The 50059-nt window shown below is 64.3% G+C and carries 42 protein-coding genes and 2 tRNA genes (1 of these 44 only partly in view); 16 read left to right on the forward strand and 28 right to left on the reverse strand.

The annotated features are described in order from the left end of the window. The 6 genes from K323_RS0117240 to K323_RS0117265 all read right to left on the reverse strand — a co-directional run. Window positions 1-3782, reverse strand: partial view of an Ig-like domain-containing protein gene (locus tag K323_RS0117240; protein ID WP_022886514.1) — the 5' portion only. 1522 nt of this gene lie to the left of the window's left edge; 3782 of the gene's 5304 nt are visible here — the first part of the coding sequence; its start codon is at window positions 3780-3782; the stop codon falls past the left edge of the window. Window positions 3783-3953: 171 nt separating this feature from the next. Continuing rightward, entirely contained in the window at window positions 3954-4682 is a 729-nt protein-coding gene (locus K323_RS0117245; RefSeq protein WP_022886515.1) for an FHA domain-containing protein, read from the reverse strand. Further along, a complete protein-coding gene (locus K323_RS0117250) occupies window positions 4679-6370 on the reverse strand; it encodes a serine/threonine-protein kinase (protein WP_022886516.1) in 1692 nt (563 codons plus the stop codon). Before K323_RS0117250 ends, K323_RS0117245 begins: the two co-directional genes overlap by 4 nt. Further along, window positions 6370-7803: an FHA domain-containing protein gene (locus tag K323_RS0117255; RefSeq protein ID WP_022886517.1), complete on the reverse strand. Its 1434-nt coding sequence runs from the start codon at window positions 7801-7803 to the stop codon at window positions 6370-6372. The genes K323_RS0117250 and K323_RS0117255 overlap by 1 nt, the downstream gene beginning before the upstream one ends. An 11-nt stretch (window positions 7804-7814) precedes the next feature. Next, on the reverse strand, window positions 7815-8684 hold the full coding sequence (locus K323_RS0117260; RefSeq protein WP_157509485.1) for a PP2C family protein-serine/threonine phosphatase: 870 nt from the start codon (window positions 8682-8684) through the stop codon (window positions 7815-7817). Window positions 8685-8792: 108 nt separating this feature from the next. Next, the gene (locus tag K323_RS0117265; RefSeq protein ID WP_022886519.1) at window positions 8793-9818 is read right to left on the reverse strand and encodes a TerC family protein; all 1026 of its coding nucleotides are present in this window, start codon (window positions 9816-9818) and stop codon (window positions 8793-8795) included. Window positions 9819-10221: 403 nt separating this feature from the next. On the opposite strand from K323_RS0117265, the gene tdh reads away from it, so the two are divergent. Both tdh and K323_RS0117275 read left to right on the forward strand, forming a co-directional pair. After that, window positions 10222-11283, forward strand: coding sequence for an L-threonine 3-dehydrogenase (gene tdh / locus K323_RS0117270; RefSeq protein ID WP_022886520.1), 1062 nt, complete (start codon window positions 10222-10224; stop codon window positions 11281-11283). Window positions 11284-11291: 8 nt separating this feature from the next. Next, the gene (locus K323_RS0117275) at window positions 11292-12479 is read left to right on the forward strand and encodes a glycine C-acetyltransferase (protein WP_022886521.1); all 1188 of its coding nucleotides are present in this window, start codon (window positions 11292-11294) and stop codon (window positions 12477-12479) included. Window positions 12480-12518: 39 nt separating this feature from the next. Here the strand turns inward: K323_RS0117275 and K323_RS0117280 are convergent. Then, window positions 12519-12594 (reverse strand) — tRNA-Glu (locus K323_RS0117280). A 73-nt stretch (window positions 12595-12667) separates the two neighbouring features. Further along, entirely contained in the window at window positions 12668-13570 is a 903-nt protein-coding gene (locus tag K323_RS0117285) for a diacylglycerol/lipid kinase family protein (protein ID WP_022886522.1), read from the reverse strand. An 89-nt stretch (window positions 13571-13659) separates the two neighbouring features. Here K323_RS0117285 and K323_RS0117290 point away from each other — a divergent pair, with 89 nt between their 5' ends. The 4 genes from K323_RS0117290 to K323_RS26905 all read left to right on the forward strand — a co-directional run bounded on the left by K323_RS0117290 (window position 13660) and on the right by K323_RS26905 (window position 18069). After that, window positions 13660-14298: an MBL fold metallo-hydrolase gene (locus K323_RS0117290; RefSeq protein WP_022886523.1), complete on the forward strand. Its 639-nt coding sequence runs from the start codon at window positions 13660-13662 to the stop codon at window positions 14296-14298. A gap of 21 nt (window positions 14299-14319) precedes the next feature. Next, window positions 14320-15393: a hypothetical protein gene (locus K323_RS0117295; RefSeq protein ID WP_022886524.1), complete on the forward strand. Its 1074-nt coding sequence runs from the start codon at window positions 14320-14322 to the stop codon at window positions 15391-15393. 146 nt (window positions 15394-15539) lie between these two features. Further along, the gene (gene nhaA / locus K323_RS26900) at window positions 15540-17351 is read left to right on the forward strand and encodes a Na+/H+ antiporter NhaA (protein WP_022886525.1); all 1812 of its coding nucleotides are present in this window, start codon (window positions 15540-15542) and stop codon (window positions 17349-17351) included. A 241-nt stretch (window positions 17352-17592) separates the two neighbouring features. Continuing rightward, window positions 17593-18069, forward strand: a complete 477-nt coding sequence (locus K323_RS26905; RefSeq protein WP_022886526.1) for a DUF1990 family protein — start codon at window positions 17593-17595, stop codon at window positions 18067-18069. 174 nt (window positions 18070-18243) lie between these two features. Here K323_RS26905 and K323_RS0117310 read toward each other — a convergent pair. The 4 genes from K323_RS0117310 to K323_RS26910 form a co-directional block, all read right to left on the reverse strand. Next, window positions 18244-18315 (reverse strand) — tRNA-Gln (locus tag K323_RS0117310). A gap of 90 nt (window positions 18316-18405) precedes the next feature. Beyond that, window positions 18406-19386, reverse strand: a complete 981-nt coding sequence (locus K323_RS0117315; protein ID WP_022886527.1) for an NAD(P)/FAD-dependent oxidoreductase — start codon at window positions 19384-19386, stop codon at window positions 18406-18408. Beyond that, window positions 19383-20903, reverse strand: coding sequence for a glutamate--tRNA ligase (gene gltX / locus K323_RS0117320; RefSeq protein WP_022886528.1), 1521 nt, complete (start codon window positions 20901-20903; stop codon window positions 19383-19385). The genes K323_RS0117315 and gltX overlap by 4 nt, the downstream gene beginning before the upstream one ends. A gap of 36 nt (window positions 20904-20939) precedes the next feature. After that, window positions 20940-21947: a LysR family transcriptional regulator gene (locus K323_RS26910; RefSeq protein WP_022886529.1), complete on the reverse strand. Its 1008-nt coding sequence runs from the start codon at window positions 21945-21947 to the stop codon at window positions 20940-20942. 81 nt (window positions 21948-22028) lie between these two features. Here K323_RS26910 and K323_RS0117330 point away from each other — a divergent pair, with 81 nt between their 5' ends. Continuing rightward, window positions 22029-23123: an aminotransferase class V-fold PLP-dependent enzyme gene (locus K323_RS0117330; RefSeq protein WP_022886530.1), complete on the forward strand. Its 1095-nt coding sequence runs from the start codon at window positions 22029-22031 to the stop codon at window positions 23121-23123. A 9-nt stretch (window positions 23124-23132) separates the two neighbouring features. Here K323_RS0117330 and K323_RS0117335 read toward each other — a convergent pair whose 3' ends face one another. Genes K323_RS0117335 through K323_RS0117345 form a run of 3 tightly spaced genes read right to left on the reverse strand, consistent with a single transcriptional unit; the run spans window position 23133 to window position 26142 of the window. Then, complete coding sequence (locus K323_RS0117335) at window positions 23133-23897, reverse strand: fumarylacetoacetate hydrolase family protein (RefSeq protein ID WP_022886531.1); 765 nt, start codon at window positions 23895-23897, stop codon at window positions 23133-23135. Beyond that, on the reverse strand, window positions 23894-25063 hold the full coding sequence (locus tag K323_RS0117340) for a branched-chain amino acid aminotransferase (RefSeq protein WP_022886532.1): 1170 nt from the start codon (window positions 25061-25063) through the stop codon (window positions 23894-23896). Before K323_RS0117340 ends, K323_RS0117335 begins: the two co-directional genes overlap by 4 nt. Further along, window positions 25060-26142, reverse strand: coding sequence for a 3-isopropylmalate dehydrogenase (locus tag K323_RS0117345; RefSeq protein ID WP_022886533.1), 1083 nt, complete (start codon window positions 26140-26142; stop codon window positions 25060-25062). The genes K323_RS0117340 and K323_RS0117345 overlap by 4 nt, the downstream gene beginning before the upstream one ends. Before the next feature lie 131 nt (window positions 26143-26273). Between K323_RS0117345 and K323_RS0117350 the strand changes: the two genes are divergently transcribed. Beyond that, window positions 26274-26525, forward strand: a complete 252-nt coding sequence (locus K323_RS0117350; protein WP_022886534.1) for a DUF6458 family protein — start codon at window positions 26274-26276, stop codon at window positions 26523-26525. A gap of 23 nt (window positions 26526-26548) precedes the next feature. Here the strand turns inward: K323_RS0117350 and serA are convergent, their stop codons facing one another. Continuing rightward, window positions 26549-28141 (reverse strand): phosphoglycerate dehydrogenase, encoded by a 1593-nt coding sequence (gene serA, locus K323_RS0117355; protein WP_022886535.1) that lies wholly within the window; start codon window positions 28139-28141, stop codon window positions 26549-26551. A gap of 104 nt (window positions 28142-28245) precedes the next feature. On the opposite strand from serA, the gene K323_RS0117360 reads away from it, so the two are divergent. Beyond that, window positions 28246-28632, forward strand: coding sequence for a DoxX family protein (locus tag K323_RS0117360; protein ID WP_022886536.1), 387 nt, complete (start codon window positions 28246-28248; stop codon window positions 28630-28632). A gap of 53 nt (window positions 28633-28685) precedes the next feature. Here the strand turns inward: K323_RS0117360 and K323_RS0117365 are convergent, their stop codons facing one another. Further along, window positions 28686-29147, reverse strand: a complete 462-nt coding sequence (locus K323_RS0117365; RefSeq protein ID WP_022886537.1) for a GNAT family N-acetyltransferase — start codon at window positions 29145-29147, stop codon at window positions 28686-28688. A 70-nt stretch (window positions 29148-29217) separates the two neighbouring features. On the opposite strand from K323_RS0117365, the gene K323_RS26915 reads away from it, so the two are divergent. Further along, window positions 29218-29763 (forward strand): 2'-5' RNA ligase family protein, encoded by a 546-nt coding sequence (locus K323_RS26915; protein ID WP_022886538.1) that lies wholly within the window; start codon window positions 29218-29220, stop codon window positions 29761-29763. A 25-nt stretch (window positions 29764-29788) separates the two neighbouring features. On the opposite strand, the gene K323_RS26920 is transcribed toward K323_RS26915, so the two are convergent. Then, the gene (locus tag K323_RS26920; RefSeq protein WP_022886539.1) at window positions 29789-30139 is read right to left on the reverse strand and encodes a hypothetical protein; all 351 of its coding nucleotides are present in this window, start codon (window positions 30137-30139) and stop codon (window positions 29789-29791) included. Further along, window positions 30136-30660 (reverse strand): hypothetical protein, encoded by a 525-nt coding sequence (locus tag K323_RS0117380; protein ID WP_022886540.1) that lies wholly within the window; start codon window positions 30658-30660, stop codon window positions 30136-30138. Before K323_RS0117380 ends, K323_RS26920 begins: the two co-directional genes overlap by 4 nt. A gap of 58 nt (window positions 30661-30718) precedes the next feature. On the opposite strand from K323_RS0117380, the gene K323_RS0117385 reads away from it, so the two are divergent. The 3 genes from K323_RS0117385 to K323_RS26925 are packed head-to-tail and all read left to right on the forward strand — an operon-like array spanning window position 30719 to window position 32312. Further along, on the forward strand, window positions 30719-31312 hold the full coding sequence (locus K323_RS0117385) for a sulfite oxidase-like oxidoreductase (protein WP_022886541.1): 594 nt from the start codon (window positions 30719-30721) through the stop codon (window positions 31310-31312). Between the two features lie 26 nt (window positions 31313-31338). Next, the gene (locus tag K323_RS0117390; RefSeq protein ID WP_245571017.1) at window positions 31339-32061 is read left to right on the forward strand and encodes a ferredoxin reductase; all 723 of its coding nucleotides are present in this window, start codon (window positions 31339-31341) and stop codon (window positions 32059-32061) included. Beyond that, entirely contained in the window at window positions 32061-32312 is a 252-nt protein-coding gene (locus K323_RS26925; RefSeq protein WP_022886543.1) for a DUF6510 family protein, read from the forward strand. Before K323_RS0117390 ends, K323_RS26925 begins: the two co-directional genes overlap by 1 nt. 112 nt (window positions 32313-32424) lie before the next feature. Here the strand turns inward: K323_RS26925 and ilvC are convergent, their stop codons facing one another. The 8 genes from ilvC to K323_RS26945 all read right to left on the reverse strand — a co-directional run bounded on the left by ilvC (window position 32425) and on the right by K323_RS26945 (window position 45512). Then, window positions 32425-33453 (reverse strand): ketol-acid reductoisomerase, encoded by a 1029-nt coding sequence (gene ilvC / locus K323_RS0117400; protein WP_022886544.1) that lies wholly within the window; start codon window positions 33451-33453, stop codon window positions 32425-32427. Window positions 33454-33515: 62 nt separating this feature from the next. Further along, on the reverse strand, window positions 33516-34025 hold the full coding sequence (ilvN, locus tag K323_RS0117405; RefSeq protein ID WP_022886545.1) for an acetolactate synthase small subunit: 510 nt from the start codon (window positions 34023-34025) through the stop codon (window positions 33516-33518). 2 nt (window positions 34026-34027) lie between these two features. Continuing rightward, window positions 34028-35902 carry an acetolactate synthase large subunit gene (locus tag K323_RS26930; RefSeq protein WP_022886546.1) on the reverse strand — a complete coding sequence of 625 codons (1875 nt, stop codon included), beginning with the start codon at window positions 35900-35902 and terminating at the stop codon, window positions 34028-34030. A 58-nt stretch (window positions 35903-35960) separates the two neighbouring features. Then, window positions 35961-37655 (reverse strand): dihydroxy-acid dehydratase, encoded by a 1695-nt coding sequence (gene ilvD / locus K323_RS0117415; protein WP_022886547.1) that lies wholly within the window; start codon window positions 37653-37655, stop codon window positions 35961-35963. Window positions 37656-37718: 63 nt separating this feature from the next. Continuing rightward, window positions 37719-39977, reverse strand: coding sequence for a bifunctional alpha,alpha-trehalose-phosphate synthase (UDP-forming)/trehalose-phosphatase (locus K323_RS29060; RefSeq protein WP_022886548.1), 2259 nt, complete (start codon window positions 39975-39977; stop codon window positions 37719-37721). 99 nt (window positions 39978-40076) lie between these two features. Beyond that, a complete protein-coding gene (locus tag K323_RS0117425) occupies window positions 40077-41954 on the reverse strand; it encodes a YhgE/Pip family protein (protein ID WP_022886549.1) in 1878 nt (625 codons plus the stop codon). Continuing rightward, window positions 41951-44890 (reverse strand): MMPL family transporter, encoded by a 2940-nt coding sequence (locus K323_RS26940; RefSeq protein ID WP_022886550.1) that lies wholly within the window; start codon window positions 44888-44890, stop codon window positions 41951-41953. The genes K323_RS0117425 and K323_RS26940 overlap by 4 nt, the downstream gene beginning before the upstream one ends. Window positions 44891-44894: 4 nt before the next feature. After that, complete coding sequence (locus tag K323_RS26945; RefSeq protein ID WP_022886551.1) at window positions 44895-45512, reverse strand: TetR/AcrR family transcriptional regulator; 618 nt, start codon at window positions 45510-45512, stop codon at window positions 44895-44897. 99 nt (window positions 45513-45611) lie between these two features. On the opposite strand from K323_RS26945, the gene K323_RS0117450 reads away from it, so the two are divergent. Together K323_RS0117450 and K323_RS29065 are read left to right on the forward strand one after the other, a co-directional pair. After that, on the forward strand, window positions 45612-45800 hold the full coding sequence (locus K323_RS0117450; RefSeq protein ID WP_022886552.1) for a hypothetical protein: 189 nt from the start codon (window positions 45612-45614) through the stop codon (window positions 45798-45800). A gap of 105 nt (window positions 45801-45905) precedes the next feature. Further along, window positions 45906-46430 carry a hypothetical protein gene (locus K323_RS29065; protein WP_022886553.1) on the forward strand — a complete coding sequence of 175 codons (525 nt, stop codon included), beginning with the start codon at window positions 45906-45908 and terminating at the stop codon, window positions 46428-46430. A 20-nt stretch (window positions 46431-46450) separates the two neighbouring features. On the opposite strand, the gene K323_RS0117460 is transcribed toward K323_RS29065, so the two are convergent. Next, on the reverse strand, window positions 46451-47827 hold the full coding sequence (locus K323_RS0117460) for a glucose-6-phosphate dehydrogenase (protein WP_022886554.1): 1377 nt from the start codon (window positions 47825-47827) through the stop codon (window positions 46451-46453). Between the two features lie 65 nt (window positions 47828-47892). Between K323_RS0117460 and K323_RS0117465 the strand changes: the two genes are divergently transcribed. Then, a complete protein-coding gene (locus tag K323_RS0117465) occupies window positions 47893-49692 on the forward strand; it encodes a glycoside hydrolase family 15 protein (RefSeq protein WP_022886555.1) in 1800 nt (599 codons plus the stop codon). Window positions 49693-50059: the final 367 nt, after the last annotated feature.

A 50059-nucleotide genomic window follows, 5' to 3' on the forward strand; every position in this document is an offset into this window, starting at 1 on the left:
CTGCCCTTCTCATCGGAGGCCGACGTGCCGTCGGTGACGACGAAGGTAACGGATGCCGGCCCGCGATAGTCCGGTGCCGCGTTGAAGTTCAGGGTCTCAGGGTCGATCATCGGCGAGGAGCCGTTGCTGTTGGTCGCAGAGGCCGACAGGATGATCGCCGGCTTGCCAGAGGGGACCTCGACGATGTCGGCCAGGTTCCAGGTGATCGAACCATTCTTCTTCACGATCTGCTCTGGGAGCGGCTTCAGGAAGGGCGGCGGGAATTCCTCTTCCTTCTCCTTGTCCTTGGAGTCCGGCTTGGCAGGCACGATGATGAACGCTGTGGCACTCAACTCGTCGATCTCGTTGGTGAGCCGGTAGGCGATCGCCTGCCGTTCATCCGTCGGCGTCACCTTGACCTTGCCCTTTTGACGGATGTCGCCCGACGCGGCATTCGGTCCCTCGAGACTGATCTTCAGCTCGTCGACACGCCCGCTGGGGTTCTCCGCCCCGTCCAGGACATCGACGGTGACACTGTCTTTGTCGAGCACGTCTTCGGGCTCGATGTAATGGTCCTTGGCTGACGGGTACAGCGGTTTGGCGTCTTCGGTCACCTTGACCTGAACGAAGGCAGTGTCTGCGCCACCGTGGCCGTTGGTGATCTCGTATCTCAGCGTGTACGTGCCCTCGACCTCCGGTGCCTCGATCACGACACGGCTGGCTTCGACCTCAGCGGATATGCCCTCGTCGACCTCTGGCAGCTTCTTCGACAACTCGAGCCGGTAGCCGTTGGGATCAGAGTCGTTCAAGACCACAGGGATGGAACCGGTTCGCCCTGGCTTGATCTCGATCGAGTCGTCTACCGCATTCGGCGGCAGCAGAACCTCCGGACGCGGAATCACACCGATCCTGACGGTTCCGGTCGCGGTCTTGCCGAGAGCATCCTGCACTTCGTATTCGAAGGAGTCGGTTCCTGCCGTGCCCGGATAGGCCTCGTAGGTGAAGAAGTCGCTGCCCTGGTCGACGATCCGCCCCATGCCTGGCGGGGTCGTGACGTCTTTGAGAAAGACCGAGTCGCCGTCTGGGTCGATTCCATCAAGGGGCACCTGCACCTTGATCGTCGAGTCGGCGAAGGTACGGGTGGTCAGCGGTAGCGGCGTCGGCGCCTTGTTGTTCTCGTCATCCGGCCCGACGACGGTGAAGTGGGTGAGCGCCGTCGCCGTCTCCAGGAAGGGATCGGTGATCTTGTACGCGACGCTGTACGAGCCCGGCTCCTCCGGAGCCTGGAAACGCACCCGATTGCCGGTGACGAACGCGAGGCTCTCTCCGGCGCTGGCCGTGTCGACCAGGTCGGGGAGCACCGTCATCGTGGCGGAGTCCGGGTGGTAGTCGTTGTCGAGCACAGAGACGCTGACGATGTCACCGGCCCTGACGTTCACAGAGTCGTCGACCGCGACCGGAGGCTGGTGCTTGATCAGCGGAGGGACAGGCACGACGGTAATGCCCGCCGTCGACGTCTCGCGGCCGTCGCTGATTGTGTAGGTGAACTGCACCTGCTCGGTGAGTGCAGCAGACGCGGTCACCCGCAGCACGGTGTTCGTGAGGACCTCGACCGAGACCAGGTCACCTGTTGTCATCGTGTCGACAGACTGCACGGCCAGGATCCGGCCGCTCGGAGACACATCGTTGTCGAGCACGGGCACGGAAAGCGGTTCTCCGGCGCGGAGGTAGGCGATGTCCTTTACCGCGATCGGCGCCACTTCCTCCGGCGGTTCCTCCTTGACGTCAACCCGGATGAGGCCGATGCTCGAGGTCGCCCCGGCACCGAGACTGTAGGTGAAGACATAGCTGCCAGGGGCAGGTGCAGACACGGCGACGGTTCCGCGCTCGAGGTTCGGAACGGCGGTGACGTCGTCCGGTACCTCATTGACGCCGATGAGGGTGAGCGGCGCACCAGACGGCGTCACGTCGTTGGCGAGCGGTTCGACCAGCACGGTCTCCCCCACGAAGGTCGAGGCGAAGTCGGGGGTGCCGACCGGATTGAGCGTGCCGGGCGCCTGTACATCCACGGTGAGAACACCGGTGGCCGTCATCGTTCCGTCGGAGACGACGAACTGAACCTCTTTCGGCCCGAGCTCCGCGGTCTTGCTTTCGAAGGTGACGAAGCCCTCAGGGCCGAAGCGAACGCTGTCGCCGGTCGTCGGCGACGCCGATACCAGGTAGATGTCGTCGCCGTCAGGGTCGATCCAGTCGGTCAGCACGTTGTAGCTGACGAGCTGGCCCTGCTCGACGGTCATCGCGCCGGCCCGGTGCGAGACGGGTGCCTCGTTCTGTCCCTCGGGATGCAGTGTGAGGTTCACATTCGCCTCAGCGACCGCCCCGCGCCCGTCTGCGACGGTGTAACGGAAGTTCACGGTGCCCGCGAGACCAGGATCGGGGGTGAACTGGAGGGCACGCCCGCCGTCGATGTAGTCGAGCTTGCCCTTGGCGTCGGTGAACCCGTTGACGTTGACGACGGTCAACACATCGCCGTCAGGGTCTGTGTCGTTGTCGAGCACCGGCAACACTGTCGTCTTGCCTGCCCGAACTCCGTAATCGTCGTCATGGGCCAGTGGAGCCCGGTTCTGCGGCGTGCGCTCAGCCAGGGTGTCTTCGAAGGACTGCTGGGAGGCCTTCTCGTCCCCCTCCTCCGAGTCTTCCTCCTCTGGCGGTGTGACTTCGTCCCAGTTGTCGACGAGCCGCATATTGGCATCGACCAGCCAGACGTTGCCGTTCGACAGGTTGTTCAGGGCGATGATGTTTCGGTTGACCCGGAACTCCAGGGTGGATCTCTGGGTCACCTGTTCGATGTCTTCCGTACGCGGCTTCTTGTCTGTGCACGCGGCGAGGTACTTCTGCGCGCCGGCCCAGGCGCCGTGCGCGCATCCGTTCAGCCAGACCGGTGATGAGACGTCTTTCGGGTCGGTCAGTGGGTTGGCGATATCTGCGCCTATCTTCGTCGGTTCACCGCCACCAAGCGGAACCTGAAGGAGGGTATCACCGGTCGCAACAAGCGCGAAGTCGTTCTCGGCCCCGGTCTGCTGCAATTTGAGACCACCGGGCACGTCGATCGTTGCACCGCCACCAACAATGAGCTTCTCCGACTCAGTGTCGAGGATGACTGCTTCGTCACCGACGGCGGCGAGCTGATGATCGCCGAGGGAGGGGAGGCCGCTCTCGCTGGGCTTGCTGTCGATTGAATCGAGGGTCAGCAGCTTCTTCTTCGACGGCGATGTGCCGAACACCCGGCCGTCTTCCGACACTGCGACGTGGGCTCCCTTGCCGAGCTTCATCGTCGGGTCCGTCGACTCCGGGTTGAAGTTGAGGTCGCTGGCGGCGTTGATCAGCCAGACCTCGCCTGAACTCGGCGCGAGCACGGCGATGGTGTCGCCGCCGTAGGCGAGTTCAGCGCCCGGTGGCAGGTCGACTCGCTGACCGAGCGTCGTGAACGCCGGGTCAACCCGGTCGAGGGTGCCGATGCTTTCGTCGTACATGAAGACGTCGTCGCCGTCTTGCAGAACGTCAAAGGTGTTCGAAGACGCATTCACGGCGCCGTTGAGTTCCTCGATCTGACGGTTGAGCCTGCCGGCGAGCAATTCCTTGCCATTGGTCACCCAGACGTCGCGCGCTGTGAGATCAACGTCGGTGACGGGAAAGCCCTGATGCAGCACGGCGAAGGTGAGCGGGACCCCGGCGAGAACAGCGATGGCGGCAACGGATGCCGTGGTCTTGCGAACGCGCAACCACGAGCTGAGTTTTCCCACCCCTGTTTCCCCCCTCAGTCAGACTCGGATTCTCCCCTCGTGAAGGGGACATGGCGCCACGCCGGGTAACACGCTAACACGACACCGTGACACGCCCGAATGGGGACGACTGCCCATCCGCTGTCAGTCGGTTGCGGAGGCCGCTTCCATTTCTGCTGGCTACTCCGCTGACTACTCCGCTGACTTCTCTGCTTCCTTCTCAGCCGCCTTTTGGGCGGCAACGTCGATCAGCGCCAGATCGTCGATGCTCACCAGGTGCGTCGCAATCGCATACTCAACAAGTCGCGCGCGGCGATTTGTCGCCAGTTTGCCTTTCCCGCCCCTGAGGCCGGCGACGCCGATTTTGTCGAGCTTGTCGCAGACATTGTCGAGTTTGCGGTTGAAGGTGGTCATGCTCCAGCCCAGCCTGGCCGCTGCTTCAGCCGACGTGGGAATGACACCGCGACCGGGTACAGCCTGGGTCAGCACATTCTCGGCCAGCGCGACGATCAGTGAGCGCTGGCTGGTGGTGAGCGTCACAGGAAGCATGGTGGTTGTACCGCTGTTGTTCGACGCGGAGACCGACGTGTTGAAGTAATCGTCTCCAGCGTGGATGGTGAAGTCGTAGGTCGTCGAACCGGCGCTGAACATGACGTGCATCGTCTGGAAGACGATCGGCAGCTTTGCGCCGGGGGCGAGCCAGGCCTGCACGGTTCCGGTGGAGTCGGAGACGGTCGCCGAGAGCAGGTTGCCCACGTTGGCCAGCCACCACATCCCGAAATCCCCGTACAACCGCAGAAAGGTGCGGTGCAGGTATGGGTTGTCATCGATCGTGAGGTCTGATTCCCTGCCGACACCAAAATCGGAGCCGGGCTCGACCGTGTACCACTCCCCACAGAACTCGACTTTCAGCGTCTTCACTGGTTGCACATCCTCTCGGCTTCCGAAAGCTTGCCGTCTGACCGTTGCAGGTACGCGTCGATGCAGATCTTCGATCCGGGGGCGATCGGCTCGACCACAATCTCGCCGGTCTTGCTCAGCTTGGGCTGATTCGGGGCGTCGGTGCGCGCCCACCGGTAGATGTCGCCCTCAGCGGGATCCGGGTTGCCGAGGGTGAAAGTGACGGCGGTGCCGTCGACGGATGTCGCAACGTTCTCCTGCGTCGGCGCTGGGACACCGGTACCGGCGTTCGCGTCGCCGCCGGGGTCGGCGGCGACGGGCGAGCGCGTCGGCCCAAGCTCCCCGCCTCCAACGCCGGAAAGACTCACGGCCGTCACCACGATGCCCACGACGACAACCGCTGCCACCACCACGCTGATGACGAGTCCGCGCCGCGCCGGAGACGTCGGCTCTGCATTGGGGGCGCCGTCCGCTGCGTTCGGCGCGCGGGGTCGCTTCACCGTCTGGCCGCGCGCGCCGCGCAACACCGTTCCGTCTTCGATGGCGGCATCCTGGCCTGAACGCTGGTCGCTTGCCCGCGCTGGCGACTGCGCGTCGATGACGGAGGGCGCCCGCAGTTGTGTCTTGTCGTCCTCTTTCGGCCGGCTGGCGGCATCCGGAGCCTGTTCAACCGGGCGCACGGGAGCGGGCGCCTGCGCTGCGATGGTCTGCACGCTCCGAACCCTGGTCTCGTCGTCACCAGCCGGTGCGTCCGGCTTCTCCTGTCGAGACAGGTGCAGGCTCGGTACCTCGATACCGGTCGCGGAGTAACCGAGTTCGAGTTCGACCCGCTGGAGGGCCCTGGCGAAGTCGAGCGCGTTGTCGTAGCGATCAGAACGGCGGGTGGCCATTCCCTTCTGCAGCACCAGGGTGAGCGACCTCGGCACATCGTCACGACCGATGGGGGTGATCGCACCCCGTTCGATGCGTCCGATCAGGTCGAGGGTTCCGTTGGAGCGCCCCCGGATCTCGAACGGCGTCTGGCCGGCCAGCAGCGTGTGGATGGTGGCGGCAAGGGAGAAGACGTCACTGCGAACGTCAGGGGCCGGATCGTCTTCGAACATCTCTGCCGGCGACCACGGAACGCTCATGCCGACCGACTGGCTTTCGCTCGTGCCGGTGACATCCGGCCCGCCCCTGCCCTTCGGCACGCCGGTGGTGGTGTGCACCGGCAGGTCGTCTTCCAGCGTCGACGAGATTCCGAAGTCGGTCAGCGCCGGCCAGCCGAAGTCGTTGGTGAGAACGTTAGCGGGTTTGATATCACGGTGAAGAATTCCGGCACCGTGCGCGGTGGCGATAGCGCCGGCGAGACGGATGCCGGTGCGGAGCGCGTCTTCGACACCGAACGGTTCACGCTTGTAGCGTTCGGCGAGGCTCGCCCCGGAGGCGTACTCCATCACGAAGTACGGTCGACCGTCACCGGCGACATCTGCGTGGTAGATCGTGACGATGTATGGGTGTGTTGACAGCTGGGCCATCAGGTTCGCCTCAGCGACGAACGCCGACCTGGTGGACTGGTTCAACTGCTCGGTGAGCAGCACCTTGACAGCGACCATCCGGCGTGGGAGCCGCTGTTCATAAAGGAAGACGTCAGAGAACCCACCGGACCCGAGGGTCCTGACATAGGTGTACCCCGGGAGTTCAGGGGGCATTGACGTGGTGCGGCGCATCAGTCCTCGCGCACCGTCAGCGAGATTCCGCTGCCCAGGTCGACGACGGTTCCGACAATGACGGATGTCGGTTCGCCCTGCCTCAGCTTCTGCGGCGGTTTGCCAGGAAGCACGATCAGGGTGCCGTTCCGCGAGTGCAGGTCGGTGACGACAACGGTGTCACCCTCGACCTGGAACTGCACGTGGTTGCGGGAGATGTCCTGGTCTGCGCCACCGAGGCTCACCAGGCGCGGCACCTGGCCACCTGAGACCTTGGTGACGCTCGGTGAACGTCCCACCAGTATCGGCTGTGTCAGGGGCTCCCGTGCACCACTCGGAAGAAGCAGGTACATCGTCGGCGCGGCCGCAGGAGGAGCAAGAGCCTCTGCCTCCGACGACCGTCCAGGGGTGCTACCTGGCCGATGCTTCCGGGAATTTCGCAGCTTCTGGATGTCCCCGCTCATGACCGTCATCCCGTCATGGTCACCGCTGCCGGAATCTGCCGGCAATTCTTGAGCCGGCGGAGTCGGTGTCGGTGTCGGCGCAGCTGGCTTCGATGCCGTCGGCGAAGTGGGTGGAGCGGCGGCGGCGCTCGGAACGCCTGGCGTCGCCGGCACCGGACCCGACGCGGTGATAAAGGCGGGGAGGTCGATGCGGGGCCCGCCAACCGCGGCATCTTTCTGCTTCGACCCGGCAGCAGGCTTCGGGCGACGATCCGTTCCCCGCACAACCGTCGAACCGAATTCCGGCTCCACTGAGTCGCCCTGCTCATCCGTTTCGCCTGGCTCATCGGGTTCGAGGTTCACGATCGTCTCTTCGCCGACGGGAGCAGGAGTCTCACGAACGGGAGCGGTGGGTGGAGCCGTTTTCGCCGGCATGCCGGTGCCGGTGCCGGTGCCGGTGCCGGAAGCATCCTGTGGAAGCGGCGCTGTCGCATCCGTCTTCCCAGTCTTGACCTGCGCTTTCTTGACCGTTGCTGTCTTGCTCGTTGCCGTCTCAACTGTGGCTGACGAGACCTGCGCGGCACGCACTGCCCCCTCGCCGAGCGGCAGGGAAGAGCTCTTCGCCGCCACCGAACCTGTGCTCGCTTCGAACCCGGTCACGTGGCCGAAGGTCTGCTCCACCCAGGTGGAAATCGTGCGTCCGGTGACCGATTCCGGCCCATTCGTCGTCTCCAGCTGCACGGAGACGTCGCCACGCACGATCGCGCGCAGCGTCGCAGGAGTGTCTGCTGCGAGCTCGCCGTCCCAGGTCAGCAGCGCAAACGGCGGCGCGCTGAAGAGGCCTCCTGAGGTCAATTCGTCGAGCACGGCCTGAGCGCTGTTTTCGCTGCAGAGGGCGTTCCACAGGCGGCTGGCTGAGTCCGGCGCATCCGGTCGCTTCACCAGCAGCAGGCGCGCAGGTACTGCCAGCGCCAACCACTCCCCCGACTCATCGTGTTGATACGAGAGCATTTCGTCCCACCTCAGCTTCTCGGCTTCGTTTCTTCGAGATGCTCGTGCACCCCTCCCGCACGGTCGTGCGTGTTTCCGGAGTCCTCCGGTGACGAGCCCAATGCGGACTCGACGAACACGACCGTGACATTATCGCGCCCGCCCCGCGCAATCGCCGCATCGACGAGTACGTCCGCGATACCGGTGCCGTCCTCATCGGTTGCCCCATCGTGAGCGGCGAGCAGCCGCGCGATCTCTGCCGTGTCGATTTCCTTGGTCAGTCCGTCGGAGCAGATCAGGAAGGAATGGCGCCCAGTCGCGGGCAGCAGCCAGACGTCTGAATCCACGAACTCGTCCGCGCCGATCGCCCGAGTGATCACGTTGCGCTCCGGGTGCTGTTCGGCGTCCCGCAGGGTGATCAGACCGGCATCGACCATCTCCTGTACTGCAGAATGATCGACGCTGAGCTGCACCAGTGTTCTGCCGTCCCAGGTGTACACGCGAGAGTCACCGATATTGAAGGCCATCCAGTGGAAGCCGATGTCGTCGCCGGCGTCGACGAACGCGATGCCGGCGAGAGTGGTTCCGGAGACGGCAGTGCCGTAATCCTCCGCTGAGCTGAGGTCGCGAACAGCATCGTTGGAGGAGTGGATCGCATCGAGGATTCGTTCAGGCGTGGATGGCACACCCTGCTCGATGTGTTCGTCGAAGACCCGGATGACCGTCTGGCTTGCGGCATCACCGCGAGCGTGACCGCCCATCCCGTCTGCCACCAGGAACACCGGCGCCTGGGCAAGGAAGCTGTCTTCGTTGACTTTGCGCACCGATCCGACGTCGCTTCGGGCACTGAAGACGAATCGAGCAGTCGAAGCAGGCAACGCGATCTCGCTCTCGCCGTTCACCGCCACCTGCACTCTGCTGTCAGACCACGCCCACAGCGTGATAGTCGTTGCACTTATCGCCCGGTTCGCGGGCCACACCCCGCTCGGGCGTATTGGTGTATAACCGTATCAATTCTCGCCGGCCGGCTGCGCGATCTCCTCTGCGAGGCTGTGCCCGCGTTTCCGGGCATCGCGGCTGGCCTTGATCAGGCTGGCGATCGTCGCAACGGCCATGGAAGCGACGATGACCCCGAGCGAGGTCCACGTGTCGATCTCCGGAGCCCAGTCGAAACCCTCACCGTTGTTGATGAAGAACACCTCATTGGTGTGCAGGGCATGGAGCACGAGTTTCACGCCGATGAAGGCGAGGATGAATGCGATCCCGTACTTCAGGTACTCCAGGCGCTCCAGCAGTCCGCCGAGCAGGAAGTACAGCTGACGCAGGCCCATCAGGGCGAACACGTTGGCCGTGAAGACGATGAACGGGCTGGTGGTGATTCCGAAGATCGCCGGAATCGAGTCGAGAGCGAAGATCAGGTCGGTCGAACCGATGGCAATGAAGACGATCAGCATTGGGGTGAAGACCTTGTTGCCGTCGATGACAGTGCGCAGTTTCGATCCGTCGAACTCCGAGGAGATCCTCATGTGTCTGCGCAAGTAGCGGATCAGGCCGTTTTCGGTATTCTCCTCGTTCTCGTCGTGCATCGCCTGACGAACGGCGGTGACGAGCAGGAATGCTCCGAAGATGTAGAAGATCCAGCTGAAGTTCTCGATCAGCTGGGCGCCGAGAAGAATGAAGATCCCGCGCAGCACCAGCGCGATGATGATGCCCACCATCAGCACTTCCTGCTGGTACTTCCTCGGCACGGAGAACCTCGACATGATGATGACGAACACGAAGAGGTTGTCGATGCTGAGGCTGTATTCGGTGAGCCAGCCGGCCAGGAACTGCCCGGCATGCTCACCGTCGGCCAGCAGGAGCATGAGCAGGGCGAAGATCAGTGCCAGGCTGACATAGAAGACCACCCAGAGGGTTGCCTCCCTGATGGAGGGCACATGTGGCCGCTTGAAGACGATGAGCAGGTCGGCGACCAGGATGACGGTCAAAATGACCAGTGAGCCGATTTCAAACCAGATCGGTAGTTCGAGTTCCACAGGGACCTTTCAATGACGGGATGCTGCGCGCAGCACTGAACCCGAAAGTCTCTCCCGCGCCGTTTCCGAAGCCACCGTGCCCGGGACCAGCGGCTCTGGCGGTCCGTATTGACGATCACGGCATAGGACCGCAATTCGGCCCAGAGGGATACTCCCCTTCACCGTCAAGTCTATGGGTTCGCGCGAGGACAAACTTTCGGTTCTCTCGCTCACGTCACAATCAGGGAACGCCCTCAGGGGAGGCTTTACAATCGAGATCGCGCGACCGTCTCACTCAGACGGCCGCACTCAGACGGCCGCACACACAGCCGCACACACACAGCCGCACCCAGGCCGCCGCTGCCACGCGGCATCCGTCACCGAAGAACCACCAGTTCATCGTCGAACGAAAGGCAACCACCCCGTGCTCGCATTGTTCAAACCAACCGGTGCCCCCGGTCTCGAACTGGCCGAACGGCCCGACCCCGTCGTCGGGGACGGCGACGTGAAGATTCGAGTTCTCCGCACAGGTATCTGCGGCACCGACCTGCACATCGAGGCGTGGGACGCCTGGGCGTCAGACACGATCGCTCCCCCGATCATTCCCGGTCACGAGTTTTACGGTGAGGTGGTGGAGGTCGGGTCGCAGGTCTGCGACGTGCAGGTGGGCGCCCGGGTCTCCGGCGAGGGACACATCGTGTGCGGAAACTGCCGCAACTGCCGCGCAGGGCGCCGGCAGATGTGTATCCGCACGCAGGGGCTCGGCGTCAACCGCGATGGCGCATTCGCCGAGTACGTCGTCATTCCAGAGTCGAACGTGTGGGTTCACCAGGAACCCATCGACCCAGACCTCGGGGCAATTTTCGACCCATTCGGCAACGCCGTGCACACCGCACTCAGCTTCCCGCTGGTCGGCGAAGACGTGCTGATCACGGGAGCTGGGCCGATCGGGCTCATGGCAGCGGCGGTAGCCAGGCACGTCGGCGCACGTTTTGTCGTAGTGACGGATGTCTCAGAGCCGCGGCTCGCCCTCGCCAGGAGCATGGGGGCAGACCTCACCATCAATGTCACAGAATCACGGATCGCAGACGCCCAGGGAAGCCTCGGAATGCGAGAGGGGTTCGATGTCGGGTTTGAGATGAGCGGGCATCCGAGCGCCCTCCCCGAGATGATCACCAACCTGAACCACGGTGGCAGGGTCGCGATGCTCGGGCTGCCGACAACCTCGATCGACGTCGACTGGGCGAAGGTGGTGACGCACATGCTCACGATCAAGGGCATCTATGGGCGTGAGATGTACGAGACGTGGGTGGCGATGAGCGCCATGCTGCACACCAGCACGTGGCTCAGCGACGCCATCGGCTCAGTCATCACCGACCGTTTCCCGGCCGACCGCTGGCAAGAGGGCTTTGACGCCGCTCGTGCCGGAACAGGCGGCAAGGTCGTTCTCGACTGGAGCACCATTTCTGATTCACGAGAAAGCTAAGGAGAACCATGTACGGCACCATGAAGGCCCGGTTGCAAAAGAGCCTCGACGAAATCAGGGCAGACGGCCTCTACAAAGACGAACGTGCACTCGCATCGGCGCAGTCGTCGCACGTGAAGGCAGGGGGCAATGAGGTCCTGAATTTCTGCGCGAACAATTACCTCGGCCTCGCGAACCACCCCGGAATCATCTCGGCCGCCCAGCGCGCAATGGACGAATGGGGGTTCGGACTCGCCAGTGTGCGTTTCATCTGCGGGACCCAGGAACTGCACCTGGATATCGAGCGAGCGGTGTCGGAATTCCTTGGAACCGAGGGCACGATCCTGTTCTCGTCGTGCTTCGATGCGAACGGCGCCGTTTTCGAGTCACTGCTCGGCGCAGAAGACGCGGTCATCTCCGACGAGCTCAACCACGCGTCGATCATCGACGGCATCCGGCTCAGCAAAGCAGCGCGCTTTCGCTACCGCAACCGGGACATGGCCGACCTCGAAGCGAAGCTGATTGACGCATCAGGAGCCAGGCAGCGGCTTATTGTCACCGACGGCGTGTTTTCGATGGACGGATACTTCGCGCCGCTGGCGGAGATCTGCGACCTGGCGGAGCGTTATGACGCGCTGGTCATGGTCGACGATTCCCACGCCGTCGGCTTCATCGGCGAGCACGGACGCGGAACCCCGGAGCGCGCCGGAGTCGAATCTCGCGTGGATTTTGTCACGGGAACATTCGGAAAGGCCCTTGGCGGGGCATCCGGTGGCTACGTCAGCGGCCACGCCGAGATCGTCGAGTTACTGAGGCAGCGTGCCAGGCCATACCTTTTCTCCAACTCCGTTGCGCCGGCGGTCGTGGCAGGCACGCTGGCCGCACTCGACCTGGTGCACACGAGTGGTGAACTGAGAGTGCGACTGCAGGAGAATTCCGCCCTGTTCCGCCGACGGATGACCGAAGAGGGCTTCGATCTCCTGGAGGGCGAGCACCCCATTGTTCCGGTGATGTTCGGTGACGCTGTGCTGGCAGGACGGGTCGCCGACCGGATGCTCACGGAGGGCGTCTACGTCAGCGCATTCAGCTACCCGGTGGTGCCGAAGGGGAAGGCGCGCATCCGCGTTCAGCTCTCGGCGGCGCACAGTGCAGACGACGTCGAGGCGTGCGTGCGTGCGTTTGTCGCCTCTCGCGACGCCGTGCAGACGGCGACTTAACCCTGAATGCCCCCGGAAATCCGGGGGCATTCAACTGTGTGGTGACCCCAGCGGGATTCGAACCCGCGTTACCGCCGTGAGAGGGCGATGTCCTAGGCCGCTAAACGATGGGGCCGTTTGCAACTTGAAAAGTATGCCACACGTACGAGTGCCCGGCCAAACTGGCGTCGGCGTGAAACCCCACAAGGTCAGACCCGCACGAGCAATGCTCCGGGGACAACGTCGATTTCGACCGGGAGAGTGCCGATGCGCTCTCCATCCGCATACGCGACGATGCCTTCTGCCTCGATGCGCACGCTCCGACAGCGGGAGAGTTCAACCTGCTTCAGTTGTATATGCGTTCCGGAGAATACTTTGGGGAAGACCCGGAGGAATGCGAGCCTGGACATCGGCGTCACGATGAAGAGATCGAGGAAGCCATCGTCGATGAGCGCGGTCGGTGCGATGCGCATGCCACCGCCGATCGACACGTTGTTGGCCACAGACACCAGGAGGGCGCGCACTCGGCGTTCGACTCCGTCAACGGTGATGCGGTAGTCGATCGGCGACAGCGTGGCGAGCTCGCGCAGGATCGCCCACGTGTAGCGGCTTCGACCGCGTGGAAAGGTCATGCGGTTCGCCCGCTCGTTCACGATCGCGTCGAACCCCGCTGACAAAGCCCCCGCGTACCAGGTGTGCTGTCCCCCCTGCCGCACTCGCGCTGCGTCGATCGCGCGGGGCGGCCGTGAAAGCGACTCGAGCAGAAACGCAACGGACGTTTCCGTGTCCTCGGCTGGAATTCCGAGGCCCAGGGCGAGATCGTTCCCTGTGCCGCAGGCCACGACGGCCATCGGCACTCCTGTTCCAGCCACCACATTGGTGCCCAGGCTGACCATGCCGTCGCCTCCGACGACAACCAGCAGGTCGACGCCGCGCTCGAACGCAGCCTGGGTCTCCCTGCGAAGCAGCTCGATGTTGGCTTCGGTCAGCGAGACGACGTCGTGGCCGGCGGAACGAAGCGCTTCAGTCACTCGGGGACCGACATCCCGTCGCTTCCCGAATGACGCCTCCGGATTGATCGCGACAGCGATCCGGAGTGAGGTCGTGGCCATAGTGGTGAGTATGGCGGTATTCACGAATAGGCAGAGCGAAGCATGGTCTGCGTGTTGCGTGGTGCATCGATTCGGTGTTGGCTCAAGTCATGAAACTGACGAAGCTCGAGCACGCGGCCCTCATCCTCGAATCCTCGGGCGACAAGCTCTTCATCGACCCTGGCTCGTTCACCACCGCCCTGACCGACACGGCGGGCGCGGTGGGAGTCGTCATCACGCATGAACACGCAGATCACTGGACACCGGAACAGCTCGACCGGATCGTCGAGATGAATCCCGGTGTGCCGATTTTCGCGCCTGCCGGAGTTGCGGCGGCGGCATCCGGTTACGACGTGACCGTCGTCGCGGCTGGCGATGCCGCGACAGCCGGGTCGTTCAGACTGCGATTCTTCGGCGGGAAGCACGCCCAGATTCACGCGTCCCTGCCGATCGTCGACAATATCGGAGTGCTCGTCAACGACGAGCTGTTCTACGGCGGCGACTCTTTGCGGGTTCCAGAGGGCCTGGCGGTTGACACCCTGGCGGTGCCGGCAGGGGCGCCGTGGCTGAAGATCGGCGAGGTGATGGACTTTGTGCTCGCCGTGAAGCCCCGTCGAACGTTCCCTACACACGAGATGGTGTTGTCGATGGCGGGCAAGAAGCTGTCGAACACGCGGATCCAATGGGCGACGGAACAGAATGGCGGCGAGTTCTTCCCGCTGGAGCCGAACGACACGCTCGACCTCTGACCCCCTTATAGGGTGGGTCGGGTGATCAATGACACCACCCTGGACTACCGACCGCTGACCGATCCGGTTGATCGAGCCGAGGTTACCGCGTTCAGGAAGCGCGTCAAAGCCGCGGGAGAATCGTGGGCGACGAGTTCCACCGGGTCGACGGTGCTGCTCATCTTTGTGCTCCTGATTGCGGGCGTTGTCGGCCTCGTCGGTCTCTTCAATTTCATTCTCGTCTCCGGCGGATCCCCGGCCACCGTGCTCGTGGTCTTCCTCAGCATCGTTGCGGTGGCAGTGGCGGGCACCGTCATCACTCGCTGGTACTCGACAGGTCCCGGCGGGCAGTGGGGTCGCTGGCACCGGCTTGCTCAGTTTGCAAGCGTGAATGGTCTGCGCTCGATCCCGACTTCCAATGAGCCCGGGTACCCCGGTTCGATCTTTCAGGTCGGGAGTGGCAGAACGTGCACAGATCGAATCCAGACCGTGTCTGGTCGCGAGACGGATGTCGGTTCGTACGCGTACACCACCGGTTCCGGCAAGAGCAAACAGACTCACAGCTGGGGCTATCTCGCCCTTCGACTCGACCGAAATCTGCCGCACATGGTGCTCGACGCCAAGTCCAACAACGGTCTGTTCGGAGGCACAAATCTGCCCACGAAATTCGACGGCGACCAGGTGCTGTCGCTCGAGGGCGACTTCGATCGCTGCTTCACCCTGTATTGCCCACAGCACTACGAACGCGATGCTCTCTACGTGTTCACCCCAGACCTGATGGCCCTGCTGATCGATGAGACGTCTGCTTTCGACGTGGAGATCATCGACGACTGGATGTTCGTGTACTCCGCGGACCCGTTTGATGCCCTTGATCCGTCGATGTGGAAGCGGATGTTCCGCATCGTTTCTGTGGTCGGCGCCAAGACCGTCGACCAGACCGAGCGATACCGCGACGAGAGGATGCTGCCGGCTGCGGCATCCGTTCTCGCGGGAGCAGCCGCGACAGGCAACCGCGTAGCTCCGGCCGGGCGACGACTGCGCACCAAGATCAACTGGATTGCGGTCGGCTCCGTGGCCGTGTTCGCGGTCGCCTGGTTCTGGATCACCCTCCGCTGACGCCTGCCGGCACGCCCATGGCACTGTACCCTGATGCCACATCTCCCGTCATTCGGAAGGAGCATCCCATCTCCACGGACGGTGCACCAGAGCCCACCCAAGACAGTGATGTCCGCGGCGCTACGGCGTGGCAGCGGCTACATCGGATGAAGAGCGGCGTCTCGAACCCCGAACGGGTGTCTGCCGGCCTCTTGCTCGCTTTCACCGTCATCGCGATCGCCTGGTCGAATGCGCCGTTCGGCGACACCTACGGTGAGTTTTGGAACTCGATCATCGACCTCCGAGTCGCCGAAGCGCACCTTGAATTGACCTTCCACGACCTGGTCAACGACGGCCTCATGGCATTCTTCTTCTTCCAGGTCGGCCTCGAGGTCAAGAGAGAGTTCACGATCGGCGACCTCACTGACCGGTCGCGGGCACTGGTTCCCGTCGTCGCTGCTGTCGCGGGCCTTCTCGTGCCGGCCGGGGTCTTCCTGGTGTTCAATCCGTCCGGCGAAAACGCGCAGGCCTGGGGCGTGGTGATCTCCACCGACACCGCGTTCCTGGTCGGGGCACTCGCCATCATCGGGCCAAAGTTCCCCGCACGGCTTCGCGTGTTCTTGCTGACTCTGGCGGTCGTTGACGATGTCGGCGCTCTAGCGGTCATCGCCGTCTTCTACACCGCAGGACTCCAGCTGCTGCCTTTCTTGCTCGCCCTACTCCTCCTCATTGCCGTCGCCCTGGTGCGCTTCCTTCCGGCCGGTCGTGGACCGGCGTATGCGTTCCTGGCTGTGGCAACCTGGCTCGCCCTGTTCGCGTCCGGAGTCCATCCGACCCTTGCCGGCGTCGGAATCGCACTGCTCATTCCGGTCTACCCGCCGAGGCGACGTGAAGTGGAGCGCACGATGGAGCTGACACGTGCCTTCAGACAGTCGCCCACCCCCGGCTACGCGGCGGCAGCATCGCGCAGCCTGAGAGACTCCATCTCGATCAACGAGAGACTCCAGAACTCCTATGGACCGTACATCTGGTATTTCGTGCTGCCACTCTTCGCTCTGGCGAACGCGGGTGTCAAACTCAACGGGGCAACACTCGCGGCTGCCGCTGTCTCGCCACTGACCTGGGGAATCATCGCCGGCCTGGTGCTCGGAAAGTTCATCGGTATCACCGGCGCAACCGCACTGGTGCGGAGGCTCGGAATCGGCCGGCTGGCACCTGGCCTCACCCTCGATCGGATCGCCGGCGGCGCGGCTCTGTCGGGGATCGGCTTCACGATCTCGCTCTTCATCGTCGATCTGGCGATCGACGATCCACTGAAGCAGCACGAGGCGCGCGTCGGCGTCCTTGCCGCCTCGCTGCTGGCTTTCCTGCTCGGCTGGGTGATCTTCGCGGTGCTGGACAGGTTCCGTCCACCTGCCGCCATCGGAAAGACCCTGGTACGACCGTTCGACCCTGAACGCGACCATTTCAAAGGCGATCCGGAGGCGGTCATCACCCTCGTCGAGTACGGCGATTTCGAGTGCCCGTTCTGCAGTCGCGCAACCGGGTCAATCGATGAAGTGATCGCACATTACGGCGGCCGCATTCGGGTTGTCTGGCGTCATTTGCCACTGACTCGTATTCACCCGCACGCCGTCGAAGCGGCGCTGGCCAGCGAAGCCGCCGCTATGCAGGGTGCGTTCTTCAAATTGGCTCCGACATTGTTCTCGCACCAGGATCACCTCGAATACGACGACCTGGTGGGGTATGCCGACCAGCTCGGCCTCGACCTTGACCAGTTCAGGTCAGACATGCGATCGGCAACGGTTCAGAACAGGGTCGAAGATGACATCCTGGATGCCGAGCTGATGGATCTGCAATCCACCCCGACGTTCTTCATCGGCAATACTCGCCACCACGGCCCGTATGACGCTGCTTCGCTCATTCGAGCCCTCGACCGGAGCGCGACCGGTGAGGAGCCCGGCGTCCCGCGAGACTGAACGCCCGCAGCCGATGCCAGACAGGCATGTCCGGATTTGCGCCGAGAATCGCCGTTTGCGCCGAGTTGACCCGGTGCAGCGGCGACACTCGGCGCTCCGGGCGACAATCGCGTCCTCGGTCATTGCCATACGCGGGTATCCGGGCAGTGCACGTCACTCTCCTGCCCCTGCGATGATTGAGGAATGTTGAACGTGTTCACCGTCGTCACACGAACCGGGCCACCGTTCGAGCGGCTGCGACATGACGAGCCCTGAGCTCGCCGACTGGCACACCAGAGACGACGATGGATTCCGTCGCTCGGAAGCGTCGGCATTCATCGGAAACGGTGGCGCAGCATGGGAGCGGGCAGCGCGGGGCGTTCTGCTGTGGCGCGTGAAGACCGCCAGCGGATTCACGGTGGACACCGCAGCACCCGCAGCGACCGGTGACAGGGTCACGGTCACCACGCGTGTGTTCGGCGTCACCATCGTGGAACCGGTCGAAGTCGTGTCAGTGGTCGACACCCCGGTGATGGTCGGCTTCTCCTACCGCACCCTGCCGGGGCATCCGGTCGATGGCGAGGAAGCCTTCATCGTGCACCGCATTGGAGATGACGTCTATCTCACGGTGCGATCCTTGACGAGAGCGGCCCAAGAGCAGCCGTGGCGCGCTCTCTATCCGTTGCTCCGAGTCGCACAGCTGGTCGCCCGCCGCCGGTATCTGCGCGCGCTTCGGTAACGGGATTTCGCCACACTCGTTGACAGAACCGCGCCGAGAATCGCCGTTCGCGCCGAGGCGACCCGGTGCAGCGGCGACACTCGGTGCGACGGGCGACTACCGGCGCAGCAGCGCACCGCCAAAGAAACGAGCGGGCAAACGAAAACGGCCCCCGCAGAGCGGGAGCCGAATGTGCTGGGGTACCTGGACTCGAACCAAGAACAACTGAACCAGAATCAGCCGTGTTGCCAATTACACCATACCCCAATGCCCAATCAATGACCGGGCCGACTAGTAACTCTAACCTACCGGCGGCGGGCCCGACAAACTGAGTAGAACGACGGCCACCGGTCGAGCTCAGAGCGGGCCGATCAGGTCCCGGTTCATCACCGCGGCGGCGCTCGCCCCGCTACCCGCCGCAACCAGCAACTGCTGCGGACCCGGCGGCGTCGCATCCCCCGCGGCGTACAGACCGGGCACAGAGGTGCGCCCTCCGGCATCCACCGTAACGAGCCCCTCTGCATCAGTCTCCAGCCCCGGCACGTCGAGAAAGTCGATCGCCGGTGTCCAGCGCGGCCGCACAAAACCTGCGGTGCGCGGCACGACGTCGCCGCCCTCAAGCTGCACGCCGGTCATCGCACCGTGGTCCCCCACGACGTCCGCGATCCTGCGACGGTCGACACGGATACCGCGCGCCAACAGTGCCGCTTCGTCGCGGTCGCTGACCTCACCGACACCGTTCGTGAAAACAATCAGGTCGTCGCTCCACTGCGAGAGCAGCAGCGCCCTCTCTGCCAGGTCAGCCGATTCGCCGATCAGCGCGAGCGCGGCATCCGACTTCTCGTATCCGTCACAATCGATACAGCTGTGCAGGTTGGTGCCGTACCAGGCCCGGATGCTTGGCAGGGCGGGCAGCGTTTCCGTCAGTCCGGTGGCAACCAGCACGGCGCGCGCCCGCACCTCTCGTGCCCGCTCCCCGCGTAACCCCCGTGTCGCCACCGTGAAGCGCCCGCCGGTGCCGCTCGCCTCGGCGACATGGGACACAGACCTCGCCAGCCCCGAGTGAAACTCGCCGCCGGGATAGGATTCGATCTCTTCGCGTCCGATCCGACGCAGGTCGAGGGGCGAGATACCGTCTCTCGTGATAAACCCGTGGGCGTGCAACGTGGCGGCATTGCGCGGACGGTTGCTGTCGACCAGCAGGACCCGTCGGCGTGCGCGGACCAGCGCCAGACCGGCCGCGAGCCCAGCTGGGCCAGCGCCGATGATGACCACGTCGTACGGGCCAGAGTCATACGGACCAGTGTCGTACGGACCAGTGTCGACCGGGTCTGTCATGCCACCAGTGTGACCGACAGCCGTTCCAGTCGCGCGAGCGACTCGGACTTGCCGAGGATCTCCATCGACTCGAACAAGGGCGGCGACACCTTTCGTCCTGAAACGGCGACCCGTAGTGGGCCGAACGCCACGCGTGGCTTGAGCTCCAGCCCCTCGATGAGAGTCTCCGTGAGGGTGGTGTGCACCCTCTCGTGGTTCCATTCCGCATCCGGAATATTCGCGAGCGCGGCGCTGGAGGCCGTCAGGATCTCGCCGGCGTTCTTCGGCAGCGAAGCCAGCGCATCCTGTTCGTGCACCAGTTCCTCACTCTCGACGAAGAGGAACCCGAGCATTCCGGGTGCCTCTCCCAGAAGCGCGATGCGCTCCTGGATGAGCGGGGCCGCTGCGGCGAGGATTCCTTGCTCTTCGGCGCCCAACGGTTCGCTCACAATGCCCGCGGCCACCAAGTACGGCACGACTCGCTCGGCGAAGTCACCGACGTCGAGAAGCCGGATATGGTCGCCGTTGATCGATTCGGCCTTCTTCAGGTCGAAGCGCGCCGGGTTCGGGTTGACGTCCACAACGTCGAACGCGGCCACCATCTCGTCGATAGAGAAGACGTCGCGGTCGTGGGTGAGCGACCAGCCGAGCAGCGCCAGGTAGTTGACCAGCCCCTCAGGGATGAACCCGCGGTCCCTGTGGTGGAACAGGTTCGACTCAGGGTCGCGCTTCGACAATTTCTTGTTGCCATCCCCCATCACGTAGGGGAGGTGCCCGAAACGCGGCACGAACGTGGTCAGCCCAACATCGATGAGCGCGTGATAGAGGGCGATCTGGCGCGGCGTCGACGACAGCAGGTCTTCGCCGCGCAGAACGTGGGTGACGCCCATGAGCGCGTCATCGACCGGGTTCACGAACGGGTACAACGGATGCCCGTTAGGGCGCACGACGACAAAGTCACTGAACGAGCCGGCCGGGAATGTGATCTCGCCTCGAACCAGGTCGTCGAAGGAAAGATCAGTGTCTGGAACACGCAGTCGGAGCGCGGGCGAGCGCCCTTCGGCGCGGAAGACACTCTTCTGCTCATCGGTCAGGTCGCGTTCGAAGTTGTCGTAACCCATCTTCGGGTCGCGGCCGAGCGAGACGTTACGCGCTTCGATCTCCTCGCCGGTGGCGAAACTCTCGTAGATGTGCCCCGATTCCGTCAGCTTCGCAATCACGTCCTGATAGATTCCCGACCGCTCTGACTGGCGGTACGGCCCGTGCGGACCCCCCGCGTCGACCCCTTCATCCCAGTCCAGTCGCAGCCAGCGGAGGCCGTCGACGATCTGGCCGAAACTCTCTTCGCTGTCGCGCGCGGCATCCGTGTCTTCGATCCGGAAGATCAGCTTGCCGCCGGTGTGCCGGGCGTATGCCCAGTTGAACAGGGCGGTGCGAATCAGCCCGACATGGGGTGTGCCGGTCGGCGAGGGGCAGAACCGCACGCGAACATCGGTGCCGGTTGCCGTGGAAAAGGGGTGCGCAGTGGTCTCAGACATCGCCTCCGATTCTAGTTGAGCGGCGCGCGGCCGGAGTCAGGCACCGGCGATGTCGCGCCCGCCTGCGCCATCAACTTGTGCAACATCCACCTGCGCAGCATCAACCTGCGCAGCATCAACCTGCGCAGCAAGCTGGCGCAGGGTGGCCGCAACGGCGGGGATGCGGTCGGCGCCGACCGCGGTGACGGCATGCAGTGTGCGGGAATCGCCTCCCGTCGTCGGCAGTATCGCTACTCCAGACCGCACCCCGACCGTGCCGATGGCCAGAACCGGCAGCATGGCGACGCCGATCCCCGACTCGACCAGCCCGAGGACGGCGGCGACGTTGTCTGTTTCAAAGGAGATGCGCGGCGTGAACCCTCGACGATCGCAAAGTTGGAGCAGGTGGCCGCGACACCTGGGGCACCCGCCGATCCAGTTCTCACCGGCGAGGTCTGCGAGCTCCACAGCTGCAACAGCCGCCAATCGGTGCCCCACCGGGAGAACGATCCGCATCCCGTCTTTCCCGAGTGTGCGCACGGAGAGTCCGTGTGCGCTCTCCCGGTGCGGATCAACCCGGTCTCCCGGATAACTGAAGGTGATGGCGAGGTCGGCGCGGTTCTCCCTGACCGTCTGAACCGCCTCCGGGGGCTCTGCCTCGACATAGGTGATCGTGATTCCGGGATGCGTTTGGGCGATCCGCGAGAGGAGCCCCGGCACGATCGCGGCAGACGCAGACGGGAATGCCGCGATGCGCACCAGTCCAGACCGCAGGCCTCGAAGTTCGGTGAGTTCCCCCGCGGCGGCGTCGAGGGCCATGGTCACGGTGATCGCATGCCGCGCCAGGATCTCGCCTGCTTCGGTGAGACGCACACCTCGTCCGGCTCGCTCGACCACCGGCATCCCGAGTCGTCCTTCCAGCCGTTTGAGCTGCTGGCTCACAGCAGGCTGGCTGTAACCGAGGGCTGCAGCGGCGGCCGTCATCGACCCGAGCTCTGAAACCGCCCGCACCACACGCAGCGCGCGGGCATCAAGATCGGGTTCATCACTCGGGAGCAGAGTCACTTTTGAATCATAACTCTGACTTATTGTTCTGATGGCATACTGGGCATTGTTGAATGTGTCGATCGCGCACAGGCTGGATGTATGGCCACCTCATCCCTTCTCTCCGACTCCACTTTCCTCTCCACCTCCGTCTCCACCATCGCCGACGCCACCACCGAGTTCGCTGCGGGCCGCGGCTACCTCTCTGCCTGCACCCTCGGGCTGCCGACCAGGGGAACCGTCGCGGCGATCACCGCCGACACCGCGACCTGGGCGGCCGGCCAGGCCAGTGCTGCCGGCTACGGGGCAACCGCTGAGCGCGCCAGGGCCGCATACGCCGGCATCGTCGGAGTGGATGTCGATCGCGTGGCGATCGGGTCCCAGACATCCGTCATGGCGGGCATGATCGCCTCGTCAGTGCCAGACGGAGCCGAAGTGCTCTGTGTCGACGGCGACTTCAGCTCCATCGTCTTCCCGTTCCTGGCGCAGAGCCATCGCGGGGTGACGGTGCGCCACGTGCCGCTGCACGCTCTGGCAGAGAACATCACCGGCTCCACCTGGCTGGTCGCCTTCTCGCTCGTTCAGTCGGCCACCGGCGCCATCGCAGAAGCAGATGACATCGTGAGCGCAGCGCGCACCCATGGCACGCACACATTCTGCGACACCACCCAGGCCGTCGGCTGGCTTCCGGTGGATGCGTCGCGCTTCGACGCAACGGCATGCCACGCCTACAAGTGGCTGTGCTCGCCTCGCGGGGCGGCCTTCCTCACGGTGTCAGAGGATTTCGCTCCGTTGTTGCGACCGGTGCAGGCCGGCTGGTATGCCGGTGACGACCCGTGGGGCTCCTGCTACGGCCCGGCCATGAACCTGGCGACGGATGCGCGCCGCTTCGATGTCTCCCCCGCCTGGCAGGCGTGGGTCGGCGCCGCTGCGGCCCTCGACTTCTTCGCGCAACTCGACATCGTCGCCGTTCGTGAGCACAATGTCGGCCTCGGGAACGCGCTGTCAGATGGGCTCGGACTGGATCGCCGCAACCAGGCCATCGTCACCTGGCCGGATGTCGACGGCTCGGCATTCGCGCGCATCAGCGCAGCCGGGATCATCGCGTCCAGTCGTGCAGGGCGGGCGCGGGCGGCGTTCCACCTCTGGAACGACGAGGAAGACGTCGATCTGCTGCTCGCCGCGCTGCGCCGCTGAAACACGCGCTCAGGCGCGGCGAACCGGGTTCGACAGGACGCCGAGCCCGGTGATCTCCACTTCGACCGTGTCGCCGTCAACGATGGGCCCAACACCGGCCGGTGTGCCTGTGAGCACAACATCGCCGGGCAGCAGGGTCCAGACGCTCGACGCGTAAGCGACGATGTCGGCAACAGAGTGCACCATGTCGCTGAGTGAACCCGACTGGCGCACCTCGCCGTTCACTCTGGTCTCCAGCGTTGCGCCCTCGAACTCGAACTCCGTGTCGATGACAGGACCAAGGGGGCAGAAGGTGTCGAATCCCTTGGCTCGTGCCCACTGGCCATCGCGTTTCTGCAGGTCACGCGCCGTCACGTCGTTCGCGATCGAGTACCCGAAAATCGCATCCAGTGCGCCTGCGGCATCGACATTCTTCGCGATCGACCCGATGATCACCGCCAGCTCGCCCTCGTGCTCGACCCTATCGCTCTGCGGTGGAAGCACAATCGCGTCACCAGGACCGATCACCGCGGTATTGGGCTTGAGGAAAAGCAGCGGCTCTGCCGGCGCCTCCCCGCCCATCTCCGACGCGTGTTCGCGGTAATTCTTACCGACGGCCGCAACCTTCGATCGCGGGATGACCGGTGCGAGCAGCTTGACCTCTTCCAGCGGAACCCGCTCGCCCGTTGGCTCGTAGCCCGCGAACATCGGGTCGCCCTTCAGTACGACAAGGCTGTCTTCGTCGATGATGCCGAACGCGATAGCACCCTCGTGGCTGAATCGTGCGATCTTCATGCCTGTCCGTCCAGTTGTGTCATCCAGCCGTGCCGGTCAGGCAGGCGTCCGTATTGAATGTCGGTGAGTTCCTGCCGCAGTGACATCGTGATCGCGCCAGCCGGGGCATCCGGGTCGCCGATTTCGATCGTCTCGCTCTTGAGCTGGGAAATCGGCGTGACGACGGCTGCAGTGCCGCAAGCGAAGACCTCGGTGATGGCACCGGATGCGACGCCACTCTGCCACTCGTCGATGGTCACGTCCCGCTCTTCCACCGTCATGCCCCGGTCCCTGGCCAGCTGCAGGATGCTGTCTCTGGTGACACCTTCAAGGATGGTGCCGGTCAGCCGAGGGGTCACGATCCGGTCGGTGCCGTGCACAAACATCACGTTCATGCCGCCGAGTTCGTCGATGTGGGTTCCCGTCTCGCCGTCGAGGAAGAGCACCTGTGCGCATCCGTTCTCGTACGCCTCCATCTGCGGCAGCAGCGACGCAGCGTAGTTGCCGCCGCACTTGGCCGAACCGGTGCCACCGCGTCCGGCGCGGGAGTATTCGGTCGACAGCCAGATCTTCACCGGTGCGACGCCGTCGGCGAAGTAGGCGCCGGCCGGGCTGGCGATCACATAGAAGGCGACGGTCTGCGCAGCACGCACACCGAGGAAATTCTCGTTCGCGATCATGAACGGACGCAGGTACAGGCTGGTCTCCGGCGCTGACGGAACCCAGTTGCCGTCGACCGCGACGATCTGTCTGATCGCTTCGATGAAGTCTTCGGCGGCGAGTTCTGGAAGCGCAAGCCGGTGGGCAGAACGCTGCAGTCGCTTCGCGTTGCGCTCCGGCCGGAACGTCCAGATCGAGCCGCCTTCGTGACGGTAGGCCTTCAGCCCCTCGAAGATCTCCTGCGCATAGTGGAGAACAGCTGAAGCCGGGTCGATCTGCAGGGGCCCGTATGGGGTGACGCGTGCATCGTGCCAGCCGTCTTCGATACCCCAGTCGATCGTGACCATGTGATCGGTGAAGTGCTTGCCGAATCCCGGGTCCGCCAGGATCGCCTCACGTTCCGCCGCAGCGCGCGCGGTTGTCGAGGGGGTGAGGGTGAATTTCAGCGGGTAGGTTGTGGCGCCCTGCGTTTGTGCGGTAGGTGTTGCTGGGGTGCGCGCCTCTGTGCGTGCTTCTGTTGTGCTCATTGGAGTCCCTTGTCTGTCAGTCGGGTGACGATGGCGTCGCCGACGGCGGCCGTGCCGCGCGGTTTCGCATCGTCACCGGTGCCCGTGCGTGCGGCGATGTCGGCTGTGACGGCCGCGTTCACCCGGTCGGCGGCCTCCGGCAGACCAAGGTGGTCAAGGAGCAGCGCAACCGAGAGAATGGCCGCCGTCGGGTCGGCCAGTTGTTGGCCCGCAATGTCGGGAGCCGATCCGTGAACCGGTTCGAACATGCTGGGGAATCGGCCGTCCGGGTTGATATTTCCGGATGCCGCGAGGCCGATGCCACCGCTGATAGCGGCCGCGAGATCGGTCAGGATGTCGCCAAAGAGGTTGTCCGTGACGATGACGTCAAATCTACTCGGTTTTGTGACCAGGAATATCGTTGCAGCGTCGACATGAAGGTAATCGACGGCCACGTCGGGGTATTCGGCGGCGATCGTGTTCACCGTGCGTTGCCAGAGGCTGCCGGAGAAGACCAGCACATTCGTCTTGTGCACCAGTGTCAGCTTCTTGCGGGGCCGTGCCAGTGCCGTTTCGAAGGCAAATCGCACGACGCGTTCCACCCCGTATGCGGTGTTGACTGAGACCTCGTTCGCCACCTCGTGCACCGTGCCCTGGCGAATCGACCCGCCGTTGCCGACGTATGGGCCTTCTGTGCCCTCGCGCACAACGATGAAGTCCACCTCACCCGGGTTCGCGAGTGGACTGGCAACACCGGGGAAGAGCCGGCTCGGTCTCAGGTTCACGTAATGGTCGAGCGAGAAGCGCAGTTTCAGGAGCAGTCCGCGTTCGATATTCGCGTTCGCCAGTCGCGGGTCTCCCGGCACTCCCCCGACGGCACCCAGCAAAATGGCATCGTGTGCACTGATCGCGCGCAGGTCGTCATCGGTGAGAACCTCACCGGTCTCCAGGAACCGCCCGGCTCCGAGTGAGAAATGCGTCTTCTCGATGGTGACGTCGTCTGTAGCCGTGACAGCGTCTAGAACCCTCACCGCTTCGGCAACGACCTCTGGGCCGATCCCGTCTCCGGGGATGAGCGCGAGTTTAATGTGGCGTGGCATGCGGCTCCGTGTGTCTGTGCTCTCGAAGTACCTGTGCTTCGATTCTGGCGATTCCTGTAGTTAGACACTACTGCCGCAGGTGATAATGCCTAAGCTGGGCACTACCTGACAACTAAAGAAAGCAGGTCATCATGAGCCTCGGATTCGGCATCTTCCTGTTCGTCGTCGGCGCGATCCTCGTATGGGCGCTCAATTTCTCCGTCGACTGGATCGACCTGGACCTGGTCGGCTACATCCTGATGGGCGCAGGAGTTGTGATCATCATCCTCGGCATTGTGCTCATCACCCGGAAGCGCAGCACCGTCAGCACCACCCGCAGCCTGAACGATCCGGTCAACGGTGAGCAGGTCACCCGCAGGGAAGACTCGACCGACGGCCTCTGACCGACGGCTACCGACGCGAAGCGCTACTCGCTGAGGTCGATCGCCACCATGACGTCGGCCGAGATCGCGTCGCGCAGCGAGTCCAGCAGGGTGAGGGGCACGGGTGAGTCCACGGTCAGCACACTGAGTGCCTTGCCGCCGGCGACATGGCGCGCGATCTGCATGCCGGCGATGTTGATCTCGGCCTGGCCGAATTCGCGCCCGTACACGGCGACGATGCCCGGCCGGTCGGTGTAGAGCATGATGACCAGGTGCTGGGTGAATGGCACCTCAACGTCGTAACCGTTGACTTCGACGATCTTCTCGATCTGCTTGGTGCCCGTCAGGGTGCCAGAGACCGACACCTGCGAACCGTCGGCGAGTGCCCCGCGCAGGGTGATCACGTTGCGGTATTCGGGTGAATCAGAGTCGGTGATCAGGCGCACGTTGATTCCGCGCTGCTCCGCGAGCAACGGCGCATTCACGTACGAGACCGTCTCGCTGACCACGTTGGTGAAGATGCCCTTGAGCGCCGCGAGCTTCAGCACGCTCACGTCGTAGTCGGCGAGCTCGCCGCGCACCTCCACGTCGACGCTAGTGAGCGGGCTGTGTTGGGCGAGGCCAGAGAAGACTTGGCCGAGCTTCTCCAGAAGGGGAATGCCGGGGCGAACGTATGGGTCGATGACCCCGCCGGCGACGTTCACGGCGTCCGGCACGAGCTCTCCCGAAAGGGCGAGCCGCACTGACTTGGCAACGGACACGCCCGCCTTCTCCTGGGCTTCACCGGTGGAGGCGCCGAGGTGGGGGGTCACGATGATGTTCTCGAGGCCGAGCAACGGGGAGTCCGTTGGCGGCTCGCTGACGAACACGTCGAGTCCTGCGCCGGCGATAGTGCCGGCAGTCAATGCCGCGTGGAGGGCATCCTCGTCGATCAGTCCGCCACGGGCGACGTTGACGACGACGGCGGTGGGCTTCATCAGCTTGAGCTGCGCCTCACCGATCATGCCGGTGGTCTCCGGGGTCTTCGGCATATGAATGGTGACGAAGTCTGATTGCGCAAGCAGTTCCTCGAGCGTGACGGGCTGCACCCCGAGTTGTTGTGCCCTGGCGGAGGTGATGTACGGGTCGTACGCGATGACGTTGGTTCCGAATGCTTGTAACCGTGCCGCGATGAGTGCGCCGATGCGGCCGAGACCGATGATGCCGATGGTCTTCTCGTAGATCTCGACGCCGCTGTACTTCGAACGCTTCCACTGGCCCTGCGCGAGTGCACCGTGTGCCGCAGGAATGTGACGGGCGAGGCTCAGGATGTGGCCGACGGTCAGTTCGGCCGCCGAGATGATGTTCGATGTCGGTGCATTGACCACCATCACGCCTGCTGCGGTTGCCGCCTTGATGTCGACGTTGTCGAGGCCGACGCCGGCCCTCGCGATCACCTTGAGCTGTGGCGCAGCCGCAATGGCCTCCGCGTCGACCTTGGTGGCCGAGCGCACGAGGATGGCGTCGGCGGTGGCGAGTTCAGCCAGCAGTGCGGCGCGGTCCGTTCCGTCGACGTGGCGCACGTCAAAATCCGGGCCAAGGGCGTCTACGGTTGCTGGGGACAGTTCTTCGGCGATCAAGACAACAGGCTTCGACACTAAAACGGATCCTCCGAGTGCGTTGTGACACAGAACATGCGCCGCGACCACGGGGCGCCAGATATGAAAACACTCTACTGGCTGGAAAGGAGGCGACGAGCCGCATGACGTTCTTAGTCGTCCAGACCGTGTTGCGCATCCTTCTGGCGCTGGTCTTCATCGGAATGGGGGTCTCCCATTTTCTTCCGGCCTCGCGGCGCACGATGGCAGCGACGATCCCGCCGAGGTTGCGGTGGACCGGCCTGCTGAGACCGCGCAATCTCGTCATCTTCACCGGTGTCTGTGAGATCGCAGGCGGGCTCGGTCTGCTGTTCCCGCCGACGACGGTGCTCGCGGGGATCTGCCTGATCGTGTTTCTTGCCGCGGTCTTTCCCGCCAACGCCTATGCCGCGCACCACCGCGAACGGTTCGGACGGGTCGCGACTCCCCTCGTTCCGCGGCTCATCGGCCAACTCGTGCTGATGGCGCTGATCGTGCTCGCGATCCTCTAGCGCTATTTCGACGATGATCGTGGTGATTCGGTAGTCGCGGACCTGGTGAGTGCTTACCTGGGTCGCAGGGAGCGGGTCCAGGCAACCTCTCTGTCGAGTTGCCCAGACTCTACGAAGAGACGGACCTGATGGGTGCTGGCCAGCGCGTGGGCAAGTTCATCACGACTGGCCGGCTCAAAGCCGAGTTTTTGCCAAAACAGCCCCGAGCGCCGACTGAAAAGCCACGCCTGCTGTGCTCCGTATTCCATTGCCCGCGCCAGGGCGAACAGGGCCAGAGTCGTGCCCTCGCCTGCCCGCTGCGCAGAATGATGAACCGCCACGCTCCGAATGAGTACGTGCTCCCGATCATCGCTGAGTTCGAATCCCGTGCTCGCGACGATCTCGCCGGCGGCATCCCGTTCGATCCAGATCTGCACCGTGGGCGAGTCCAGCCCGCTGAGCGTCAGATCCACGTGGCGAAGGAACTCGGTCACGTCAGTGATGTCGTCTGGCAAAGCGAGCACGAGGGAAGACACCCGACCAAGGTTACTGGCGGTTCGACGGGGCCGCTTTCTGCTCCGGGCATGGATAGGTCATCATGTAGTCATGAAGGAGCCCGGCGCAGAAAGTGCGATCGTTGTGGAGTTTCCCTCATTGGACGAGCACGTGGACAGCTACCGGAATCAGCTGGATCCAAGTCGCGCGTGGGGAATGCCTGCACACGTGACTCTTCTCTATCCGTTCGTTGCGCCATCCGACCTGAACGAAGAATTCCTGGGTCGCGTCGAGTCTTCGCTGGCAGGCGTCACGCCTTTCGACGTTTCGTTTTTTGAAGTGAAGTGGTTTGGTGATCAGGTTGTGTGGCTTCATCCATCGCCTTCACTTCCCCTCAAAGTCATGACCGACCGGCTGATGGCCGAGTTTCCCACCCTCAAGCCTTACGGTGGCGCGATCACTGTACCCATCCCGCATCTCACCGTCGGTGATGGAGCCGACCTCGACAAATTGAAGAGCGTCGCTTCACGTCTGGAAGCGGTTCTGCCCTTATCGGCACACGTGACCACAGTCAGCATCATGAGCGGATCCAACTTGCCAAACTCGTGGTCTGTGATCAAACGGATTGAGCTGCTGCCGAATCAGCTCATTCCTTAGAGTTCGCCATGGGAAGCGAGCAAAGTCAGACGATGAGGCTGCCGAGGCCGAATAGCGCGTAGATGTCGAGCGAGAGCACCGCTACCAGGCACAATCCGGTCAGCAAGAGAAGAATGCGAGCGCGCGGGCCGCGATTGCGCCCGAGCCACGCCGCAGCCGCGTAAACCACGAACGGCAACAGAACGCCAACGATCAGCACGGTCCAGCCGAAAGCGCTCAACTGGGTGTCTAGCGAGCCGGCTGCCACGTTCAGCCCGACCAAATTACCGATGGCCTCCCACACGTCATAGACATAGAACAGCCCGAACACGGCTGCGATCGTCACAGCAGACCACAGCGGCGTGCGTCGCTTCACGGCCGCCTCCTGCGCCGTCATGCCGCTGCCCCCGTTCCGAAGATGAACGGCAGCGGTGCCAGCAACACCACGCCGACCAGAAGCCAAACCACCCGCGCACGCGGACGCCGGGCAGTCAGCCAATAGGTGACCGTGAACCACACGAAGGGCGACGCAACCGCCAGCCACGCCCCGAGCGAGAACATGAACTCGCCGACCGGGTCGGTGATCGGGTTCCCGATCCGCTGCCCGCCGATGAACCAGCCCACCGTGTAGAGCAGGTAGATCCCGGCGATCACCCCGATTGCGACCAGCGTGAACGAGTTGGTTGCCGCTGCTGCAGGCGAAACGGATGCCTCGGCATCCGTCGTCTGCGCCGCGCTTGTGTGTGATTGACCTGCACGAGGCTGATCCGCCCGAGTTTGGCCTGTCTGGGACTCGTCGTTGTGTCTGCCCGCGACACTCCACCCTGTCGGCAGCTCCTCGGAGAGAGCACCCGGCACGAGCGTCGGGTCGTCGTCGCCGGCCCAGCTCAGTGCATCGTCGTCGCGATCAGTCGCCATATGCCTAGATTAGCGAGTACACCCGGCGATAGAGTGATGCCGATCGAAGGAGCACCAGATGGGTATCGTCTCACGCGCTTTCTCAGGCCGCAGTCGCGAACACGACCCGAATCTTCCGCCGGGCCAATACCTGACCGAAGACTTCCCAGTGCTCTCCGCAGGCCCGACACCCGAGGTCGACACCGCCGACTGGGAGTTCACCATCCGATCGGAATCCGGGCAGGTGCACCGCTGGAGCTGGGATGAGCTGCACGCTCTTCCCATCGACGACGTCGGCACAGACATCCACTGCGTCACCCGTTGGTCGAAACTCGGCACCTCCTGGCGCGGGGTGTCACTCGACACACTCTTCGCCGATGTCGACACCAGCTTCGAATACGTGATGGCGCACTCCTACGGGGGCTACACGACGAACGTTCCCCTCGACGACCTGCTTGACGGTAAAGCCTGGATCGCCTTCGAATTCGACGGTGAGGGCCTCGAGCCCGAACACGGCGGCCCGGCCAGGCTGCTGGTGCCCCATCTCTACTTCTGGAAGAGCGCAAAGTGGATTCGCGGGCTCGTGATGATGGAGGACGACGACCCCGGTTTCTGGGAGCAGAACGGATACCACATCTACGGTGACCCCTGGCTCGAGCAGCGGTACTGGTGACCCCGGGCGGGAAGATGGACTGGGAAGTGGGAACGGTCATCGAAACCAGCACCCAAACGCCGACAGCGCGCAGCCTGACGCTGGATGTTCCGTCATGGCCGGGCAACATCGCCGGTCAGCACATCGATCTGAGGCTCACGGCCGAAGACGGCTACACGGCGGTGCGATCGTATTCGCTGGCGTCGTCCGGCCCCGATTCTCGCCTCGAGCTGGCAGTCGACAAACTGCCGACCGGAGAGGTCTCCCCCTACCTGGTGGATGTCGCCCTGCCCGGCGACCAGCTCGAACTGCGCGGCCCGCTCGGGGGCTGGTTCGTCTGGAGACCGGAAGAGCCGGGCAGCGTGCAGCCCGTCGCGGTGCAGCTCATCGCCGGCGGCTCTGGCATCGTGCCGCTGATGGCGATGATCCGTTCCCATGCCGTGTCCGCCAGCCTCGCCCCGTTCCGGCTTCTCTACTCTGTGCGCACGCCCGACGACGTCTTCTACGCCGAGGAACTGGCCCGGCTCGAAAAGGAGAGCGACCTCCTCGCGGTGACCTACGTCTACACACGCCGCACTCCCCCGGGCTGGCCGGTGCCGGCAGGGAGGATCACCGACTCGGCGCTCGAGTCCGCCGCATTCCCGGCCACGGATGCCCCTGCGGTGTTCGTCTGCGGCCCCACCGGTTTTGTCGAGAACCTTGCCACCCGGCTTGTCGCCCTCGGGCACGATCCCGCCGACGTGAAGACCGAGAGATTCGGAGGCGCCTGATGTCCACCCGCCTCGATGGAAACGCCCTGGCCGGTCCAATGTCTGAAATTTTCGGACGCGACATGACCGCCGTGATCGGTCGGTGCCGCAACTGCGGCGATGCCTCCGAACTCGCCAGGACCATGGTCTACCCGGACGCTCCGGGGATCGTTGTCCGCTGCCCGGGCTGCCGAGAGGTGCTGTTCACACTCGTGCACGCCAGGGGTCGCACCCTGATCGGCTTCGGCACAATCGCCGGCCTGCAGGGCTGATAACCAAGCACGACACGCGTCGCACGCGCTTCCGCACGCCGAACCGCCCATTTCTGCTGCTTATCACGATGATGAACGACAGAAATGGGCGGGTCGGCGAACCGGTCAGGTGCTAGCGCGCGACTTCACCGTCGACATAGTCGTCGTCGTTGGAGGAGTTCCAGGCGAACAGCTTGCGCAGCTCACGGCCGGTCTCCTCGATCGGGTGCACTTCGCCCTTCTTACGAAGTGCGAGGAACTCCGGTGCTCCGGCATCCTGGTCGGCGATGAAGCGTTCTGCGAACGCGCCGCTCTGGATGTCGGCGAGAACGGCCTTCATGTTCTCCTTGACGTTGGGGTCGATGACGCGAGGGCCGGACACGTAGTCGCCGTACTCGGCCGTGTCCGAGACGCTCCAGCGCTGCTTGGCGATGCCACCCTCCCACATCAGGTCGACGATGAGCTTGAGCTCGTGCAGAACCTCGAAGTACGCGACCTGCGGCTGGTAGCCGGCCTCGGTCAGAACCTCGAATCCGTACTGCACCAGCTGCGACGTGCCGCCACAGAGCACAGCCTGCTCACCGAACAGGTCGGTCTCGGTCTCTTCGGTGAACGTGGTCTTGATACCGCCGGCGCGCAGGCCGCCGATCGCCTTCGCATAGCTCAGCACGAGCGGCCAGGCGTTGCCGGAGGCGTCTTCCTCGACGGCCACGATCACGGGCACGCCGCGTCCTGCCTCATATTCACGGCGCACGGTGTGGCCGGGGCCCTTCGGGGCGACCATGATCACGTCGACGCCCTCAGGCGCCTCGATGTAGCCGAAACGGATGTTGAAGCCGTGACCGAAGACCAGGGCCTTCCCAGCGGCCAGGTTCGGCTTCACGTCATCTGCATAGAGGTGGCGCTGCACCTGGTCTGGCGCGAGGATCACGATGACATCTGCCCAGGCGGATGCCTCGGCCGCGCTCTGCACGGTGAAGCCGGCTTCCTCTGCCTTGGCCTTCGACTTCGAGCCCTCCTTGAGGCCGACGACGACCTCGACGCCGGAGTCGCGCAGGTTCTGCGCGTGGGCGTGGCCCTGCGAACCATAGCCGATGACGGCGACCTTCTTGCCCTGGATGACCGCCAGGTCGGCGTCCTTGTCGTAGAAAATCTCAGACACGAGTGGTTATCTCCTTGTTTTCGTTGGTTGAGCCTGTCGGGACCGGTCGGCCCGGGAGTTGGTCAGTTCTTGAACACGCGTTCGGTGATGGACTTCGAGCCTCGCCCGATGGCGAGAAGGCCGGATTGTGCGATCTCCTTGATGCCGTACGGCTCCAGAACCCGCAGGAACGCCTGGGTCTTGCCTGAGTCGCCGGTGACCTCGATCACCAGCGCCTCGCTGGCCACATCCACCACACGGGCGCGGAACAGGGTGACGGCTTCCAGTACCTGCGACCTGGTGGTGTTGTCGACCCGTACCTTGATCAACAGGTGTTCGCGGTGCACAGACTGCACAGGGTCGAGCTCAACGATCTTGATGACGTTGATCAGCTTGTTCAGCTGCTTGGTCACCTGCTCAAGAGGCTGATCCTCGACGTCGACGACGATCGTGATGCGGGAGAGTCCGTCGATCTCACTGTGACCGACCGCCAGGCTTTCGATGTTGAATCCGCGGCGGGCGAAGAGGCCGGCCACCCTGGTGAGCAGGCCGGGCTTGTCCTCCACCAGGAGGCTCAGAACATGACTCGACATGGTTATTCCTCCTCCCAGGTCGGCGCATGGTCTTTGGCGTACTGCACGTAACTGTTGCTCACGCCCTGCGGCACCATCGGCCACACCATGGCGTCACGGCTGACAACGAAGTCGATCACGACCGGTCGGTCGTTGGTCTCCAGGGCGAGCTTGATGGCCGCGTCGACCTGGTCAGGACTGGTGACACGGATGCCGAGGGCACCATACGCTTCGGCCAACTTGACGAAGTCGGGCACCATCTTGGTGCCGTGCCCGGTGTCCAGGTCGGTGAACGAGTGGCGGCCGTCGTAGAACAACGTCTGCCACTGCCGCACCATGCCGAGCGACGAGTTGTTGATGATGGCGACCTTGATCGGGATGTTGTTGATCGTGCAGGTGGCCAGTTCCTGATTGGTCATCTGGAAGCATCCGTCCCCGTCGATCGACCAGACCACCCGGTCGGGCTCGGCGACTTTGGCACCCATTGCAGCCGGCACCGAATAGCCCATGGTTCCTGCACCGCCCGAGTTCAGCCAGGCGTTCGGCCGCTCGTACTTGATGAACTGCGCGGCCCACATCTGGTGCTGACCAACGCCCGCGGCATACACGGCCTCCGGACCGGTGAGCTCGCCGATTCGCTTGATGACGTACTGCGGGGACATCAGCCCATCTGCGGGTTCGGTGTAACCGAGCGGGAACTCCTCCAGAAGACCGTTCAGGTAGGTCCACCATTCGGTTGTGTCGCCGGCGGTGCCCGGCGCACCCCCCTTCGCGGCAGCCTCGTAGGCGACGATGAGGTCAGCGATGACGTCCTTGGCATCGCCGACGATGGGCACGTCGGCCGTGCGGATCTTCGAGATCTCCGCAGGGTCGACGTCGACATGGACGACCTTGGCGTTCGGAGCGAACTCCGACGCCTTGCCGGTGACCCGGTCGTCGAAGCGCGCACCGAGTGAGATGATCAGGTCGCTCTCCTGCAGGGCGAGAACAGCGGGCACCGTGCCGTGCATACCCGGCATCCCCAGGTGCTGCTTGTGCGAGTCGGGGAACGCCCCTCGCGCCATCAGAGTGGTGACGACGGGCGCACCGGTCGTCTCGGCCAGCGTCAGCAGCTCTGGTGATGCGCCGGCACGGATGACGCCACCGCCGACATAGAGCACCGGCTTCTTCGCCTCCACCAGCATCTGGGCGGCGGCCTGCACCTGCTTGCCGTGTGCTTTCGTGATCGGGCGGTAGCCGGGCAGGTCGAGCTTGGGTGGCCAGATGAATGGAGCCGAGTTCTGCTGCGCATCCTTGGTGACGTCGACGAGCACCGGGCCGGGGCGGCCGGTCGAGGCGATGTGGTAAGCAGCGGCGATCGCGGCGGGTACGTCTTCAGGACGCTTCACCAGGATTGAATGCTTGGTGATCGGCATGGTGATGCCGACGATGTCGGCCTCCTGGAAGGCATCCGTTCCCATCAGGGTGGAGAAGACCTGGCCGGTGATGGCAAGAAGCGGAACCGAGTCCATGTAGGCATCCGCGATGGCCGTCACCAGGTTGGTGGCGCCGGGCCCAGACGTGGCGATCGCCACACCGACCCGGCCGCTGGCCGACGCGTAGCCTTCCGCAGCGTGCCCCGCGCCCTGTTCATGGCGCACCAGGATGTGCCGGATGTCGGTCTGCGCCATCAACTCGTCGTAGAACGGGATGATGGCACCGCCGGGAAGTCCGAAGACGTCGGTGACGCCGAGGTGCTTGAGAGTGCGCAGGATCGCGCCGGAGCCGGTGAGGACCTCAGGGGCACTGCGATTCTCAGGCGTACTGCGCGACGAGGACTTGCCGGGCGTGCCGGCATCCGTCGCAGCCGGTGATGTGGGAGCGGAAGGAGTTGGAACGGGAGATGGGTCCGTGGTCATGAACGGTGTGTTCCCTTGGTTCGATGCGAATGGTGGGCGCAGAATACCCCGTTGATGATCAACCGGTGATCGCGCCTTCGGCTGCCGAATGCACGAGCTTCGAGTACTTTGCGAGAACGCCACGGGTATAGCGCGGAGGAAGCGGTGCCCAACCTTCCCGGCGGGCGGCCAGCTCAGCAGGATCGACCAGTAGGTCCAGCGTGCGAGCTGCGATATCGACCCGTATCAGATCACCATCGCGCACGAAGGCAATGGGACCAGCGTCCACTGCTTCGGGTGCTATGTGGCCGATACACAGTCCGGTTGTGCCGCCTGAGAATCGACCGTCAGTCAATAGTAGTACATCACTTCCGAGCCCGGCGCCCTTGATGGCGCCGGTGATGGCGAGCATCTCGCGCATACCGGGGCCACCCTTTGGGCCTTCATAACGGATGACGACGACGTCGCCTTTACCGATCCGTCCCTCTGTGAGGGCGTCCATGGCCGCGCGCTCGCGCTCGAAGACCCGCGCCGGGCCTTCGAAGACCGCGGCGTCGAAGCCTGCGGTCTTGACCACGGCACCCTCCGGCGCGAACGTGCCCTGCAGCACCGTGATGCCGCCGGTGGCATGGATCGGGTTGTCGAGGGAGCGAAGAACGGTTCCGTCGAGGGCGGGCGGGTCGATCTCCGCGAGGTTCTCTGCGACGGTCTTGCCGGTGACGGTCAGTGCGTCGCCGTGCAGAAGGCCGGCATCCAGCAGCGCCTTCATCACGACGGGCACACCGCCATGGCGGTCGACGTCGTTCATCACGTAGTTGCCGAACGGCTTGAGGTCGCCGATGTGCGGCACGGTGTCGCCGATGCGGTTGAAGTCGTCGAGGGTCAGTTCGACCTCTGCCTCGTTGGCGATGGCAAGCAGGTGAAGCACCACGTTCGTGGAACCGCCGAAGGCCATGGCGACGGCGATCGCGTTCTCGAATGCCTTCTTGGTCAGGATGTCGCGGGCGGTGATGCCGAGGCGCAACATGTTGACGACGGCCTCGCCTGAGCGGTGCGCGTAGTAGTCGCGGCGACGGTCGGCCGAGGCTGGGGATGCCGAGCCTGGAAGGCTCATTCCCAGTGCCTCTGCGACACTGGCCATCGTGTTCGCGGTGTACATGCCACCGCAGGCACCTTCACCCGGCGCGAACGCGCACTCGATGCGCTTGGCGTCTTCGGTCGACATCCGGCCGGCCTTGACCGCGCCGACTGCCTCGAACGAGTCGATGATCGTGATGTCCTTCTCTGTGCCATCGGAGAGCTTCACCCAGCCGGGAGCGATGGAGCCGGCGTAGAGGAACACCGAGGCCAGGTCGAGGCGCGCGGCGGCCATCAGCATGCCGGGCAGCGACTTGTCGCAGCCGGCGAGCAGCACAGAGCCGTCGAGGCGCTCCGCCATCATGACGGTCTCGACCGAGTCGGCGATCACTTCGCGGGAGACAAGGGAGAAGTGCATTCCCTCGTGTCCCATGGAGATGCCGTCGGAGACGGAAATGGTGCCGAACTGCAGTGGGTATCCCCCACCGGAGTGCACGCCCTCCTTTGAGGCCTGGGCGAGGCGGTCAAGGGAGAGGTTGCAGGGAGTGATCTCGTTCCAGGAACTCGCAATGCCGATCTGGGGCTTGTCCCAGTCGGCGTCACCCATCCCGACGGCACGAAGCATTCCTCGGGAGGTTGTTGCTTCGATCCCATCCGTGACGACGCGGCTTCTAGGCTTCAGATCGTACTCAGGCATGCATCGAGTCTAGAACGTCGCCGTGAGTGCTCCCGCCGTCGCCGCTGCCCGCAGCCACTACTGCTACTGACCACTGATCGTTTCGTCGTCATGGCGCGCCAGCGCCGCACCGCGGAAGTCGGCGAGCAGGCCGAGCACCTGGGAGACCTCCTCAGGGCTTCGCACCCTGTATCCCGCGAGGGATGCGCCTGGGCCCACCTTCAGCCCGAGGTCACCGTCCACCAGCACCGAGAACGCGTCTTCGTCGGTCACGTCGTCTCCGGAATAGAACACGGCACCGGCACCCGTGTGCTCCCGAAGCCGGGTGAGGGCATCCCCCTTCGTACTGGATCGCACGGAAAACTCGAGCACGTTCTTGCCCTCGCGAATCGTGAGTTCTGGGAGGATCTCGCCGACCTGATCTCTGGCCTCTCGCAGCGCGGCCTGCCCTTCCTGCACTGTTGCCAGTCGGGTGTGCAGCGCCAGACCGGCCGGCTTCCGTTCGATCCAGATTCCTTCGACGGGTCCGCTGATCCGATCCAGCACCCTGGTCAGGGTCTCGAGTTGCTCGAGTTCGGCTGGGAGCAGATCCAGCTGGATCTCTGGGGTGTCCAGTTGCACCTCGATGCCGTGCGAACCGGCGAGGAGCACGCCGGCCTCCGGGTCTGCAACGTGGCGCAGGCTCTCGAGCGCTCTCCCGGAGACGAAGGCGACCCGAACTCCGGGCGATTCCACCAGACGCCCAACCGCCTCCCGCACGCCATCGACGGCCCTGGCATCTTCGGGTTTGTCAACGAGGGGGGCGAGTACCCCGTCGAAATCGAGCGCGACAAGCAGCGTTTCTTCCGCTGCAAGCTCACGCAGACCCGAGACCAGGTTCTCCGGCACTCCTGCCTGCACTGCCGCACCACCGGTGAGAGTGTCGAGGAAGGTTGCGGACCAGGCCGAGACGTCATTGTCGAACACCTTGCGGCGGAGTGCACGCATCCGTCTGGTCCGCTCGCGCTTTGGCATCTCGACCGCCAGCATGATGGCGTCCTTCAGCCCGTCGATGTCGTGTGGGTTGATGCGGATCGCCTGCCGGAGTTCGTCTGAGGCGCCGGCGAATTCGCTGAGTACCAGTACCCCGTCGGCGTCGAATCGCACCGCGCAGTACTCCTTCGCGACCAGGTTCATCCCGTCTCGCAGTGCGGTGACGAGCATGACGTCGGCCGCGAGGTAGAGCGCGACCATCTCCTCGCGTGGATAGCCCTGGTGGTGGTAGCTGATCGCCATGTGGCTGATCGTCGAGTAGTCGCCGTTCAGGCGTCCGACGGCGAGTTCGATCTCGTCACGCAGCGTCATGTAGGCGGCGACGCGTTCTCTGGAGGGACTCGCCACCTGCACCAGGATGACGTCTTCGACGTCGAGCCGCCCTTCCTGGAGCAATTCCCCGTATGCCTTGATCCGGTGCCCGATACCCTTGGTGTAGTCGAGCCGATCGACGCCGAGCATGACCGTCTTCGGGTTCCCGAGGTCTTCCCTGATCTGTCGCGCGCGTTCCTGCACCTCGGGGCGTTTCGCAATCTCCTCGAAGCCGGCCGAGTCGATGGAAATCGGAAAATGCTTCGCGATCACCCGGCGGGAATTGCCGTTCGAGTCCGTCACGTCGATGGCTGACCCTCTGGTCGGGAATCCCTGCAGGCGGCGGACCGCGCGGGTGAAGTTTCCCGCATCGGCGACACGCTGGAAGCCGATCAAGTCTGCGCCGAGCAGCCCGTCGATGATCTGCTTGCGCCACGGGAGCTGGGAGTAAATGCCATATGGCGGAAACGGAATGTGATTGAAGAACCCGATGACGAGGTCAGGGCGGGCGTCGCGCAGCATCCTGGGAACCAGCTGGAGTTGATAATCCTGAACCCAGACGGTTGCGCCGGTCGCTGCGGCGGAAGCCGCTGCCTCGGCGAAGCGTCGGTTGACAGCGACGTAGCTCTCCCACCATTCGCGGTGGTAACTCGGTGGAGCGATGACATCGTGGTAGAGCGGCCACAGGGTGTCATTTGAGAAGCCCTCGTAGTATCGCTCAAGATCCTGCTTACTCAGCCGAACCGGCAGAATCGAGATGCCGTCGTACTCGAACGGTTCGAAGTCCCGGTCGGCGACGCCCGGCCAGCCCACCCACGCGCCGTCTGAACTCCGCATCAGCGGTTCGAGTGCCGTGACGAGTCCTCCGGGCGACGTCCTCCAGTTGTCACTGCCGTCTGCTGCAGTCTCGTGATCGACGGGTAGCCTGTTCGAAACGACCACCAAAGAGAAGGCGCCGTGCCGAACTGTCGTTCGCACCGCGGGGGAAGCTTCTGTCATGGTTCATCCGTTCCGATACGCCCTCGTTGGTTGACTCCGTGCAGCGCTTTCAGGCTATCAGCCGCCCCTTCCCCGTTCCGAGCGTGCGAACCGCTCGGGTCAGGCCCTGGCGGGCGAGAAGCTGAACGAACGCGCTCCCCGTTTGCGGGCGACCACCCAGAGCGAGAGCAGCAGGCAGCCGAGCGCGAACGCCACGAGAATGGCAGCAGATGCCGCCACATTCGCACCACCGACACCGGACACGATGGCCTGCATCCCCTGCACGGCCCAGGTGAGCGGCAGGAACGGGCTGATTATCTGGAACGGCGTCGCGACGATCTCAATCGGATAGAGTCCTCCCGCCGAGGTGAGCTGCAGCGTCAGCAGCACCAGCGACACCACGATCCCTCCCCGCCCGAACGCCACCGTCAGAAAGTGGTGCACGGCCACGAATACCAAGGCCAGAAGCACGGCGAACGAGAGGGTCACAGGCAACAGCGTCCAGGCGACCCCCAGGGCGCCATGGAGCAGCCCGGTGATCACCACAGCCTGGGCGGCCGCGATTGCGAACGCCTTCCCGAGGCTGCGCATGACCAGCCGCGGCGTCGAGGCGGTCGACGCGAGTGCCATCGACGACATCGGCCGGAGGAACAGGAAGATCGCGAGTGCACCGATCCACAGCCCGATCGGCATGAAGATCATCCCGATGATCGGACCGACCCCGTCGATGGCGTTTTCCCGAGTGGTGGTGACCCCGACCGGCTCTGCGACGACCTCGGCCACCGAAGCGGAATCCTGGCCATCGAGCGCCGAAGCCTGCTCCGCACCAGACGATAGACCGTCGGCCAGGGCTCCAGCGCCGTCGGCAAGCTGGTGCGCACCGGCGGCAGACGCTGCAGCACCGCTCGAGAGGCCGGCGACTCCGTCGGCCAGCCCGCTCGCTCCCTCTACGAGTTCACCTGAGTTGGCAGCGAGCTGGTCGGCACCAGCAGCACTCTGCGCCACGCCGTCGAGCACGGCCCCGACACCGCCGCCCGCCTGGCCGATGCCGGCGCCCTGCGCTGCGAGCGCGTCGAGACCGGCCTGGAACTCGTTCAACGATTGTGCGTACGGAGCGAGCGCAGGGTCGGCCTGCAGCTGCGAGTTCAGCCCTTGGAACCCGGTGGCCGCCTGCTGCACTCCCCCGGCATACCCCGGCAGCCCGGTCTCGAGTCCGCGTAGGCCTTCCGCGCCCGCGCTGAGTTCGCCGAGACCGTCACTCAGAGTGCTTACTCCGTCTGCATAGTCGGAGACCCCGCCGGCGAACGACGAGGCACCGGATGCCGCGGTGGCGGCCCCTGACGCAAACGAATCGAGTCCGGTGGCCAGGCCCCCAACCCCGGTCCCAAGCTCTGTCGCACCAGACGCCGCCGTCGAAAGTGAGCCACCCATGGCGCCGAGCTGGTCGTAGAACGCCGTGAGGTACTGCGACGTGATCGCACGCCCGAAGGTTCCGGTCATGGCCGTCCCCACCGATTGCGCTGCCGAACCGGCGATAAAGGAGTGCGCATCGTCGGTGCGAATGGTGAGATTCGCCTGTCGTGGCGCATCGCCCGAGAGCGAAGTGATCAACGAGGAGAAGTCCGACGGGATCGTCAGCACGGCATACGCATCCCCGGCGGCCAACGCCTCTTCGGCGTCGTGCGTGTTGGAGATCGTCCAGTCGAATCCGGCAGAACCCTGCCCGTCCGTCGCCGGCGCTGTGAGTTCCGTTACCAGCTGCCGCCCTGCCAATATCGGTTGTTCGGTGCCGTCAGCCGCGGTGGTGGTGACCATTTCATCGTTGTTGACGACGATGGCAGGAATTGTGTCCACCCGCTGGTCTGCGGTCGCGAGCGCGCCGGCGAACAGGCCGGCAACGGCGAGCGGCACCACGATGACACCGGCAATCATCATCCCGAACGAGAAGCGGCGTTGCCCAGGCGTGCGACTGAAGAGTCTCTCGATCCTGCTGCTCATGATTGCACGGCCTTTCTGTCGATATCGCGAGGTTCTAATGCGCGAGGTTCTAATGGGCGCAGGTGCAGTCGCTGGGTGAGGCGCTCCCTGAACGATTCCGTGTCCACGGATCCGACGGAGGCCGCGCTGAGTACAAGCGTCGTCTTTGTCGGAACCAAGTCGGCGAGCAGGAGGCCGAAGACGTCGGGCCCGGCAATGCCGTTGTCCCGAGGCACGCCGTCGCCCACGTCGACGATCACGACGCCGGGGTTCTCGGTGAGCGCCGCAGTGACGAGCACCCCGGCGCGCCCCACAGGTGACAACGACGACACGTTGGTGTCGGCAGACATTGCTCGATGGTCGCCCGACGCTGCCGCGAGGGCCCGGTTCAGCCTCTCGATCCATCCGTCGACGCTCTCGTGAACAGCTCGTGCACGAAACCACGGCGCGTTCAGCTCACGACGTTCAGCGATGGTTTCCCCGACTGCTCTTCCGCGGTCCGACTGGCCGAACCCGCCGGCATCCGCCAGCGCGACGGTACGCAGGGCACGCGCGCGCTCCGATGGCAGGGGCGCGCCGAGAACCTGCATACGTCCACGCACCGGGTCCAGCCGGCCGGCGAGGGTGGCGGCGACAACCCTGCGGTCTGCGGCCGCCCCGGTCAGGATCAGGATTCCCCCGTGTTCCACTGCAATATCGATCGGGCCCAAGGGGCTCTCCGGCAGGCCGAGCACGGCTCCGTCAGCCGTGATCGCCTCGCCCCGGCCTTTCGCCCAGTCGAGATCAGCCAGGTGGTGGCGCAGGCCCTCTCCCTCGATGTCGACGTTCGGGAGCAGCCGGGAGAGCCAGCGTGGCAGCCACCACGCCGCCTTGCCCGCCAGCGCTATGGCGGCGGGCACCAGCGTCATCCGCACCAGGAAGGCGTCGAGTGCCACCCCGATGGCGAGCGCGAATGCGATGCCCTTGATTGCTCCTGTGCCCTCTGGCACGAAGGCGAAGAAGACGAAGAACATGATCAGTGCGGCCGCAGTGACAACTCGTGCCGCATGCGAGAATCCGGCAACGACCGATTCCCTGGCTCGACCGGTCTTCACGAATTCCTCGCGCATTCCGGAGACGAGGAACACCTCGTAGTCCATGGCGAGCCCGAACAGCACCGCCATCAGGAGGATCGGCAGGAAGCTCAGGATCGGGCCAGGAGTCTCCACCCCCAACACGTCGGCGAACCAGCCCCACTGGAAGATCGCGACCGTCGCTCCGAGGGCGGCGAAGACGGAGAGCAGGAAGCCCACCGCTGCCTTGACCGGCACGAAGACTGACCTGAACACCATCATCAGGAGGATGACGGAGAGACCGACCACGATCAGGGCGAACGGGATGAGAGCGTTGCGCAGCCGGTTGGAGATGTCGATCGACACAGCCGTTGCACCGGTGACGGTGATCGGCGTCCCCAGCTTCTCGTCGATGCCGGGAGCAAGATCGCGGATCGCCTGGACGAGTTCCTTAGTTTGTGGATCATTCGGCGCGGACTCCGGCATGACCTGGATGATCGCCGTGTCGACGGTGGGATTCGGGAGGCCGTCGCCGACGAACGCCACACCCGGCAATTCGCGCAACCGGTCGCCGATTGTATCGAGGTCGGCGAAGACATCCGTCGTCTGCGTGATGTCGGCGACCACGATGAGTGGTCCGTTGTAGCCGGGCCCGAATCCGTCTTCGATCATCTCGAACGCTTGGCGCTGCGTAGAGCCGGCCGGTTCAGACGCGCCGTCTGGCAGGTTCAGATCGAGGCTCAGTGCCGGCACGGCTAAAACCCCGAGCAAGCCGACGACGGCGACGCCCGCGACGATGGGCGCCTTGAGCACCAGGGAAACCCAACGGCGGCCCAGCGTTGGCTTGCCGTTGTCAGGGGTCGTCGCTCGACGATGCGCCCGGCTTCCGGGCTTCGGTGCCAGGCGTCCCTTCGCGAGGCCGAGAACGGCCGGAAGCAGGGTGATGGCGACCAGGATAGCGATGAGAACGGCGAACGCGGCGGCCACCCCCATCACGCTGAGGAACGGGATGCCGACAACGAGCAGGCCGAGCAGCGCGATGATGACAGTGATACCCGCGAAGACGACGGCGCCGCCCGCTGTGGCAACGGATGTCGCGGCAGACTCCTCTGGATCGACACCGTTCGCCAGCTGCTGCCGATGCCTCGACAGGATGAACAGCGAGTAGTCGATGCCGACGGCCAGGCCAAGCATCAGCGCGAGCATCGGCGCTGTGCTCGAGACCGGAACGAAGGCAGAGATCGCCGTGATTCCGCCCATCGCAACACCGACGCCGATCAGTGCCATCAACAGCGGCATCCCTGCCGCCATCAGCGAGCCGAACGTGATGAGCAGCACCACCCCGGCGAAGAGCACGCCGAACACCTCGGTGATGGTGATGCCGAAGGTGTTGTCCTGGAAGACTTGTCCGCCGAAGGCGACCTCGAGGCCCGCTTTCTCTGCTGTCGACGCCGTTTCGGTGAGGCCCTCGAGCGTGTCCGGTGTCACGTCGGTCGATGGCCCGGAGAGTTGCACCTGGGTGAACGCCGTCCTGGCGTCGTCTGAGATGGCATCAGATGCGTACTCGGAATACGGGGTGATCACGGTATCGACGCCGCTGACGTCTTCCAGTTGCGCCGCCATTTCATCGATGGCGTCCTGGTAACGCTGGTCGTTCACCGTTGATCCGTCTGGCGCACGGTAGACGACCTGCACCTGCGCGCCGGCCGTGGAAGGGAAGACGGCGGCGAGCTTGTCGATCGAGTCCTGTGATTCGGTGCCGGGAATCGCATACGACTCCTGCGTTTGGCCGCCGAGCGCGATCCCGCCTCCGAGGAGTCCGCCAAGCAGGATGACCCAGGCGCCGATGACAAGCCAGGCGTGACGATACGAATAGTGCCCGATGCGGTGAAGAAGGATGGCCACGGTTTTACTTTCCTTCGATGGGACGACGAAGCGGCACGGGGGCGAGGAGTTCTGTCACGACGCTCTGGAGCGCCTGTCTGACCTCCTCCTCTGGGGAGACCTGGTCTGGAAAGTAGGTTGCCCCGGCGACCAGCGTGTACGCCGCGCCGCCGAGCGCCATTCCGAAGCGGATACCGTCGATCGTGCTCGTGTCGTCGCCACGGAGTGCGCTGGTCAGACGAAGGATGAGCCTGCCGGCCCGGTCGATCACGCCGATACCACGCAGGGACTGGCCCTGGTTGATGAAGGTGTTCACCTCGAGCCTGAATTCCAGCAGGAAGTCGATGAACTCGTCGATGAACTCACTGCGCGTCTGGGCTGTGCCGGCACTCGACGCCAGGCGATCGACGATTTCTTCGAGGCAATTGATCGCAGGCGTCAGAACCTCGTCCAGCAGCGCTTCCTTCGATACGAAATGGTAGAGCACGCTCGACTTCGAGTACCCAGCGGCATCCGCTATCTGCTGAAGCGAGGTGCCGGCGAACCCGACCGCCGAGAACTGCTCGAGCGCGACGGCACGCAGCTCACCACTGGCACGATGGCGGATCGGATGCTGGGCAGGGTCCGGGTTCTTTTGAGTCACCTTTTCACGCTAACTGACCGATCGGTCAGAGTCTGCGCGATCGGTCAGATTCCACCGAACCTCACAGGTTCCCGGTAGCGTTGTGGTCGGAGGGCTCAGATGCGAAAGTTCATTTTCAACAGCGCAATGATCGGTGTCGTCGCCGGTGGTTGGAACACACTGCAAGCCACCAGGCATGGTCCGCGGGACTGGCGTCTGGTCCTGATGTGGATCGGCTGGGGCCTGAGCGTCGCCGTTGCCATCGGAACAGTGGTCAAAGAGGCAGACCAGCGCCAGATCGAGAGCTGAGTCAGGCACCACGACAAGTCGTGCGGCTGCGGCGTGTCAGCCCCGTCACTCGCGCCCGGTCAGCGACACTTGTACCACTACAGGTTCTCCGCGTGAAAGGGGCTCATGATGTTTGGTCGTCGACGTCGAAATGCACGTCTCATTCAGGCGACCGCACCGGAGCCTGTTGTTCCCGCGCTGACTGATGAACGGGTGTTCGAGCTCGTGCACGGTTCGCTCTCTGAACTCATCGGCGTCAGCGGCGACTGGACCCTGGTCCCCCGGCAGTCGGGCGACACCGACGAGATCTTCCATGGCCTGAAAGCTCAGCAGATCGCTACCCTGCTGACGAAGCAACTCGCTGAAGCCAGGGATGCAGTTCCAGCGAACGCGACAGCAGATACAACTGCAGCCGATACAGCGTCGACAGACACGGCGTCAACAGACACAGCGACGACGGATGCCGCGACACGGGCGTCCATCACATCGGAGACTGCGACAACCCAGACCCCGGCCGAACCGGCCGCGCTGCCGTGGTCACCGGCCCCCATTTCGGTCTGGGCAGAGCCGGAGCGCGCACAACGTGATCGCACGGAACACGATCACGCAGAACACGATCGCACAGAGCAGAAGCCCCGCCTCGTCGCCTGAGCTGGGGTCGTGCCGCAGCTTTAAGCGATCGGCTTCCAGTCGGCAGGCCCTGCGCTCCCGGCCGGGTACTCGTCCAGGGGAACTGATCCGTCGCGCCAGGCAGACAGGATCGGGGCCACGATGCGCCAGCACTGCTCTGCTGTGTCGCCACGCACCGACAAGGCTGGATCGTTGTCGAGCACGCCCTCGAGCACTTCACCGTATGCCAGGAGCTGGCCTGGCCCGAAGGTCGCCCCGAGGCTGACCCGCTCGAGTTCGAATGGATCACCAGGGCCATTGATGTTCAGCTCGAGCGACATCTCGTCTGGTGCCAGGAAGATGCGGAGTACGGTCGGTTCGTGCGGGCCGTGAAGTCCACTGGGCAGATGCGGAACCGGCTTGAAGGTGACGGCGATCTCGCGACGCCTGGCACCGAGTGCCTTGCCGGAGCGGAGGGTGAACGGAACGCCGGCCCAACGCCAGTTCTCGATCTCGAAGGTCGCCTCGGCGAGCGTTTCCGTGTCATGCGCGGGCCTGACCCCCTCCTCGTCGACGTATGAGGGAAGCTTTTTACCGTTGATCGTGCCTGCCGTGTATCTGGCGCGCCGACTCGAGCGTTTTGCGCTGCCGCCCTTGAGCCGGGTCGCCCGCAACACGATGCCTTTCGCGTCGCGCAGATCCTCAGCCCCCAGGGTGGCCGGCGGTTCCATCGCCACGATCGACATCACCTGGAGGAGATGGCTCTGGATCATGTCAACGAGCGCCCCGGCATGGTCGTAGTACCCGGCCCGGCTCTCGAGCCCCAGTTGCTCGTCGTAGACGATGTCGACGCTCTCGATGTGCTGGTTGCTCCAGAGCGGCTCGAAGATGCGGTTCGCGAAGCGCAGTCCGAGCAGGTTGAACACCGTCGAACGACCGAGGAAATGGTCGACCCTGTGGATGCTCTCCTCCGGTACCAGTTTGACGAGTTGCGCGTTCAGCGCCGCAGCGCTCGGTTCATCGACCCCGAACGGTTTCTCGAGGGCGAGTTCGATACCGGCCGGCAGCTCGACCTCGGTGAGCGCCTCGCAGACCAGCGCCGTGACCGCGGGCGGCAGGGCGAAGTAAATCGCGGTAGCGCCCGTGCACTCCGCAAGCAGCCGAGTCATCTCTTGCGGCTTCGTGACGTCGACAGAGTGGTAGGTGGTCGACGAGAGCAGCTTCTTGACGGCCGATCCTGCTGCGTCGCTCGTCTTGAACGAGGCCTTCAGGGTGGCCTGCCAGTCGGCATCCGTCAGCTTTTCGCGACCGGCACCGACCAGTCGGAGCGTACGTTCGGGATGCTGGGTGAGCAATTGGCCGAGCGCGGGAAGGAGCAGGCGAGACGAGAGATCCCCCGATGCGCCCAGAATCAGCAGAGTCGATATGGACTGGGTCATATCTCCACCGTAGGGCAGTATGCACGCCGTAGGGCAGTATGCACGCCGTAGGCCAGTATGGAGGGATGGCGCTGAATATCGAAGACTATGCACTGATCAGTGATTGCCACTCTGCGGCCCTCGTCGGCCTGGACGGCAGTATCGACTGGCTCTGTCTGCCGAGATACGACTCGGCCTCGATGTTCGGGGCGTTGCTCGGTACGCCGGAACAGGGTCGCTGGCTCGTGGCGCCTGCCGACAACGATGCGACGGCTCACCGCGCGTACATCAACGACACCTTCATCCTGAAGACCGAGTGGACGGCGCCAACCGGGAAGGCCGAGGTCATCGATTTCATGCCGCACGGTGACAAGCGAGCGGATGTCGTGCGCCGGGTGCGAGGGATCGAAGGCACGGTAGAAATGACGCAGGAACTGCGCATCCGTTTCGGTTATGCGTCGTCGATGCCCTGGGTGCGCCAGGTGCATGATGACCACGGAAATGCGCTGATAGCCGTCGCCGGCCCGGATGCGATCGTCGTCCGCGGGCCGAAGCTCGAGGCAGCGGACCACCGACACGTCTCCACCTTCACTGTTAGTGCGGGCGAGACGGTCGATCTCCAACTGACCTGGTACCCCTCGCATCGAGAGGTGCCGACCCCCGTCTCCATCGACAGCGCATACCGGAAGACCATGACCTGGTGGGACGATTGGGCGAAGACCTGCAGCCACGACGGGCCGTACCGAAACAACGTTATCCGTTCCATGCTGGTACTGCGCGCGCTCACGCATGAGACAACCGGTGGCATCGTCGCGGCAGCCACAACGTCACTGCCAGAGAGCTTCGGAGGCGATCGCAACTGGGACTACCGCTTCGTCTGGTTGCGCGACGCCGCCCTCACCCTCGAGGTTCTGCTCTCACACGGATACGAGGTCGAAGCAGCGGGATGGCGTGCGTGGCTGCTTCGGGCGATTGCCGGCGACCCGAGCGATGTGCAGATCATGTATGGGCTCGCCGGGGAGCGTGACCTGCCAGAACGAGAGATCACGAGCCTGCCTGGCTATCGTGGCGCAAAGCCGGTGCGGGTGGGCAACGCGGCGGTCAGCCAGTTCCAGGCAGACGTGATCGGAGAGGTGATGGTCGCCCTGCACGCCGCACGCAAGGTCGGCGTGTCGGAGACCGAGTTCTCCTGGCCGCTGCAGCGCGCCCTCATGCATTTTCTCGAAGCGAACTGGCACCGCGAAGACCAGGGAATCTGGGAGATGCGGGGGGCGCCACACGAATTCACTCACTCCAGGGTGATGGTCTGGGCTGCCTTCGACCGCGCCGTCCGCGGCATCACCGAGTTCGGTCTCATCGGTCCACTCGAGAAGTGGACGAAGATCAGGGATGAGGTGCGCCGCGACATCGAGGATCGCGGTTTCAGCACCACTCGGAACAGCTACACGCAATACTTTGGAACGGAGGAGGTGGACGCATCCCTGTTGGTCCTGCCACTGGTCGGCTTCTGCGAGCCGACTGACCCGCGGATGTTGGGCACCGTCACCGCGATCGAGTCCGACCTCCTGCGCGATGGTCTGCTGATGCGCTACCGCACCCAGTCGTCCGACGATGGCCTCGCGCCGGGCGAACATCCGTTCCTGGCCTGCTCATTCTGGCTGGTCGAGCAGTACGCCACGTCGGGGCGGTATGCGGACGCCAGCACCTTGATGGACCGACTCGTCGGTCTCTGCAACGACGTCGGCCTTCTGTCGGAAGAGTATGACGTCGGAGGCAAACGTCAGGCGGGCAACACGCCACAGGCACTCTCGCATCTCACCCTGGTGCGAGCCGCTGATGCAATCGCCGCCGGTATGGCGTCGCCGAGCCGGCAGATCGTCGTCTGATCACCCGTAACGAACACAAAATGGCCCCGTCGAAACGGGGCCATTTTGAGCAGCTGATAAGCCATGAGTGGGGGCGTCGCCTTGATAGGCGGCTAGCCACGGCCGGAGCGTGGGAGATGTCAATGTGGAGCACGCGCAGCGCAGCGAGCATGAACGACATTGACATCGAGGAGCGCAGGCTGATGGTAGGCCGTCGAGGCGATGGCCTTGCCGTGATCACTGGCGAGTACCGCTGGTGACGCGGGCTTAGCGCCGTTCGGCGGTGAGGAGGTCCGTGATGTTGCTTCAAGCGCCCTTGGGTGCATCGGCTCTGGTGGTGGCGATCGACCCGGGGAAGGTGATGAACCGGGTTTGGGTCAGTGACGGT

The organism is Glaciibacter superstes DSM 21135 (assembly GCF_000421145.1).
In the GTDB taxonomy this organism is placed as follows: domain Bacteria; phylum Actinomycetota; class Actinomycetes; order Actinomycetales; family Microbacteriaceae; genus Cryobacterium; species Cryobacterium superstes.

Excerpts from the sequence above, each read along its gene's own strand:
- K323_RS0117250 (WP_022886516.1), bottom strand. The coding sequence starts at position 6,370 with ATGCGCCGCACCACGTCAATGCCCCCTGAACTCCCGGGGTACACCTAT.
- K323_RS0117255 (WP_022886517.1), bottom strand. The coding sequence starts at position 7,803 with ATGCTCTCGTATCAACACGATGAGTCGGGGGAGTGGTTGGCGCTGGCA.
- K323_RS0117275 (WP_022886521.1), top strand. The coding sequence starts at position 11,292 with ATGTACGGCACCATGAAGGCCCGGTTGCAAAAGAGCCTCGACGAAATC.
- K323_RS0117285 (WP_022886522.1), bottom strand. The coding sequence starts at position 13,570 with ATGGCCACGACCTCACTCCGGATCGCTGTCGCGATCAATCCGGAGGCG.
- K323_RS0117290 (WP_022886523.1), top strand. The coding sequence starts at position 13,660 with ATGAAACTGACGAAGCTCGAGCACGCGGCCCTCATCCTCGAATCCTCG.
- nhaA (WP_022886525.1), top strand. The coding sequence starts at position 15,540 with ATGAAGAGCGGCGTCTCGAACCCCGAACGGGTGTCTGCCGGCCTCTTG.
- K323_RS26905 (WP_022886526.1), top strand. The coding sequence starts at position 17,593 with ATGACGAGCCCTGAGCTCGCCGACTGGCACACCAGAGACGACGATGGA.
- K323_RS0117315 (WP_022886527.1), bottom strand. The coding sequence starts at position 19,386 with ATGACAGACCCGGTCGACACTGGTCCGTACGACACTGGTCCGTATGAC.
- gltX (WP_022886528.1), bottom strand. The coding sequence starts at position 20,903 with ATGTCTGAGACCACTGCGCACCCCTTTTCCACGGCAACCGGCACCGAT.
- K323_RS0117330 (WP_022886530.1), top strand. The coding sequence starts at position 22,029 with ATGGCCACCTCATCCCTTCTCTCCGACTCCACTTTCCTCTCCACCTCC.
- K323_RS0117335 (WP_022886531.1), bottom strand. The coding sequence starts at position 23,897 with ATGAAGATCGCACGATTCAGCCACGAGGGTGCTATCGCGTTCGGCATC.
- K323_RS0117340 (WP_022886532.1), bottom strand. The coding sequence starts at position 25,063 with ATGAGCACAACAGAAGCACGCACAGAGGCGCGCACCCCAGCAACACCT.
- K323_RS0117345 (WP_022886533.1), bottom strand. The coding sequence starts at position 26,142 with ATGCCACGCCACATTAAACTCGCGCTCATCCCCGGAGACGGGATCGGC.
- K323_RS0117350 (WP_022886534.1), top strand. The coding sequence starts at position 26,274 with ATGAGCCTCGGATTCGGCATCTTCCTGTTCGTCGTCGGCGCGATCCTC.
- K323_RS0117360 (WP_022886536.1), top strand. The coding sequence starts at position 28,246 with ATGACGTTCTTAGTCGTCCAGACCGTGTTGCGCATCCTTCTGGCGCTG.
- K323_RS26915 (WP_022886538.1), top strand. The coding sequence starts at position 29,218 with ATGAAGGAGCCCGGCGCAGAAAGTGCGATCGTTGTGGAGTTTCCCTCA.
- K323_RS26920 (WP_022886539.1), bottom strand. The coding sequence starts at position 30,139 with ATGACGGCGCAGGAGGCGGCCGTGAAGCGACGCACGCCGCTGTGGTCT.
- K323_RS0117380 (WP_022886540.1), bottom strand. The coding sequence starts at position 30,660 with ATGGCGACTGATCGCGACGACGATGCACTGAGCTGGGCCGGCGACGAC.
- K323_RS0117385 (WP_022886541.1), top strand. The coding sequence starts at position 30,719 with ATGGGTATCGTCTCACGCGCTTTCTCAGGCCGCAGTCGCGAACACGAC.
- K323_RS26925 (WP_022886543.1), top strand. The coding sequence starts at position 32,061 with ATGTCCACCCGCCTCGATGGAAACGCCCTGGCCGGTCCAATGTCTGAA.
- ilvN (WP_022886545.1), bottom strand. The coding sequence starts at position 34,025 with ATGTCGAGTCATGTTCTGAGCCTCCTGGTGGAGGACAAGCCCGGCCTG.
- K323_RS26930 (WP_022886546.1), bottom strand. The coding sequence starts at position 35,902 with ATGACCACGGACCCATCTCCCGTTCCAACTCCTTCCGCTCCCACATCA.
- ilvD (WP_022886547.1), bottom strand. The coding sequence starts at position 37,655 with ATGCCTGAGTACGATCTGAAGCCTAGAAGCCGCGTCGTCACGGATGGG.
- K323_RS29060 (WP_022886548.1), bottom strand. The coding sequence starts at position 39,977 with ATGACAGAAGCTTCCCCCGCGGTGCGAACGACAGTTCGGCACGGCGCC.
- K323_RS0117425 (WP_022886549.1), bottom strand. The coding sequence starts at position 41,954 with ATGAGCAGCAGGATCGAGAGACTCTTCAGTCGCACGCCTGGGCAACGC.
- K323_RS0117450 (WP_022886552.1), top strand. The coding sequence starts at position 45,612 with ATGCGAAAGTTCATTTTCAACAGCGCAATGATCGGTGTCGTCGCCGGT.
- K323_RS29065 (WP_022886553.1), top strand. The coding sequence starts at position 45,906 with ATGATGTTTGGTCGTCGACGTCGAAATGCACGTCTCATTCAGGCGACC.
- K323_RS0117460 (WP_022886554.1), bottom strand. The coding sequence starts at position 47,827 with ATGACCCAGTCCATATCGACTCTGCTGATTCTGGGCGCATCGGGGGAT.
- K323_RS0117465 (WP_022886555.1), top strand. The coding sequence starts at position 47,893 with ATGGCGCTGAATATCGAAGACTATGCACTGATCAGTGATTGCCACTCT.